Genomic DNA, 55,725 nt, shown 5'->3' with positions numbered 1-55,725 from the left:
AATTGTAAGGTCACAAACGATGTGTAATACATGTCCACCACCGATTGCATATCCTCTAACCATTGCTACTACTGGTTTAGGAATAACACGGATTAAACGTTGTAAATCTAATACGTTTAAACGAGGGATTTGGTCGTCTCCGACATATCCGCCGTGACCACGCACAGATTGGTCTCCACCTGAACAGAATGCTAAGTCACCTTCACCTGTTAAGATAATTGAACCTATTCTTTCATCATCTCTTGCTCTTGAGAATGCATCAATCATTTCGTTTACTGTTAATGGCGTAAAAGCGTTTCGAACTTCTGGACGGTTAATTGTAATTTTTGCAATACCTTCAAAATATTCGTACTTAATTTCTTTATATTCTTTTATCGTTTCCCATTGTCTTGACATAATGTGCCTCCTAAAATAAATTCTACTATTATTGTATCAAATTTTGTTGGTTGTTCCACATGAATTGTGTGCCCAGCTTCTTTTACTATGTGTAATTCACTATTTTTAAAGCAATTATTCATTTTCGAACCAATATTTATAAATTTTTCATCTTCTGAACCAACAATTATACATACAGGGGTTTGTAACTGATCTAACATTGCCCAATATGATGTTTGTGATCCAGTACCATAATCAATTAAAGATTTGCTAAGTCCTTTTGCATTTTGAGATAATCTCATCTTACGGATTCTTTTACGTTCCTTAGAAGTCAGATGATTTTGAGTATTGAAAAGTGGTAATTGCTCCCACTCATTTACAAATTCAGTCACGCCTATTTCACTAATTAATTGTGCTCTGTTTTTATCAACTTCAATACGTTTTTGTTTCTCGTCATTATCTTGTATACCAGGACTAGCACTTTCTAATATAAGTCCTTTTAATACTTGTGGATGTTGAATAGCAAAGCTAAGCGCTACACGCCCTCCCATAGAATAACCGTGTAAGAACACTTGATTTAAATTATAATATTCTATAACTTCCAACAATTGTTGAGCTATAAAATGCATACTCCACTCATCATCTATTCTAGATTTATCTTGTCCATGACCAGGTAATTCAATTTCAATAATATTGATATCATTATTTACGATTTTATCTTCTACTAAATGAAAAGTCGTATGGTCACTAATAAAACCATGTAACATAATAAGTGTTGGCTGATCTGTATTCAGTTCACCTTTAACGTAATGAGTTAACATATTGAATACCTTTCATTTTGCCAAATAATTCTCGATGTGTTTCCGTATTTTCTTGTCGATTTGTCATAATTTCATATAAATATGAACCGAATTGAGGTAATGTTTGTCGTTTGTAATCTGAAACATTTTCAAATTTTTCATAACCTAATTCAAATAAATGCGCAACATGCTGAAAATCAAGATTCAACGGTGTACCGAATAATTTTTCAAAATGTTCTGGTGCTTCTTCTTTTTGTGGCAAGTAATTAAATATCCCACCACCATTGTTATTGAGACAAATAATCGTAATATCTAAATCATAAGCTTTGCTCATAATTAATCCATTCATATCATGGAAAAATGAGATGTCTCCTATAATCAGTGTCACTTTTCTATAAACAGACATACCTAACGCTGTTGATACAACACCATCGATACCATTAGCGCCTCTATTTGCTGCAATTTCAGCTTTTGAATCAATATTGAATGTATCTACATCTCTAATTGGCATACTGTTGCCGACAAACACAGTATCTTTAGAAGTCATTTTTTTCAATAAGCTTCCTACTGCTGCACCTTCGTCAGCTTCTTCTTCAATATGCGTCTCAATTAACGCGCGTGCTTCTTTCTCCATAGCTTGCCACTTTTTCAACCAATTTTTATTTTGTGTTGGTGTCACATCTTGAGCTTGTCTAAAGAAATCGTTTGGGCTCAATTCAACTGAAATTGTTGGAACTTTTGGAAAAGCATCTGGTGTATCGTTATTTTGTACGAGTATCTGAGGGCATTTAACTTCTTTCAACCAATTATTAAGTTGTTTAGAAACTACTGGTTGCCCCACTCTAATAATAAATTGTGGTTCGATACTTAAACCACCTTTAAACAATGCATCGTATGTTGCGATAACGTTTGGATGATTCAAACCTCTTAAATTACTTAAAGGATCAGCCAAAACCGGGATGTTATGAATAGCAGAATAAGTCAATATTTGAGATAAATCTTGACCTTGAGTATCTCCTACTACAACTACACCTCTAGGTTTTTCGATATAATTTTGAACATTTGTAAAATCAATAGACTTCTGATACTTCGTTTCTATTTTTCTTTTTGAAGATAGATATCTTCTCAATTTAACATCCGGTAATAATGGTTCTCTAAACGGAAAATTAAAATGCACTGGCCCTCTTTGTGGACCTACAAAATGTTTTTCAGCTTTAATCATATTAATATTTATTGTATTAATAGTGCCTTCAGATTCATCTGCTAAAGGCATATCTATTTGAAATTTTGTGAAGTTTTGGAACATATTTACTTGATTAATAGCTTGTGGTGCACCAATGTTTCTTAGTTCATGCGGTCTATCACTTGTTACAACGATTAGCGGTAATTTACTTATATATGCTTCAGAAACTGCTGGTGTATAGTTCGAAGCCGCTGTTCCTGAAGTACAGATTATCGCAACAGGGTTCTGATTAGCTTTAATAATACCTAAAGCGAAAAATGCAGCACTTCTTTCATCAGGATGAATCCACGTTTTAATATGTGGATGTCTTTCACAAGCTATTGCTAAAGGTGTTGATCTAGATCCGGGACTGATTACAACATCATCAACCCCATGTTCATATAATTTCGAAACAAACGTAAATACTTGTTTAGTTAAGCTTTCAGTATGTGTACTCAAATCTACATCACTCCTAGTGCTTTTAACATCGGTTTAAATTTTAAATCTGTTTCTTCAAATTCTGATTCTGCATTTGAATCTTTAACAATTCCACAGCCAGAATACAATGTTGCTGAATTTTCATTTACTAACATTGATCGAATAGATACAATAAATTCACCATTATCTTCTAAATCAATATAGCCTAATGGTGCGCCATATAGACCTCGTGTTCCAAATTCTTCATTCTCAATAAATCTCATTGCTTCTGCTTTCGGGAAACCTCCTAAAGCTGGAGTTGGATGTAATTGATTAACGATTTCTAATACATTTTCTGATAACAAATCAGCTTGTATTTTCGTATATAAATGATATAAATGTTTATTAGTTAATATTGTAGGCTTTTTATCGTATTCTAAGTGCTTTGTAAATGATTGAATATCGTGAATAATACTATCTACGACATATCGATGTTCAAATTGGTTTTTAGAATCATTTAATAATTCGTCTTTCAAAAATTCGTTTATTGTTTCATCATCTGTTCTACTTATAGTACCCGCAATTGCGTTTGTATATAATATACCATTACTGATTTGGCATAATTGTTCTGGTGTTTGTGAAATAAATTGAGATTTACCAGACTCAAATAATAGTAAATAACTTGATTCATTTATATTCAATGAACGCTGTAAAGCATCTTCAATATTTACTTCATTTTCAAAAACAATTTGTCTTCTTCTAGATAATACTACTTTCTGTAATGCGACCGAATCTTTCATAAATTGAACTACTTTATCTACTAAAGCTTTCCACTCTTCACTTTGAATATCTTTATTAGAAATCATTGTTGGTATTTCAATAATATCTGTTCGCTTTGATTCATCTAATTTTGATAAAATATCGTTAATCTCTTCGATGTTAAACTTTTGGCTTTGTTCTGTATAAGTTAAATAACAACGTCCATCTTCAATTGTTATTAAATATTTTGGTAAGACAAAATGACTCATACCGTAGTCTTTCCATTCATTCGTCAAAGCATGTTCAGAAAATTGGAATCCTCCGAAAAATTTCAAATGATGCTTTTTATCATGATAAACTTTTGCTTCTAATTGTTCTTTAATACTTTGCCAATACTCATAAATTTTATCGTGTTCTAGGTGTGAATATCTAGCTTCTAATACATAGCCAATACCACACATCTCTAATCTATGATCTTTCGATTTATAATAAAATCTTTGTCCCAAATAATGATTTGCTTTCCTCAATAAATTAATTAAATCCGGTTGATATTGAAGCTCAATTTCAACTGAAATATAATTTTTATTCCCTTTGATTTCAGAAATCATATTTTGCTTCAAATCCGTCCTCAAGGCCATCACTCTTCCACTTCTTTCCGAAATATATCTATTTATTTATTTTATCATTTTTTCTATCAACATGCGTAATTATTGTACTTTTTAAAATGAATATATGTGAAAATATTACACAATTACAGTGATTGACCTATTGTTTGTGAAAGCATATACTAATAATGTCAAAAATATTAATATAAGAGGTAAATAAATGTCACAAAATTTATCACAGCATTCAGGTATTAAAAAATATTATCATTTGATGAGACCACATACTTTAACTGCTTCATTTGTGCCAGTGCTATTAGGTACAGCCGCTTCTAAAATATTCTTAACAGGCTCAGAATCTTCTATAAAAATTTCAGTTGTTCTAGCAATGTTATTAGCAAGCATATTAATACAAGCAGCTACAAATATGTTCAATGAATATTTTGATCACAAACGTGGTTTAGATGACCACACATCTGTTGGTATCGGTGGAGCTATTGTAAGAAATGGTATGTCGCCAAATTCAGTATACACTCTCGCAATTATATTTTATATAATCGCTTTATTACTAGGCGTGTATATTTGTATGCAAAGTACTTGGTTGTTAATCCCAATAGGACTTATTTGTATGGCGATTGGTTACTTCTACACTGGTGGACCATTCCCAATTTCTTGGACACCATTTGGAGAGATATTTGCAGGTTTCTTTATGGGATTTGTCATTATAATGATTTCATTTTATATTCAAACAGGAACAATAAATTACTATCCAGCGTTGTTAAGTATTCCAGTATCTATAACAATTGGACTTATCAACTTAGCTAATAATATTAGAGACCGTGAAAAAGATAAACAAAGCGGACGTAAAACATACGCAATTTTAGTAGGTAAAAAATTATCTATCCTAACAATGGCGATACTTTATATCTTTGCTTATGGCTTTGTTATATACTTAGCACTATTCAAACCTTATGGCTCTATCATTTGGTTAATCGCACTTATTTCAGCACCATTTCCTATAAAAGCAATTCGTCGTTTTAATAAAAATAATACACCACAATCCATGATGCCTGCTATGGCAGCTACAGGAAAAGCCAATACAATTTTCGGCTTGTTACTAGCACTTGGAGTTTATATCAGTGGTCTATTAGGTGGACTATGAAATAAAAAGACCGAGACATTTATATGTCTCGGTCTTTTTATTTCAAAAATGCTATAATATTTTCTTCTATTTCATCCTTATCCTCACTGCGCGTCATAAGATGAGATGAATTCGGATATGCTGTTAAAATTTTTTCATTGCTACTCACATGTTCATATATGTATTCTGCACTTTCTTTATAAGATTGTTGATCTCGCTCACCATACTTAATGCTAATTGGATTTTGTATTTTATTTAAATTAGTCATGATATCTTCTATATAATCACAAAATTTAGTTGCACCTTCATCGTAAGTATCTATCAAAGCTATTTGTCTTTTGCTTTCATTCTCGTCTAAATTTTGTATGTAATTCATCCGTTCACCATAGCTTTTTATTCTTCTCTTAATATTATTATTATCTTTTTTGTTAGGTGCTGACATAATAACACTTTTATTTATATCCTTTTCTTCTGAGAGTTTCAATGAAAATAAACCACCTAAGGATACGCCTAATACGTTAATTTCTTCATAACCTTCATCTATTAAGAACTGATAGCTTTTTAAGACTTGATTCCACCAATCATCAATTTGGTAATCTAAAAACGCTTCGATACTAAGCCCATGCCCTTTATAAGCCGGTACATAGCACGTAAATCCTTGTTTGTTTAGATTATAAGCCAAATCTTTAACGTCTCTTGTAGTGCCTGTAAATGAGTGTAGCAATAGCACTGCTCTTTCTTCACCTTTTAAATACATATGACGCGATTCTTTCAAATTCAACAAAAATTATCACTCCGTAACTATTATCTTTACAAAGTCCATTATATTACAATTTCTTTTCCATATAATAATTTGTTGTTTTGAAACCTACTTTTTCATACACTGATAAAGCTCTTTTATTATGTCCAAACACATGTAGGTTAATAGTATCCACACCCATTTCTTTACAATATTCATTAAGTGCTTCCATTGTTTGAGTACCTATACCTTGTCCTCTAAATTCTTCAAATAATTCAATATCATAAACAAATGCTCTTAATGCATGATTCTTTTCAAATACCCTAATCCATAACGTACCCACTTTGTATTCATCTTTATAAACAGTAAATATTTTATGTTCTTTCGTATTCAAGTCATCAGGCAACAATTCGTCAAAATACTTCCTTGATCTAGCGATAGCATTTTCTTTTTCATAAGCACCGCTTTTAACCTGTTCATTCGCAAAATTCATTAAAGAATGTTCTTTAAAGTCAGCAAAATCAGCTTGATTCATGAATACTAATTTAACAGTCATATATATATACCCCCCAATGTAAATTTATTATACATTATACACTTTTCTATTTTGGAAATATATTTCTTAATAAAAAAGAGGAAATCTTTAAAAGGTTTCCTCTACTTATGAATCAATATTCTTACTAACACTATTTTAATTGATTATTAGTTTTTTTATTGCTTTTTATAACTCTAACTATCAATGAAACAGTTGGGAATAACATTAATACTAGACAAATATAATATAAATTAACAAGTGCATTTTCCCAAGTTAATGGACCTAATAGCGCGAAAATAAATATAAAAGCTAATATTAAAATATTAATCCCTATACAAATAAATAAATCTGTTAATTGCGATTGACCTTTATAATCGAATGTTCTTCTCCAGTATTCAAAATACTTCATCTTGTTCTCCTTTTTCTTGTATATTATCTAAAATATATAACTTATAAAATTCATTAATTCCCAATTTCAATATATGATTATTCAAGATGAAAGTTAATGATTTTACATTTATTGTGAGGAACTTCTCACTTTTTATGTTATATTAATTTTACATTTTTTTTAATATTTATTTTTTGGGTTTTCATTCAGTATTCATACAAATTAATATAAAATTTAATGGATGGTTTAATTTAGATATTATTTATTTATTAAATATCTTAAAATCTTGATTTTAGTATTATCTATTACATTGAAACTTACAGAGGCTAAAATATCTATCTCAATAATAAAATCATTTACAAAATAGATATAAAACTTATTTTCACACAACAAAAAAGCCTGCAACCATAATGGTTACAGACTATATAACGGAGATGGAGGGATTTTTAAAATACTACAACCACGGTTTATAAAGCATTTATGTGACTACCTAGTGACCAAATTATTTAATTTATAATTTGGTACTCTAATTTTAAAAAAAGAGGAATTTAGTTATTCGAAAATTTACTATTCTATATTCATAATACATTTCTTAATATTTATAATTAGATATGAACAAACTATTAGTAGCCTGTTTTTCATTCATCAAATTTTACCTTAACTTCATATAGTAATAAATCTTCAGCGTTTGGAAATTCTGTAATCATTATTTCGAATGTCTCTTTTGTTTTTTTATCTTTAATCAAAGTATTATATTGAAAATTAACATTTAACCGTATATCTTTATTTTGAATTATACAAGCTTCAATAATTTTAACCATATTCTTATTTAAAGGTACAATATATTTACTGTTACCTGATAGTTTAGAAATATTTATTTTTTGTAAAGTATTTTCTTGGTTAGAAATTGTTAAGTGTATTTTTGAAGCGCCGCCACCGCCATCATTTGCTAAAATAATATATTTATCTAAAACTGGGTTATAATTATTACTATTATAAAATTTCAACTCTCCATTTTCTTTTAATTCTATTATCAATTGTTCAAAATATAATACAGGATATAATTCCACTCTCATTTGTCGTCTTTGATGTAAATATGAAAATAAATATATAAAAGCCATTGAAAATGTACCTATAGAACCTATCGCTGTAAGGATATTTGTCATATCGCTCCCCCTTTTTCGATTATTCTGATAATATTATTATAAGTTAAAAATATTATATCCGCTAATAATAAACTAAGTTAAGAGGTGTATAAATGAGTATTCTACCTATTATAGGTAAATTAATTTTAGGTTTTATTATTCTTTTATTAATAATGCGATTAATGGGGAAGCGTAACTTGGCTCAGTTAAATGCCGGAGATGTCATATATTTACTAGTTTTTGGAGGTATTTTAGAAGAAAGTCTTTATGATAATAAAGTGAAATACGGCCATGTAATCTTAACAATGATTGCTTGGGGGTTAATAATATTTTTATTTGAATATTTACTGTATAAATCTAAAATAGCTAGGTTTATTTTAAAAGGTAATACGGATGTTTTAATAAAAGAAGGAGATGTCTATACTAAAGTATTAAAATACAATCGTTTAGAATTAGATCAAATTCATTCAATAGCAAGAAATCATGGTATTTTTGATTTAAGTGAAATAAAAAATATGTATATCGAAAGTGATGGCGGTTTTACTATTGAAACTTATGATTATAAATACCCTCTTAAAGAATATGATTACAATAATTATGATTTAATCAAAAATAAAACTATCAATACAATAAACTTGCGAAAAATAAATCAAAATGAAGTTTGGCTATATCAACAGTTAAATAAGAGAGGAATTAAAAGTATAGAAGACGTGTTTTATGCAGATTGGTCTTTCGATAGAGGTATTCATATTATAAAATATAAGTAAAACCTAATATTCTGCCTTTTAGTTTATAAACACATTTAAAGATTAAAAAACATTTTTTATAGCTTGCAGCCTTGTCATGTTAACCTTTTACTTTTATTTGATAATAATTTTGTTTTTTAAATGTTTAAAAAGGTTTTAAAAAGGTACACAATAAGTAGGCTTAAACAATTGGTTTTTGTTTAGAGCTGCATTACCAAAAATCTATTCAAGGAGGAATGTAGTAATGTCAGAACGTAACAAAATGTCAAGAGAAGAAGCTGGTCAAAAAGGTGGAGAACAAACATCTAAGAATCACGACAAAGAATTCTATGAAGAAATTGGTCAAAAAGGCGGAGAACAAACATCTAAGAATCACGACAAAGAATTCTATGAAGATATTGGTGAAAAAGGCGGAGAAGCCAGATCCAATAAAAATAACAATAACAATAATAAATAATAATAAGATCTACTCCATTTAATTAACTCTCACAATCTACTCATAAGTTTAGGAGACATTACTATAATATTAGTAATGTCTCCTTTTTATATAAATAAGATATTATAATTAAATTTAAAATAACACCTCACTTTTATAGTGAGGTGCCAAAGGTATAGATATGAAAATTAAAATAGATTCATCGCTATTCCAAACTAATAGCTACTAATAATTTACCCATTACTTTAACTTATAAACAAAAATACTCCCATCCGAGGACGGGGGTATAAAGGAATACCGGTTATTTTATTTCTAATTATAGAACAAAATATTTTTAATATTTTGTTACTATTATAACGTTATTTTTATTTATCACCTTATAGCTTTTATCTATAGATTTAGAGTAATATTTATAAACACCATTTGAAAACTCTTCTTCTTTTTGAGCATCGTCTTGCATATATTTTTCGAGTGAACTATCATCACTACTCTTATCAATGATTTTTATAATATTTTTATTTTGATCTAAAATATATTTAGTTCTAGTATTTTTATCAAAGTATGCGCCTTCTACTTCATGACCAGCTAATGTTAATTGGCCATATACACTATTATCTTTATACTCACTACTAGCTTTTTCTTTTGTTTCCTTACTTGATGATACAGTGTCAGCTTTTTTGTCTTTTGTTTTTTCTTCATTTTCTGATTTGTTATCTTCTTTTTGAGCTTCAGTCGTATTTTTTTCTGGTTTTTCTTTTTCATCTTTAGTATCTCCTATAGAAATACTACATGCTGATAGCATGAAAACTAATACAAACAAACCTAAATAAATTTTCTTCATTATATTACTCCTTTAATTAAATATCGTTAAAATATTATCATATACAGCAATAGATTTCATTATCTATTTTAAAATAAGGTATAAAAAAGCCCTATCTAATTAGATAGGGCAAATAAAAATTGCTAGTTAAACGGGAAATGTGTGATTACTATGAGAATCTATTTTCAATTTAACACTTTAATTTCTTTTTTTCAATTAATACTTTGAAAATCCATTAATTTCATTTTAAAAAATACCCTTATCCAAATTGATAAGGGTAAAAGTTTAGTCCTACAAACGGGAAAAATAGGAGTCTAATAAATTCATGATACTTTATTAAGTATAACATTTAAACTACTAATTTCAAGATTAGAGCAGCCCCCATCAGTTGACGGAGGCTAAACATAGGAGATTTGGGTTTGGTGCCCACTTTCAAAGTAACATACATCAATTTTAAAATCACTTATTTACTAAGAATACTCTTCACTGAAGTATCATTCTTCTTCAGAGTTAGCGTATTCATATAATTTAAAAGCTGTTTTTAAAGTTAAATTTTTAACTTGTCTTTCCCCTCTCCTTAAGGCATCAATAGCACTGTAAGATATTCCTGTGTTTTTATTAATTTTATAACTGCTAATTTCTTTATCCATAATTAAATCGTTTATCGTGTCATATAACTCTTTATGAGCTTTCACTACTATTAGAATGAGATAAGCTATTTTCAATACTTTTAAATATAAAACTGCTCTTCCCTTTATATCTCATTCATATCCCCCCCTAAAATAATATTATATCCCATGTGAGATACAAAACAACTATACTTCATTCCTGATAAGTAGAGTTATTTTAAATGTTTGAATTAATTAGTTTTTGGTTATATATAAATAGTTCTTACTTAGGAGGTAATTATTATGGGCTTTATTTTAATGTTAATTGTCGGTGGTTTAATCGGCTGGCTAGCAGGCGTTATTTTAGGTAAAGATGTTCCAGGCGGTATTATTGGTAACATTATTGCTGGTATTATTGGTTCTGCTATTGGCGGCTCATTGTTAGGAGATATGGGGCCTGTAGTTGGAGGAATTGCAATTATTCCAGCTTTAATAGGTTCAATTATCTTAATTTTAATTCTATCATTTATATTAAAAGCTATCAGAAAGTAAGCTATTAAATTTTTAATTATTTATAATAAAACGCCTTCCTACTGATATTTAGGTTGGCGCTTTATTTATATCTTTATATTTACTGATCCTTAATAATTAATACTGGTAACTTTGATCTTTTACTTATTTTATGAGTAACACTGCCCAGGATATTTTTTAAATCATTATTTGCTTTTTTATTCCCCAACACAATCACTTCGTATACCCCGTCATTACTCTCATTTAATATTTCTTTATTAATATCACCACGGTTAATTTTCGCTGTACATTTGAAGCCTTTTTGCTCTAGAGGATAAATAAAAGAATCTAATTCTGCTTTTTTGATATCAACTATTTCTTCTAAATGAATACCTTTTTTTAATATAGTATGTTCCAAATTTTTTTGTGAAATTACATGCAATAACATAATCTCTGTTTTATCGGGTACGCCCAATTTTTCTATTTCTTGAATAAAAACATCTTTTGGAAAATTTGAATTATAAGCTAATAATATATTATTATACATTTAATAACCTCATTAAATTTTAATAGTAAATGTCTATCAATAATCTATCCCAGTTTAAAATAACTATCTGATGCATAACTTAGCTTCATTAAAATTACGCCCTAGCTTATTTCCGTAAGCTAGGGTAATAAATGAGTTTGTATTTATAAGTACGCTGTCTATAATTAAATATATCAACCATATGGTTTGTTGTAAATGAAAATGCCTTACGCTTTCCGGAACGCAAGGCACTGTATATCTTGAGCAATACACAAATGCTAAAGCATTTGTAAAATAAATTTACCATATAAATAATTACTTAGCAATCATAAATTACATAAAAAACAACCCTACCTAGTTTCCGCTAAGTAGAGTTTTGTGTAGTTGTTATAATACAAGACATATAGAATATAACACATTCCGTTAGTCTATTTCCATTTAATCTTGCCCCAATATTTCTCTTTCTTAATCTTTTCTTCTTTATCTGTAATCTTACAAACAGCACAATAGAAGTAACCAGCACTTGGATTAGTTGGATATTTAAAGCGAATCCACCAATATCCATCTTTCTTAGTTACAGAAATAAAATCTACCCAATCATCTTTTGTATATAACCATGACCCCTTATCTACCACTTTACCTTTTAATCCGGGATTTTTTCTAACTTTAATACCAGTTTTAGATGCGTTAGGATAGAATCGTCCAGGCCATTTCCAAGTAATTTTTTTCTTATTACCTGCTGCTGAACCTCCTATTGGTTTACCATGAATACCTTCTGCCAATCCCTTAGTGAAGACTTGAAGATTATTTTTAATATAATCCATGTCTTTTTCACTTGTAATGAAGCCCATTTCTATTAAGCGATAGTTGATATTTTCACTGTATGCTACGTTAGCATTGAGTAAATCATTTCTTGTTGTAATACCTCTAATTGTACCTACTGTTTCCTCTAACGCTTTCTGTAATCCTTTATCAATACTATCAGCTACATAAGCATTTTTAATAACATGGCCACCACTAGCACTAGGACTTGCACTATCTAAGTGAAACTCAATTACTGCGTCTGGTTTTAGTTTATTCTTAACCCAATATAGACCATATTTCTTTTTATCGCCTCTATTATAGCCGTAAGCCGTATCTTGATACATATCTTGTTTTTTATCATATAACGTTACTGTGTGTCCAGCTTGTCTTAGATACTTCGCTACATTATCAATGATATTTTTTCTGATAAAATCACGTTCATTCGTACCATTACCTGTAGCACCAGGGTCGTTATAACCATGACCTGCAACAAGTACAAATTTCTTCTTAGTCTTTGGTTTAGTGTTTGGTTTTACAACACTTGTCACTTTATCTTTAACTGTAGATTTAGCTTTGTAATGGGGCCTAATGAAATACATAGGGAAATCATACGTATGACTAATATATTGTGCCACTTCTGTTTTATTTCTTCCACCACCCCACCAGTTCTGATCTAGTGAAACAAAAGTATTAATATTTGCAGATTGAACAATAGCTACATGCCCTGCACCTTCTCCCCAGTTACCATTCCAAACAACAATATCACCTTTTTGTGGTAAAAATGAAGGTGTATTCTTATACACTGTTGCTAATTCATTAAAGTTATTTTTGAATGGTATATCTTTAGCATATAATCCGTATAACTGACCACCCGTTAAATAATTCCAATAAAAGTTAACCAAATCAAAACATTGCCAACCGAAAGCATTATCAAAGTCCCAACCTTTACCCACTAACTTATTCATATAAGCATGGGCTTGTGCTTTTGTTTTTGTAACTGCCATTTAATTCACCTCATTAAAAAAGACAACCTATAAAAGGTTGCCTAAATTTTTATTTATTTTTTAATCCGTCAACTGGTTCTTCTGTTACAGGCGCATATCCTGATGCTTTAGCCATTCTCTTTTCAGCTTTATATTTATCTTTCTTCTCTTCAGCCCATTTAGCCTCTTTGGTTACAGGGTTGTTTTTCCACCATGCCCAAATACTCGCTACACCCATAAACGCCATTGATATAAATTGGTAAAGTGCATCTTCGTCTACTGGTATAGGGTTAAAGCCACTTAAAGCTAACCCTTGGTTAATTAAAGCTAACATTAATACAATAATTCTTGTGAGTGTTCCTGCGTCTACATTCTTCATTTTATCTCTTCCTCTCCATTTATTTTTTCTTTAAGTTTTTCTGCCTTTATGTCTTCATACTTATTACTGTCTTTAAATATTTCATGAAAATTAGTTAAACTCACAGCTAAAAATATCCCTGCTCCTATGTTTGGATAGACCATTATATAAGTGAAACAAATCATCATGAAAAACAAACCATATATAAAGTTCATCAAAATTGCTGAATAATAATGTTTAAAGAACATGGATATAATATCTGCTACTATTATTAAACAACCAACTGTTACCCAAGCTTCTTGACTTGGAATTAACCTAAGTAGCGATTTATACAAATCTGATTTTTCATTATTAAATAAGTCTGGAGAAAGAAATAAAGTAACCGTGAAGTATACAAGATAAAAAAGAGAGATTCGACGTACACTGCTTATTTTTATATTCATTTTTATCACCTCACATTATGCCGAGCGCTTTTAACACAAAAGCAACTACAGCCCCAACTGATGTTGTTAACACACCACCAATTACTGTATTTTTTATAAACTTTCTAAAATCACTTTGTGCTTCTAACATTTTTTTGTCTTTTTCTTCTCTTTTTTCAACACGTTCTTTTAATCTATTATGATCGTTGGCCATCAATTTCACTGTTGCTTTAAGACCATTATTTTCATCATCCACACTTTTTTCTAAATCTTCTATTCTGTCATCTTGTTCAGATAAAACGAGCTTTAGTTTTGTAGTGTCTTTTAAATCGTCAGAACTCATTTTGTCTATCACTCTGGCACCTACTTTCTACCGAATACATTTAAATTTAAAAGACGCCTACTAAGTAAGCGCCTTGTGATTTATTCTGTTTGCTCCGTATTTTCAATTTCTTCTACATAATCTTGCCCATCTTCTTTCTTTTTATTGCGCGTAATATTTTCTTCTACATAATAGGTAAAAGTATTATTACCAAATAGAACTGCTAACGTATTTTGCACTGTACAAGCTGATTTAGCATCTGACTCTTTATTAAATTTATGTGCTGATTGTGGTGTACCACCTCTGTTAAATCCATTTCCATAATTCTTAGTTAAACAAGTTTCTCTTCCCGTTTCATCACGTTCTACTAAAAAATACTGTGTAATTGTCATTTCCATTTGAAACACTCCTTAATTTTTTATAAAAAAGAACCTTACTCACTTTGAGTAGGCTCTTGGTTACCTTGGCTATTTTGTTCTTGTATAATTGCTTTATAAACTGCGTTTTCATGAGACAACCTTGCAATTTCCTGTAATAAATTATTAACCACTAAGTCTTGATTCGCTTGTATGTTTTGTTCGTTCATAATTATACCTCCATTTTTTCTTCTAAAGTTTTAACTTTCTTGGCTAATTCTTGTATGGCTTTAATGGACCACGTTGTCATTTCATACGAATCTACACCATCACCATTCTTCCATTCCTCTGGTGTTTCTCTTTCTAAAATCACACCATGTCTTACACGTTCTATTTCATTATCTTGTTCAGCTTTTAATTTATAGCTGTACAGTTTAATACGATTAACTAAATGATCTAGTACATCAACGTTCCATTCTTCAATATCATATTTATATTGTTCTGATGAAGTCCAGGTAGCACTTGCTGCTCTAATAGGTATATAGCTATCTGTTGTATTCCGCTTTGTAATACGGACTTCGTTATTCGCTCTTAGATAAAGGTTTGAGGCATTAGTATTTGGGTTGATATCTAAGAAGTTTGCATATAGTCCATTGGCAGCTAGGTCGCGCCAAATAACATCACCACCATTATATAAAGAACGACCAGTGATTCTAACGCCATTATCGCTACCTATATAAAATCGTGCGTTTGCATCTCTATGTGAAACCGAAGAAAGCCAACCAGTAGCACCTCTTATATCAACATAGTTATCTGTTGTTTCTCTTACAGTAAAACGTACCTCTGAACCCCTTTCGGGTCTTATATAAATATGTTGACCTGACGTAACATAATTAGAGTCTAAATAGTTACCTTTAAAACCTGACGCTCTGACATCTCTATATATTGTGTCGTTTCCATTATACCCACCACGAGATGTCACTCGTACTTCGGCATCACTACCCAAGTAAAGATTAGTCCCACCATTAGTCATTACCTTATTACCAATAAAACTATCGGCTCTAAGTGGTACATATCTATAACTATCCCATGCTCCATCACTAGGTATTTGTGTAATGTCTACCGCTCTTACTTCAAAGCCCTGTTGAGCCGCTAAATATACATTGGAATTAGATGTACCTAATGCAGCGCTTGTTACCAATAATCTATCCATACTAAAACGTGTTGAGCCACTTGGATTAATCATTTCTATTCCGTTTATACCTATATTTAGTTTATGACCATCAGTTCTATCCATGGTAATTGTGCCATTTTCAATATTGACAGTTGCTTTATTATCAACTGCTTGGATACGTTTTGCAGTAATATCGACACTATTCAAATAATTGATTGTAGCTTGTTTTGAAAATAATTTATCAATATAAGCATCTTTAATCGTCGTGACACCATCTTTAACAATGACATCTCCGTCATTAATTTCAAATATGTTGGCATTGATTTTAACGCCACTTGGTCCAACATTTAAGTCATTTACATTACCATTATCGTCATAAGAAAGTGTGACGCCTGTTGTCGTGTTAATCAGAACTTCTGATAATGTCTTTGATAAGGTTTGTTTTGTTTTATTAAATTCTTCTTCACTGGCTTTTAATGAGATATCTTTACCATTTTGTTCAATACTAGTTTCCATTGTTTCAAGACGTTCTTCTTGTTCTTTTGGTGCTTGTGAATAATCCCCTGCTTTGTTACCTTCAACTAACATAGCATTTATTACTTTCACATTTGTTCTCGTTGTTGGAGAACCAGCTATATCTTTATATACAATCATTTCTGTACTTTCTACAGTTGCTACAAAAGATTTTGATATCTTACCTTGTATAATATCTACCCGTTGTTCTATACCATTCGGCGTGTAAGGTCTAATAGTTGTTTCTGCATCTTGCATCTCATCATTTATTGTAAACGTCGCCGTAAATGTATAAGTCTTACCAACTTCTAAAGGTTTTGTTAAAGAATAACGAACGTTAGAATAATTGAGTGAGTTGCTAAAATTAGTTTTTAGAGCACTTGCCATGAGTAAATTCTCAGTTCCAACTTTCATATTCTTATACTCAGTCAAAGTTACACGATCTTTAATTAAATTGTTTAACTGTTCTCTTGCACTATCAGCACCATTTAAGCGTTCAATAATGCCTTTCTTATCCGTTTCATAATCAACACTCTTAACAACTTGTTTAAATTGTTCTTCCGTGTCGTCTCGCAATGCTTGAATTGCACCACTGATTAGTGACCCTTCTCCAACAAGAAAACCATCTTCGGTATATTCAAAACCAAACTTATCAGCTACATTTTGCATTGCCTCATTAAATTTCTCTTCTGTATATTGAGATTGCAAATATTTCAAACGTTCTTGAATGGATTTCTCAGCGTCAATTAAAGTTACTAGCATGAAATAATATTCAGTTCTTAAATCTACTAAAGCGCTTTGCCAATCCATTAATCTCCCTATAGTTGCAGTTTCTTCTGTCATACTATCGCTATAGTCAATCACAATTTGTAATTGAGCTAACATATCATTTAACGCACTTTGTAATTTATTTTTCACATCTAGATCAACTAAATACTCCGAATTTAAAGCGACATTGCATCTTTCATACTGGTTAGCAATTTCAACACTTAAAACCTGTGATGCTTCTAAAACCTGTCGATAAATGATGACTTCTTTACTTAACCCACCAATTTGTTCCACATCATGCGCAGAAGCATGTTTCCATTCTCCATTTACAAATTCTCTTAATACAGCAACATTTGGATTCGATGTATCAAACCAAAAATCACCTTCTTCAGGATTATTGGGTGGCGTAGGACCTCGATGTAATTTTCTTTGAAGTCTTTCTATTTCATCATCTATACGATCAGTAATAATGGTTTCAACATTACTAATATCATTATTCATTTTCTTTTCTAATTCTTCTAAGCGACTTCTGAAATATTTAAGTAAATCATCCTCTTTATATTCAACAATATTGCCAAAGTTCCAAGTCAGTTCATCAGATATTAACTCATGTGTGAAACCAATAACTTCACTTTCAGCATATAAGCTTGGTGTATAGTCTGGATTTTTAATTCTGACAATATCCCCAAATCTAATGATTTCATGTGGATATTCTTTCTCTAAATCAAATGCTTCAATTTCATAACTTAACGCTGAAGCCTTCCGTTTATTCAATTCTGTTTTAGTTAAAGTTGTAAGGCGTTCAAGTGTCATATCTTGATCATCGGATTCAGGTTCATAAAAACCCCATAAATAACGTTCAGGTAGTCCAAATTGTTCTTGTGCTTCTTTATCGACTATAGCCACACTTATTCTTGAACCGTCTTCTTTTTCTGGTCCTTCTGCATATAAAGCAGTTTTTACTTCAGACATATCAACTGTTCTAGTCATAGAGATTAAATCTTTACCGTATACAATTTCTTTTCCTTCAAATAAAGGTTTCGGTTCTAACATGTTTACTTTTCTTCTTACTACTTCATTACCTTCAATTTCTATTTCATAGTCGGGTTCCAATTTATATGTGGTTGTTAATTGACTAATCATTTCATAGGGCATTCTAGCAGATGTCCATGACATGGACCTAACGCCACCATATTCGCATAACCCTTCTTCCCAGCCTGAATCTTTTAATGTTTCAGATAAAGCTTCATTAATTGTCATCTTAGTAAATTTGCCAGCAGGTATTGGCTTAGCTTTACCAATGTCTTCTACATAAGAAGCATCACACTCTACTTCTAAATAGTTACCTTCTTCTTCTATTCTAGTAATGATAAATTCACGGTAGGCGTTAGTTTTATCTTGAATAATAACTCTGTTTCGTTCTTTAAAGTGTTCTGCTCTTTCAGATAGTAAGGTGATGTTAAGCATTTCACTTTTACTTTCTTTACTTCTTGTGTATTCAGCACGTATCACTGCTAAATCATCTTTACTGATGAAATCAATAATTTCACTATTAAAGTTCAATACATGTATCACTGTTGCACCTCCTTTCTAATGGTATCTATCTCGCCAGATTACTTTTGTATCAAAAATGCCTGGAGGTTCTATTACTAATTCTGATAAGCCACTATCTACATTAAAATAATTAGAGCCAAAGTCTTTCATTTTGAGGACACTTTCATCATTGAGCGTAACTAGGTTTTGACCTGTATCAATTACAATCAAATCTCCTTTTCTTATCACAATTGGTGTTACATCTGATTGTTTAGGTAATAACTCTTGAATGGAATATCCTAGCGCATTAACATACATTCGTTTATCGTATTTCGCCGATTTACCAATATATATTTGACTAATACGAGCCTTTCGTTGATAAAAGTTCCCACTATCTTTATACGTTTTTGAATGTTTGTCTAGAGGTTTTTTCCTACCTCTATCTTTTGCGTAATCATATTTACAAGTTTCAATATAAATCTCTGAACCTTTACGTTCCAATGTCATAAACACATGTATATTATCTATTTTTAATAATTTAAATGGTGTTTCTCGTGTATATATCCGTTTTGCTTCTCCATGTTCGTTATAAGCATAAGCAATGATTTTACCAAAATTTCTACTTGTAGAAGTATTAACGTAACCTATACTAAATAAAGTTCTATTATTTTCATCTACTATATAAGTAAATCCTTTTCCTGGACCTGTTCCAGCATGATGCCTAACTAAAACCTTGAACTTTATTCTAAAATCTCCTAAACTTTTTCCTAGCGATTTATATATAGCAGCTCCATGCCAATTAGTCGCAACTGTTGTTCCGTAATCTGTAGGATAAATACTTTCTTTTAACTCTGAAACACCAAACCGACCACCATTGGCATCTCCACCATCTAACAGGTTGCCAAATGTCGTATTAGCAGCAACATAAGCCCAATTACCTATACCTGTATGAAATTCATCATTAAATAAAAAAGGCTCTTCATCTTTATTTATTTTATTAGCATCTTCTGATTTACCAATCATGAAATAATCTTCGGCAACACCGTCTTTGCCTTTAGCTACAAGGAAATTTGTACTATTCTTTAAAGCTCGGGCTTCAATAACCACGGGTGTATCTGCAGTGCCTTTATTCACAATAGCTACTTCATCAGATATAGCTGTGTTTGTATATTCATTCGTTGAATATTTAAAAGGATCAGTCAGTATAACGTTTATAGAAAATTTAATGAATTCCTTAGGTTTCTTTGGGATTTCTATTGGTCCGTCAAACGTTGCTTTCCAGTACCAAGATTGTGATTTAAATCTTAATTCAACTTCTTCTTCATAATTAAAAAACTTTACTAATTCGTTTAATATTTCATCATGCTTTTTCTTTCCACCAGGTGATAAATAGTCATTTCGGACTATTAAAGGTAATTCAAATTCTAATTCATCAATGTTTCTTGATTTCCTAACACTCCCTGGACGGCCATTTACTTTTTCTCTTTCGGTAGCAAAATTAAAAGAGGGTATATTAAACCCTCTTTCTACAACTAACCAATCAATCTTTTTCTTGTTAACTAAAATTGTATCAAGCATCTATGCACCTCCTATTAAGTTGCTGGATTATATCTGCCTTGTCTTTTTTTAGTTCTTTCATATTTATCAATCAACTTAAATACTTCATTTTCAAATGAATACTTATCGATAACTGGTTCATAATCTTTATTCGATATTTCTTTATTTGTTGATACTAGTTTAGAAACTAAACCAATTAGTACATCAAATTTTTGTTCAATAGTTGAACTTACGCCACCTGAACTGTTTGAAGGATTAGGTAGATTATTAGGCCTTTTATTTTTAGGAGAAGTTTTTTCAAGGTCATTTGCTGCTAAAGCTAAGAGCTTCCATGCATCATTACTTCTACTAGGGTCTGAAGGTATAATCCATTCAGGATAGCCTTCTTCTCCTAAATGATATAGCCCATTCCAGACTTTACCTCCAGTTGCAAATCTTCTTGAACCACTTGGCCCCCAACCAGATTTTCCATAAGGTAAATCTTTACGCCAATTACTATTATTGAAGAAAGCAAGTAGTTGATCATAACCAGATTTTATATTGCTATGTCCTTTGACTTTATAAGCTTTAAAAGTACTTGGTACGTATTGGAGTAGACCTTGCGCTGGTGTTCCTCTTAAGTTATTAATGTCTCCAATGTTCCCTTGAGTAACCCCTGCATTACCATTTGATTCACGTTGAATCTGCGCAATAATTCCTTTCAATTCAGAATTAGAAAGGTTGACTTTCATACGTTTAGCCGCTCTTTTAATATCTGGTGCCCATTTACTTGCTGCTTTGTTACTTCCACCCTTTAAATTCTTCAGCCATTTTTCAGGGTTAACAGCTGTATCATTTCCAGGATGACTACCTCTCATCAATTGGAAATGTAAATGACCTGAACCTTTAGTATACGCACCCGAATTTCCTGATAAAGCTATCTTTTGACCTGCACTTATCATTTGACCTGTTTTAGCAAGTTGCTTAGATAAATGCATATACCAGTTCCATTCGTTTGCACCAGTTTTTATTTGTACAGATTTACCACCACCGTAATCACTAAATACTTTAGCTTTACCACCTTTAACAGCATAAACCGGTGTACCTGGAGTCATTCCAAAGTCCATACCATAGTGTTTACCACCATTAAAAGATAATCCTCCAGTATAAGCTCCGAATTTCTGCCAAATATCATGTTTAAATAACCAAGATGCATCACCGTCTCCACCTTCAGCTTCTTCAAACCACGACTTAACTTTTCCTACTAAAGACTTTTTAAGCTTATTGAAAGCTCCGCCCGCCATGCGCATAGTAGCATTTGCTTTACTGCCTCCAAAATTAATGTTACCTAACATTTTATCTATTAGTTTTTTAGGATTTTTAACATAATCCCAAACGTCACCGATTTTGTCCCCTAGATAAGAGGCACCTTTTTTTGCAGCACTTACACCTGCTTTTACGGTTTTTTTACCTTTATCAACTGTTGAATGAGCTGTGTCCATTACATCTGCGCCAAACTTTCCTGCTTTATCTCCAGCCCAATCTTTAGCCTGACTTAGAATATTATCTTTCTCTTTTTCTGAATTCTTACCACCATGAAATTGTGGAATAACACCTGTTCTCACAAGTTGTTGAGTATGCCGGCCATTTATTACTGAGTCACCTTTATTTAAACCTACTAATACGTTTCGACCAATTGGAGCATGTATAGAACCATCACTTCTTGCAATTAATTCTTGATGTCCCTTTGGACCAGATCCATTTCCAGGACCTTTATCATTAACTATTGCAGCAGTTGGCGATTTAATAGCTCCACTTGTACCAGTAGATAACTTAGGTATTTTTTTGATTAAATTCTTATCAGTGATAGCTTTCGAAATCTTATTGATTCCACCTATCATTTTATTTAACCCTGATATAGCTCCATTTGCTGCAGCTTTACCAAGACTTGCTGCTTTTTTCTTAAATGCTTCTTTTGAATTTCCAATAAAGTTTTTCAATTTGTTCAACCAGGATTTACCTTTGTTATACATGGATTTAAAACCATTAACTACATTGTCTCTAGCTCCATTAGCTAAATTAGTTACACTATTTTTTAAACTCTTCCATTTGTTAGTGACCCAATTTTTCAAATTAGTAAATATAGTTCTGGTAGATTTAGCTAAACTAGTAAACTTTGATTTAACACCATTCCACATATCGAGCGCTTTTTTTACAATTGCATTTTTTAATTTATTCCAAGTATTAACAGTCCATTTTCTTAAATTGCTAAAAATTTGCTTAGTTGATTTCCATATATTATTGAATTTAGTTTTAACGTTTTTATATAAATTTTGAGCAGTATTAACTACTGATTTTTTCAAGTTTAACCAAGTTTTTTGTGTCCAATTTTTCAAAGTAGTAAATATAGATTTTGTTGATTTCCATAAACTACTAAACTTAGATTTAACTCCACTCCATAGACTTTGTGCTTGATTAACTACCGACTTCTTAATAGCTGCCCAAGTATTAAAAAGCCATTTCTTTATGAAAGTTACGATTGATTTTATAGATTTATTAAGACCTGAAAACTTTTGTTTAACTGAATTCCAAATAGATTGAGCAGTTTTTCCTATGAAGTTCTTTATAAAAGTCCAACCTTTTGTGAAAACACCTTTCAATAAGGTAATGCCCAGTTTGGCTACTTTAACAATTTTTCCAACAAACCAAAGTTGTACTAAATTCCAAATTAATTGAACTACACCTTTTAGAACTTGTACTAATCCATTCCAAGCACCTTTCCAATTTCCAGTTAAAAGACTACTAAATATCTTGATAGTTCCTAGAATAATGTTTAAAGCACCTTGTATCACGCCTTTAATATTATTCCAAACACTTACAATTAATGCTTTTATGGCTGGCCATAATAATTTCATCAAATTCCAAATGAGCGTCATAATTGGTTGGATTATATTACCCCATATAAATTTGAAAACTGTTGAAATTACATTTCCAATAGTTCTAACGGCTTGTGTAATTTCTGTACCATTCTTTTTCCAAAAAGCAGAAAGTTGTTGTCCGATTTGTAATCCAAATGCTTTAATAGCATTAATAACTTGGAAGAATACTCTCTTAACAGTAGTTGCAAAATTAGTTAGTCCTACAACAACGTTAGGTGGTAATATCTTTGATAGTGTTATAACACCATCTTGGCCATTTCCTTTAAATAATTGGAAAAATCCTTGAAGTGCAATCTTAGCTGCTTTAAAAGTATTCATTACACCTGAAACTGCTTTATTAACAATGTTTCTAAATGTTTCTGATTTTTTATATGCTACAGTAAATCCAATACCTAAAGCTGTTAAACCTCCAACAATCCATAATAAAGGACCACCTGCAAAGCTAATCGCTGTTCCTAATGTTGGAAACAGTCTAGCAGCTGTAGCTACTTTTCCGGATAAAAACGCCATTAATCCGCCTGCTTTTGAAATACCAATCAGTAGTGGTCCTAATGTGGTCATTGCACTTCCCACGACACTTATAAATGCACCAAAAATAAAAAGCACAGGTCCTATTGCTGCAACTAAAACTCCAAATGCTACTATTGTCCCTTGTACCCAACCATGCATATTAGTAAGTTTCGTCGCTAAGCTTGCAATACCATCAGCTACTTTTCTAATAAAAGGAGCTAAAACATCACCTATGCTAATAGCTAATGATTCAATTGCTGATTTCATTTTGCGAAGAGAACCACCAACTCCACCTTCCATTTCATTAGCCATTCTCTTAGAAGCACCTTTTGATCCATCTATTGACTTAGTAAGCTTTTTATAATCTTCATCTGAAGCATTAACAACAGCTAATGCACCACTCATTGATTCCTTACCAAATATAGTTGCTGCAGCAGCAGCTTGTTGATCTTTAGATAAACCACTCATTTTTCCTCTCAACTGATCAATTACATCTCGCATTGGTAACATTTCTCCATTGCTATCAGTAATTGATATGCCGAGTTCGTCCATTTTGTCTTTCATTGCTTTTGTCGGTTTTGATAGGTTAGTAAACATCGTACGTAATGCTGTCCCAGCTTTTTCACCTTTTATACCTGCGTTACTCATCAAACCTATTGCAATAGAAGTATCTTCTACGCTATAACCTAAAGCACCTGCAACGGGTGCTGCATATTTAAAGGCATCACCTAATCCTTTTACATCTGTATTAGCTTTAGAACTGGTTTGTGCTAGGACATCAGCGAATCTCCCACTATCTTTAGCTTCCATTCCAAAAGCTGTTAAAGAGTCTGTTACAATATCACTTACTTGACCTAAGTCTTCACCAGAAGCTGCTGCTAAATCCATAACACCACTTATACCTGACATCATCTGTTTTGAATCCCAACCAGCAAGTGCCATATAATTTAAAGCATCCGCACTTTCAGACGCACTAAATTTAGTTTTAGCACCCATTTCTAAGGCTTTTTTACGTAGTTGATTAAACTCATTACCAGTCGCTCCTGACGTTGCTTTAACCTTTCTCATAGAATCGTCGAAATCAATACTCGTTTTAGCTGCAGCACCAAAACCGGCTATAATAGGAGCTGTAACATACAATCCCATAGAGCGACCAATACTTTTCATTCCGTCCCCCATGGTTTTTAAATGGGGACCAAACTTAGAAAAATTATTACCTAATTTACCAAGAGTAGTATTTAGGGCTCTTTGATGGTCTTGTAAAGACTTCATATGTTTTGTAGCTTCTTCTAATTCACGATCATATAGATTTAATTTAGCTCTAGCTTCATTATATTTAGCAGCTGCAGCTTGAGTTTTAGCACTATTTTCTCCAGTTTCAGCACTTAATTTATCGTAATTTTGTCTTAGTTCTTTAACGACTTCTTTTTGAACTCTTTGCCTTTTGGATAGACCGTCAACTTTGGTTTTAGATTTTTCTAAACTATTATCATATCGGCCAAATTGTGACAAATTAGCTGACATTTCTTTATTAACCATTCTCATTTGTCTTTGAAGACCGGTTACTCCTTTATTAAAGCCTGAACCGTCTAAATCAACGCGTATGACCATATTACCTATAGGACTTGCCATGTAATTCCTCCTTTCTCTAAAAATTTATAAATAAAAAAGCCACTCAAAAATGAGTGACTATCAAAAAATATCTTTAAAACTTTTAGCTTTTTCTTTTGTTTCAACACGTGATTCAACAATTTCTAAAAAGAAATGAATGGGCATGTTTGCAACTTTATCAGGATCCATACCTTCATCAATTAACTTTTTAGCAATTTTCATGTAATTATTATATGCTCCTTCTTCCGTTAAATCTTCAGGAGTTATTTCTCCTTCTCTTCCACGAACTTTTTTGTATCACTTGGTTCTCCGCCACTTGTAATATTTCTAAGAACAGTACCTAAAGTTTCAAAACCTTTCTGTCCGCTTTCAAGTCCTTTTTGTAATTCTTCAGGAGTAAATTGATTATCAAATGCTTCTGAAATAAATTGGAAAACCTCATCTAACACTTCAAACTGTTCTTCTGCTTTCTCAGAAAATTCTTCAATCTTTTGATCATATTCTTTCTTCTCAGTTTCAGATAATTTTTCATACTCTTCTTCAGTTAATTCATCTATGTCAGTGTCGTTAAATACTTTTTTCATTTTCGCAGAAAGTTTTGAACCATAAATAGTTTCATATAAAGTAATAACTGGTTTAGCTAAATATTTTTTCGTCTGAATTTTCCCTGTCTTTGTAAATCCTGTAATTAATTCGATTGATGTACGTTTCATTTATATTCCTACTTTCTCAATTTTTCTTTTTAATTTGGCCAAAATAAAAATAAATAGAGGACATTTGTCCTCTATCTTTAAGCTTCAGGAATGTTATCTTCTCCTGTATTATCTGTATTACTACTGCCGTCTGTATTATTTTCACTTGGTTTAATAGCATTCTTTGCTTCTTCAACTACAGGAGAACCTACTGTTTGCATAAATTCCTCATAATTTTTACCAAATGTTTCCATAAATACATAGTCACGACCTTTTGTTTCACCTTTTGCATCATACCCCGTTACATGTGAAGCTTCGTCAAAAATACGATCAATGAAACTACCTTCTACTTCGTCATTTTGAAATTCAACTTTGTCTTGCTTTGATTGTCCTTTAATACCTGGTCGTGTGAATTTACCTTTAAATAACCCAACCCATTCACTAGAACCATCATGATTACGACGTTCGAATACTACACCTACGTCTGGGGGAATATCTGCTGCACTGTACTTATAACCACCAGAACCTTTTTTTGCCCCCGATAAGAATGCCTTTTGGTCAGAAGGTACTGTAACAAATGTAGTTTTAACTTCTAACTTACCATTTGATACTGCTGTAGCCGCAACAATGTCATCGCCATATGTGTCTTCAGACTCTTGAGGTCTATCAACTTCAATCTCTTGTAGGAATCGTGTACGCATCCCTTGCCCATATTTAATACCTTTTTCGTCATCTTGCTCAATAGGTGCTGAATAGAAGTTTGAGACCCCGATTGCTATGCCTGACACACCTGTACTTGCAAAATGCTGTAAATTTAATTTTAATAATCTTTTAGATTCTTTTAAGTTTTTTAACATATTTAATGCCTCCTAATTTTTAAATGTGAATATTGTGCCCTTAGCACGGATAATTTCTCTAAAACAAAATGTTTCTATTTCATAAAGTGGCTCACGATAGTAAGCTTGAAAATTCATTTTTTCTAATAAAAAAACAAGCTTTTCAGCTTGTTTATAGGGTTCATCATGTAACCACCAAATATCTATTTGATAATCATATTCTCTTGATAATTGCTGATCATCTGCATAATCTTCTGGTGTATATGGCAATGGTGTTATTCTAACAATAGGATGGTTTGTTGTTTCATGAAAGTTTTGAGGCACGATATATTTAAAAACGTTGTCTGGAATTGTTATTTCATCTTCATTTACCAATAATTTATATATTTCATCTGTAATGTTTTTCATTTTTTCATGCCTCTTCTCATAGTGTTTACCATCGTTTTATTAACTATGTTTCTACCTTCTTTTTCACTTTTAGTGACAAACAATTGTGGTCTTTGATACATGGTTCCAAATTCTATGACATGAATTCTGTGACTATATCCTTTTTCATATCCTACTGTTACATATTTCTCATAAGAATCTCTATCAGTTTTGACATTAGAAATCGCAACATGATCTTTTGCATGTTTGCTTCTCTCACTTTTAGGTGTATTTTTAACTAATAATGGGATTAAAGAAGAAGCACCTTCTCTTAACACTTTATTCTGTAATCTCGGAAAAGATTGTAATTCTCTTCTTAATCCAGATTCTATTGTGTTTTTTTCAATTTTAGCCCCCATTACAATATCACCTCGCAATATACTCTTAAATATGATTTATCGCGATAATCTGGCTTAAAATACTTAATGTCATATCTAACTTCATCATGTATGACATAATGCTTATTACTAGGTTTATAATCACCTCTAGGGTCTCTTATAATAAAAGTTTTTATAAACTTACTGCTTGTATTAATACTTGTTTGAGTATCAGACTCCTTAGAATCTTGAATACAAGCATAACAACTATACAATTCTTCAGTTTTCGGTGGTTGAGGTAATCCATTAATTGATTTGCTGACATCCTCGTTGAATGTAACTCTTTCGTTTAAATCTTTACTGTTAAATTTCATTCAACAATTGTCTCCATCTCTACTGCATATTCATAACGTAATTTATGAACAGTACTTAATACCATCTGAGGTGCATAACTTAAATCACGTTCTATATATGCAATTCTATTTTCAAAGTAATAAGCTGTTAACGGAAATACAGCTCTATGAAATAATGGATGTCCCTTAAACCACTCAATATGGCTTCTGTATTTGCTAGTAACTGCACTAGCTATATCAACAAAGGCCCAATTGTAATACTCTTTAATCAAATCATCTTCTGAATGATGATCAACTTTGCAATGTTTTCTTAATAAGTCAAAATCTTCTTCAGTAATTTTCATTTAAACCACCTCATTTTTTGACTTCGTCAATTCGCTCAAGTACTGTACCATGCTCTTTTAGTTTTTTGTTAATCTCATTTGCTCGTTTAACGGTCATTTCAAGCTCTTCTTGTGGTTCTACTACTTTACCTACCTCTAAGTCTTTATACTTCAATAATGCCTTGAATTTAGCCATATAAATCACTCCTTAAATTGATTAAAAAGAGGCTTTTAAATTAAGCCTCTGGTATACTTGGTGCTGTACTATCATTTTTACCATGCGGATAATCGCCATCTACTTGGAAATCCACTTTAACGACAGCTTGTTTATTTTTTAATCTAGCATCTAATCTTAAAATTGGAGAAAATACTTTTCCGTATTGGTTCCATACTTCGTAATTAACCAATAGTTGCTTTCTTAAGAATAAAACAACCGCATCTTTTAATGAGCCAACAAACATTGTGTTTTCTCCAATTACTTCTTTATCAATTACTCGCACATCTTTACCAAACATTCTATATCCTGTTGCTGACGTAATAGACTCTTGAAGTAAGTAACGACCATTTTTATCTTTCATTTGGTCTAATTTATCATATACATCTGTTGATACGACAAATTCTTTGGCATAACGCTTTTTCAATTCAACATTTAGAATCGTTTTAATTTCCCCAATAGTTGTAACTGTTTTTGGTGTTAAACCTTTTAAAGCATTAAGAATTTTTCCGTTTTTTGTAGCCGTTATTTCCTCAGCTAACTCTTCAACAATAATGTTTTCGACTTCTACACCATCATCTAATGCTTCCCAAGATACTTTTAACAGTCCACGATGAGTATTGATTTCATACTTTTGTTCTCCTAACTTTCTTAAGCCTAGTTCAGGAGATTCCTCAAGTTCTTGAACTGTTGGTAAACCAGCTTTCTTTGTTTCGTCAGTTCTTACTGGGAATTTACCAATAGGTGTCTTAACGTTTCTAACATCCACTAATTTATCCAATGCTTCTAGTTCATCTGTGAAGTCTTCAATTTTAGTAGAAATTTCTTCTGGCACTAATACACCTTCATCTGTAGTTTTAACAGATCGCGTATTTTGAGTAATAAGATATTTACGGAAGTTGGCTACTGCATCTGAAACGCTGCGTTGTATAACGCCATTATTCTTTGGTGATTTGGGATTATTACGTTTATGTGAACGTTTTTCGCTTTCATTACCTTCATCTTCAGAAGAATTATCGTCTTCGTCATCTTCAGATTGCTTATTGTTATTAGGATCATCTTTCGATTTCTCACCCTCTAAATCTTCTAACAGTTGTAAGTCTTCTTCTTTTTCAGCTATTTGTTCATCAAACGATTTAACTTCATCACGAAGCTCCTTAGCTTTTTTTAAATCAGATTCTACGTACTTTAATGCTTCTTTTCTCTTGGCATCACGTTGTGTTCTTAAATTCTTTAAAGCTTCAAGTAATTGTTTCTTGTTCATAATTGAACCTCCTATTATATTAAAATTGTATAAAAAATAAGCTTCACCATAATCGGTAAGCTTCTGGATTCATTTTTTAACGGTGTTAACCTTCACCGATTTATAACAACTCAAGTTCTAATTTAACCTTTTCATGTTCAAATTCATCATTCAATTCCTTAATACTTCTTAGAGCAGGTGCTACATCAGTATCTCTATATGCTGGATACGTAACAACTGAAACATCTGTTAATTCTTTAAAGTTTGTTAATGTTCTCATGTAAATATCATTCTCTACATCAAACATCCATTCATCACCATCTGAATTTAGTATAAAACCGAAAGAACATTGATTAACATTACCTAGTTTTATATTTTCATAAATATCTCTTGCTAATGTAGTATTAGGTAATGTACATTCAAACTTCAATCCTGTTTCATCAACTTCTAAATTTAAGGTTCCTGAAGTACTTCGACCAAGAATTTGACTAGGTTCATGATCAACTAAGCATCTTACATCATCTAAATTTGTATCTTTTAAAGATTCAGAAGATATTGTTTCTTTAAATCCTCCTAAATCTTCTGACCAAGTATTAAATTTAAGTGCATAACCACCGATAACCATTTTCTCTGTCTCTTGGTTTGCTCTAACTTCAATACTATTCATGATTCTTTTTTCTTCATTCTTCATCTTCCTCACCTCCTTTAAAACTAGATTTATGTTTATTATCAGTTGATTTGTTCATTTGATATTCGTCTACTTTTTCAATATTCACATGATTTAAATCAACTCTATGTTTGGAACCAAATCCACCTTCAATTGGAGGTAATCCTCTAGTTTTTCTTACCTCATCCAAATTTTTAACACCATCTTCAAGATCTATTTTATCTATCTTTGCTTGTGTTTCTGAGTCAACAACTCGTAAGTCAGAAGTATCAAATCTAAATCTTTTAACTAAGTCATCTAAATCAGAATTAAAATAGAATTCTAAAGCTGAACAGCTAGCTTTCATATAAGGTGCTAATGTTGATAAGTATTCTAAATTTGCATCTGTTATACTAATGTTTGTTGGTTCAATCCCAAATTTATGAAGTGGTATACCAAATACTCCTGCGATTTCTCTTGTTGACGATTTATTATCTCTAATCAACTTTAATATTTCTGTATCAACTTCTAATTGGTCAAAAGTCATAGATTCATCTAACACAACAACTTTTCCCGCTTCTTTAGTTCCACTATACTGTTCATGGAAAGATTTTCTCGCTTTATCTCTAGCTGCTTTATTATCAATAACACCTTTCATCTTTAAAATGCCACCTGCGTGTGTACCGTTTTTCAAGAAATTACCTAGAAATTGTTTACCATAATGATCAGTTTCTAAAGTCTTTAATAATGACTCTAAAAGTGAGATGCCTTTAAACCCATCTAATGAATGAAATTTAATATCAACCACATCATAGTAATCTAATTTTATAATTTCCTCATGATTTGGTTTGTATTCAAAGTAAAGCGTATCATTATCATCAGCTTTTAAATTTACTTTTGACGTTTTCATGAATATCAGTTTCTTAGGATTAAACTGTTTATCTCTAATAATCCTAAAATACCCGTGACCAGTTAACATGGCATTAGCAAAAACAATGAATTTAAAGAGATATCCATTATAATAATCATTGGGTCTTACATTAATTAGCTTTTCCAAATAATTATTTTCTTCATGAACACCTTGTTTCCAAATTTGAATATCCATTCTTGCTAAGTCACCAGCCAACATACTTACAGCAGTAAATATGTCAGTGTTTTTTATAGCATCTACTCCGTCATAGTCATTTAATACAGGTGCATCTTCAATTCCTGGAAACATTTTTGTAGCTTTTTCTAAATCTATTCGTTCCAACTCAATTGAACTACTTCTTTTACCGATAAAAATCCCCAATCATCCTACCTCCTTTCTGGTTTGGATTCATGGTCAATAATCAATGCAATTAATATTAAGGTAAAACCAGTTGTCACTAATCCTATTGTTTCACCAAACTTTATATACATAGCAATATTAACCATGGCTAAACCCAATAAAAAAAGGATGCCAGTTATATTAGCAACCATTAGTTTAAAAAAATCTACTATTTTTCCTATTTTCATTATTTCACCACCTAGAAACCAAATTCTTCACTTTCGTAAATTTCGTCCCAATTTTCTTGGAATTCATGCATCCTTGCTTCAGTCCATGCAATCAATATTGATACAATACTATCTATTTTTTCACGATACATTGATTTATCAACTTTACAATTCCCTTCTTTATCATATATAAGAACTGCATTATTCACACCAACATCTAGTGCAGGATTGTTAGAATGCATTATTTTCTCTTGTAATACATCAAGTTGAAAATCTTTTATAGGTTGTGACATCACTTTAAACGATTGGCCAACTTCGATAAGTGGCCAATTTATATCTTGCCGCTTCTCTAAAGAAGTTAAAAATGTTTCTGAATGCCATGGATCATAACAAAGACCTATGACATTTAAGTTATGTTCATCTACATAATTAGTTAAATACTCAATTACATGTTCAAAATCTATAACTCCATATTCAGACCGTGTTAATGTTGCATTACCACGATTGACCATTTCAAGATAATCTATCTTATCACGTTTGATTTTAGCCTCAATGCCTCCCCTGGTACCAACAAAAACATGTGAATCTATATAATATTTTTTATCAATGGGATATATAAAACCAATACCCGTTAAATCGTTAAGTCTAGATAAATCGACCCCAATATATACATCTCTGTTTCTAATATCAGGTGGTTTTTCAACACTGATATTTTCCCAATCTTTAATATTAACTAAAGATGAATCACTGTTTGACTGCCATATATTAAAGTTTTTTGTTTTAATTTTATGTGTTTCACCTTTGTCTATTTGTTCTTGCATATCATCTTTGATTGTTTGTAAAGCAACATCATAAAAAGACTCAACTTCAAGTAATGGATTAGCTTTAATCCAATTCTTCTCATCGTCTATTTCTTCATCATTATCCATTTCTGCACAGTAAACAAAGTAATTATCATTTTCAAACTTTCCATACATCAAACCTTTGCAATACACATATTCTTTATACATTGGTCCATTCAAATTGAATCCTGCTGTACTTATGATTGCTATTAATCTATTCACTTGTTGAATCATACCTGAACGCAGGACTTCAAACATTGAATCATCTTTTGCCTCATGATACTCATCTAAAATACCGATATATGGGTCAAATCCATCTAATTTCTTTGTATCTTTTGAAAGTGGCTTCAATATTGACCCATCACGCTTATTTGCAAGAAGGTTTTTTGATTCTGTTATTTTAGTTATGTTATATACTTTAGCCGATTTGTCTCTTAATGAATTCAACTGCTTCATACACATTTCCCAAACTACTTTAGCTTGGTCTTTTGCATTGGCTGTACAATATATTTGTCTACCTAATTTAGGGTTTTCACCAAAAAGCAATTCATAAAGATTAATCCCAGCAACTATGATAGACTTACCATTTTTTCTGGCCATACTAATATAAGCACGTTTAAATCTTCTATGACCTTTTTCGTTCTGCCAACCATAAATACTACCAACAATAAATTTTTGAAATAAGGCTAGTGGATGACATTCACCAGTTTTAATGTCTGGTAACTTCTCAATAAAGTTAATTACGTGTAGCGCCTTACTTGGTTGCCATTGATAGTCTAAATCTTCACGTTTTAAATCATTTATATGCCTTTTACATGCTCTTTTAACCATATTTGATGCTAAAATGTCGCCTTTTAGCACTTTTTTTGCATAAAAAGTAACTGGATCAATTAATTTATTATTAGTTGAAGAATTCATCCATTGGATCCTCTACAACTTCATTTTTCTTAGGTGCGACAATTTTTATACGACTATCTAAACTAATGCCTATCATGCTAGCTGCAGCTCTCATTTCTCTTGCTACTTCTAATCTTTTTGATACTGCTGGATTAATCTTAATATTCATTATTACACCATCGTCATTTCTAACTGGTATATTATGACCATTTTCTTGTATGTCTTTTGTAAGTTCCAAATAGCTCGAAACTTGTTCGCAGTAGTGACAAACAATCTGTAAATCTAGGTTTGCTATAGGCAATTCTTTCATTAAGGGAACAATACGCTTGTATTCTTTCTTTGCCAATTTACTTAACCAGGTAGGTGGCCGTTCGGGAATTCCTTCGAATACATTTAATAGTTCCTCTTCCTCTTTGCGTTGTCTGATTTCTTCTTTTGTTAAGTTTTTCTTAGTAACATCAGTCGCAACACGTTTTCTACCTGCCAAACAAACCACCTCCTTTATAAATTCAGCTTTAAAAAGGGAAAAATTCCGAAAGAAAGCCCCGCACCGTTCCGGTGAACTTTTATCAGTGGCCGGTCAATTTTGGTGGGGGACTTATTATTTTCATTTTTTGTTTTTTCATTTTTCCACTTTTTCGTTTTTTTCTTATTTTCACATTCCATACTTTTTTAAATCTTCTTTTGTTTTTTTGTTATGACATTTATTGCATAACGGTTGTAGATTATTTTCATCTAATCTTTTTGACCAATCTATTTTTGTTGGAATGATATGGTCAACAACTTCAGCTATCGCTCCACAAGAAGCACATATATAATCATTTTTTATTAACACAATCTCTCTTTTACTTAACCATTCTTTACGTTTATAGAAGTTTAAGTATTCAGGATTGTTTCTTTGTCTTGCATCATTATAAGCTTTGTTAGTGTATTTCTTATGATCATCACAATACGTTTCATTGTGTGAAATAAGTTTGTTACAAGTTGGATGATTACATCTTCGCATGATACCAATATCAATCACTCCTCCATCACATAGTAAAAGGACCAACACAATGTGTTCGTCCTTTATATATTTTTTCTATGTTATAACAATAACACGATTAATCAATAGGTAGTGTAGCATGATTGTTGACAACGTTGACTACTTAAGTATTAATGAAGTCAATTCTCTTTATACATTCAGCATGTTTCTTCCTAATATATTGTTCACTATAACCTAAGTCATAAGCAATCTGTTGCAATGTCATATCATCAATGTATTTCTTTCTTAGTATCTTCTGTTCAATACCATCGAAGCGGTTAATTAATTCTAATACTTTATTCTTTTGTCGTTCTATCCTTTCAATGCGTTCATTCAATTCATTTAGCTCCTCTCTAATTCTATCTACTTGTTGAACACGTGAGAGGAAGTCATGCTTCTTTCCTAAGTCTGCACGCGTATCATTAATTGAATGCCACCTATTAATCTCTTCAATACAGATATCTTTCTTTAATTCTAATGTTTTGTATTGCATATCTAAATCACGATATAACTTAAGCCATTCGAACAATACCTCTCACCACCTGCTATAACTGAGTATGAACTATCAAACCTTTTCAACATCAAATATATTAACCTGCTGATCATCTACATCATTGCTTATCAATAATGTGTTTCCTAAAACGCTGTTCACAATATATTCTTTACCACCATACTTTACTTTGTCTTCAGCTTTTATACTTTCAACTCTATTAATACTATTCAATGGATTAAACCCATTTGGATATCTATTTCCTAATTTGTTTAAGTTATGTCCTGCTACTTCGTCTAGCGTTACATTACACATACTCGCAAGTGATGATAAGTACCAAAGTACATCTCCTAACTCTTTTACTATTTCGTCTTTATTTAGCTCGTGGCCATGGAATATATGTTTTTTTATAATGTCTGCTACTTCTCCTGACTCCCCTGTTAAACCTAAAGCATAGTTAGTTAATGCTTCTGTTATATTTGAATCAGTATTATGTGTTCTTAACGCAACCTCTTGATATTTATTGAGTTCCATTATTATCTTCCTCCACCTTCACTACTACTTTTCTTACTGTAAAACCATGTTTTTCTGCTATTTTTTGAGCATCTTTTTTAATATAAAATCTTTTACATTCGAGTAATGATTTGTCTGTACATACGCTATGTTGAAATATTTCAGTATTCGAGTACAATACTGTTTCATTCAAATAATTTCATTGATCTTCCTCCCAATATTTAATAAGCATAATTGTATTAGGTATATATTCATCATTTTTAACAACTCTATATCCAACAACTTTAAATAGATTTATTTTATTTACCTTCATAAAATCATTAATAATTTCTCTATCTTTGCCCCATATTCTGAATTCTTTTAACTTCCACATTTTATTTCCCCCTCTGTAAAAACATCATTACAATGATTAATTAATTCACTATAATTATAGACATAATTTGTAAAATAATTAAATCCCTTTTCATCCCTTAATTTTACTTATATTTCCTATTATTCATCAACACTTATCGATTTAATTTTCTGAAATTATTTCGCATCTTTTTAATTAAAAATGTTTGTTTAGCTCTGATTCGACTCTTTCTTTAGTGCTATCAAACTTATCTCTTTCCGACTTCATATTCTCTAACTGACGTTTCTTACGTTCTTCAAATTCTTTTTGATTATTACGTGTTTGTTTGACTGCTTTTTTATATTTCTTTTTACGAGTCAAATGTTCTTTAGCAATCAAAAATAAGTTCGCTATACCAACTATGCCAAGAATTACAATTAGCAATAGATAACTTAAAAGCATAAGTACTACAAATATAGCCACGCCCCATAATATGATATTTAATGGTTCATTCATTACATTCACTCCCTATTCAAAATATCCCGTACTCTTTCTAAAATATCTGGGTGACTTTCGCCACTCTTTTGTTTATTTGATTTCTTCTTTTGATAATTCTTCAACTTTCTCTTCCCCGTCATCAAATAGTGTTTCATTTTCAAAATCCTTTTTTTCTTCATACTCAACATCTTCTATTATCAGTTGGTCGGGATTTTCTCCGACATCTTTAAACAATTCTTCTCTAACATAATTAACTCTTTCATACTGTAAATTCATAAACTCCGTTGGTACATTGTCTCCAGAAATTTTATATTTAGATCCAGCTTCACTTACTGTACAAGTAATTGTTGCATCGTAAGCATAAAACTCGATTGCCCATGTAACATGCTTATCAGTAGCATTGAATTGCTTTCTTACTACTCCATCTTCTTCACTTTCTCCAAAAGTTTTTTTAATTAACTCATCTGCAAATTGAATGTTTCTCATTATAATTCCTCCACTTTCACTTTGATTTTTGGTACTTCTGCATATCTTTTAGCACAATGTAATTCAACGACTAGTGCATCATCTGTCCATATCTTTTCATTTGCTGCATCCATAAATGTCTTAACAAGGTTATCTATATCTGGTTTATTCTTTTTAAATGCATGAATCATTCGTTTTATTAATGATTTAGACCACGACTTATTCATTGGAAATTCAAATAATAAAGTCAGCTTAATTGCATCATCAATTTGTAAGTCTGGCATTTGTTCTCTTATGAATTTTTTATGATTCATATAGGTTGTTGGCATATATGTTTGAACAAATTTACCTGCATTCCTAAATCGTGGTCTAGGTGATGCCATTGGTTTATCTAATGTCTTAACACCACTTTTGAAAAGTATAGTGAATGTATGACATGTCATGATACTTCGTTCGCTTTCTCGTAGTACATAAACGCATGTTCTTTATAAAATGCTAATTCTTTCTTAATCTTTAATAATTCATCTTCTCTTACATCTGTCGTACGTTCACTTAGCATAGCTAATTTATTTTGATATTCTTTGTTTATTTCACGGTATTTCTTAGCCTCTTCTAAAATTTTGTTAGATTCAGTTATTAATTCATTTAATTGTTTTTCATATGAATTTTTTTCTTCAATAATCTTTTGATAGTCTTCAGTTAATTTTTGATACTCTATATTTAATTCTCTTTTTTCTTCATTACTTGCATTTATTTCTTCAGTAAGTAATGTAATACGACCATGTAATTTATTCTTTTCAGAAGTTAATTTTTTTACTTTCTTTTCATACGACTTGTTATCATTTTCTAACACTCTAACTTTAGTAGTTATTTCTCCTATATTTATCGTTTCGATTTTTTGACCATTTTCTTTGATTAAATCACTAGATTTATTAATACCTTTTAAATAATCATTTGTTTTTTTATTACTCTGTACTTCTATTTGTTTTTCATCTTTTTCGTTGTTCTTTAACCTTTTAAAAGCTTTATTATGTTCAGATCTAAAAGCATAAACTGCGCCTGGTGTTACACCTATTTCTTCTGCTACTGCTTTGACTGATTTTAATTCTTGTAATAATTCAAATACTTCTACAATAGTTTTACCTTTAAGTAGTACGCCCAAATTCTTCACTCCATTCCCGCATTTCTGCTTCTAATTGTTTTTTCTTTTCTTCAAATTCTGGTGAGTTTATATTTACTTCATCTTGCTTGTTTTGTTTTTGCCTTAATAACCATTCAGGTGTTTTCTCTTTTGATTGGAGATTATTATGGCTACTTCTACTTTTGAAGTTGGCCAATTTTTGTTGTTCATATGCTCGTACTTCATTTATTGATTTAAGATTAGATTTTAACCAATCCTTTAAAATAGCTTTAGCATATCCCCAATTAACTTTATTTCGATCAAGTGCTAGCTTTAATGCTGCAGTTACTATTTCATCTGAATTATTCTCAAAGCTTTCTAGATAATAAGTAATATCTTGTGCAGTGTATTGATTAATAATTCCAAATCCCGATTCTTGATAAAAGTCGTAGACGTTCGACGTCTTCTTATTCTCCTTATTATCATTATTTTCATTATTCTCCTTATTATCATTATTGTTTGTGTGCGTTTGCGATGCATTCGCGTCGCTTTTGTGATGCACTTGCGATGCATTCGCGTCGCTTTTGCGTCGCTTTTCTAAATCTTCATGTTGGTAGATGTCATAATTGACAACGGTTAGGAGCGTCTTCTTTGCGTCGCTTTTTGCAATCAACATTCCGTCTTCTTCTAATAATTTTAAAAAATTTTTAACTTTATTATTTGACCAAGACCAACGCTCACAAAGTTTTCTAATGCTGGTTATTTTTTGACCTCGTTTAACAAAGACCAATTCATTACCTAACACAATTTTTTTATCTTTATGATTGACCATTAGCAAAATATCAATCCAAGCTTCAAATTTAGAAAACTTTCTATTTTCTTTAAAGGTCCAATGGTTTTCAATTGATCTATGCAAACTAATCCAACCAGCCATAACTCCACACCTCACTTCCAAAACTGGTTAAATTAGAATGGCAAATCATCGTCGTTAATATCAATTGGACCGTTAGCATTTGAAAATGGATTACTACCATTAGGTTGAGCATTACTTTGTCCTCTTTGAGTTTGAGGTGTGTCTTTCTCTTCATTAGTTCCTTTACCTTTGTTTAAAAATAGTATTGAAGTATCTATTCCTTTTACTATGAGTTGCATTCCGTAATTTGTACTTCCATCTTCACGTTCATAATTATTATTTTGCATACGTCCTTCAACACCAATCAAGTAACCTTTCTTGGCATAGTTAACTAAGAATTCAGCAGTTTTATTAAATGCTAGACAACTGATAAAGTCTGTATCATATTCTCCATTACCGTTCTTAAAATCACGTTGTACTGCAATATCGAATGGTAAAACCTTTGTCCCACTTTTAGTTTCTTTAATATCTAATTCTTTAGTAAGTCTTCCTACATAGGTACTATGGTTCATTTATAATCCTCCTATATATACAGGCACACCACTAACTTGTTGCACCTGCTCTTTTATATATCGTGCATCTGAATTTGTATTACTTAGGTGAATCAAATGTATTTGTTGTAATTGAGTTAAATCATTAGCTTTAAGTAGTTTTAATGCATATTCTAAGCTAAAATGTGAATCCATTACCCTATTTGCCAACCCTTGATGAACAAGTCCAAGTTGAACATTCTCTTGTATTTTTTCATAAATATAATTTACTTCTAACATCAAGTGCGTTAAACCTTTAAAACTATATTTGCAATATTTTGTATCAGTAAGATATAAAACTTTATATCCTTGAGTACTTTGCAATAAAAAGCCAATTGGCTCTGCTGCATCATGTTCTACTTCAAAAGGTAAAATAGACCATGAACCGATTCTTGTTTCCTGTTTAGCTTTTACTGTATACAATCTGTGACTTTCAATTTTCTTAGCCTTCTTTGTTCCTTTAGTCATATAACAATTTATACCGTTTTTTAAATACTGGTCTGTATATTTAGCATGATCACCATGTTCATGAGTGATGAGACAACCTGCAATGTCTCTTGTTCTGTATTGAAGGGCTTTTTGCACCTTTTCATATTTCACACCTGCTTCTAATAAAAGTGTGGTTCTGCCATCTGAAATACGATAGCAGTTACCACTTGAACCAGTTGCTATAACATCAATTAAAATGGTTCTTCATCCTCTATTGTTTGCTGTGCAGGTGCTTCTTTTATATCTTCAACTTCTTCAAAATTTGTAACATCTGTTGCCTCTATATGTGGTACTTCTTCGAATTCTAATAGTTCTTTATTCGCATTCGCTTCTTCTTCAGCATCTAAAATCTCTTTACGTTGTCTGTTGTCTCTATTTTTAATTTCGCTTGATAAAAGACTACTGTCATCAGAACTATTTAATAATTTCTTACATGCTCTATTAATCACAGTCTTTTTGGCCATTTCTTGAGGGAATCTTCTATGCGTTCCATCTTCCTTGAACTTGCCATCATATACCATTTGAGATTGTTTCCATGCTTCTTCAATTTCTTCGAAGCTCATAATCTCTGTATAGTTTTTACTTTCATCTTCAAATACTACAGTTGCATATGCACCAATGATTTTTTTACTATCTCTGTTTCCGAATGATTGAGAATGTTCTAAATCGACGATTTTACCGTTCTTTGTTTTATATTTAACTTCATCACCTTCAAAGATAACTTCAGCATTTATTTCTTTAGCACCAGTAACTCGTCTTGTAACTGCCATCGTACCTAAATATGAGCGTTGGAACTGAACCTTATCTCCGTACATAATGAAGTAACCTTGATTCTTAGCTGGATTTAGTCCTTGTACGACCATATCCATTAACGCGTTAGCAATACTGTTTGGATTAGCAAACTCTAGTGCTGGTTTGTATCCGTCTTTCTTTGAACCTTTTAAATCTTGTAATGTTAACATCGCTGATTTCATAGCATTTTCTGGTGAATAGTTTTCTGGGAACTTTAGATCACCCTGCGTTTCTAAGCTTTTAACTCTAGCTAGGACGTTATCTCCCATTTTTTGATTTTTTACTAATACTTCATTTTTATTTGTCATATATATAAACTCCTTTATTGTGTATAATTAAATTAATTTATTATGAAAGTGAGGTGTCACAATGGTTAATGTTCAAAAATTTCCATTTCAATATGTTATTAAAGCTCCTTCTAATGGTGGAACATCAGAATTTCGTATCGATACTCCTTGGCTTGATTTAGAAGGAGATAATTGGCAAAACCACATGGAACGAGATGTTATTCATCAAGAAGAAGATCTAAAAATTATTGAACAAAAATATGATAATAATTTCCATATAATGTTCATACAATCACCAGATAAAATAGTTATTAAAAGTAATTGGGAACTTGATTACTCAGAAAAAGAGGATATTTATTATCCTAGAATTCAATAAATCAATTAATAATTTTCAATTGAATTTCCTAATTGACTTAATGTTAATTTAATCCCATGATTAGATTTATTTTTAATAACATATTTTTTCTTTTTTCTAACACTTCTAATCTCCTCCACCAAGATGACGATTAGGAGTGTTATTTTTAATACTTTAAGTTTCATCTTAATTCCTCCACGTCTTTAATTAATTGCATATCTTCTTTGCTTACTTCATATAGGCAATTCATTCTTGTTGCTACTAGGTATACATCAATAGCTTGATGATTATATGCTTGAATAACCTCTGCTCCTTCATCCAGAATTTTCATTACTTCTTTTGATTGTGTATATCCATATCTAAAACCAGCAATAAAACCAGTTTCCTTACAATCTATTTTCTTTCTAATGACAACAGTCTCAGCATCTTCAATCTTTAAATTTTCCTCGTTCAAATATTCTTTTGTCTTCTTCCATCGTTTGTTAATTTGTACATAGTCACCTAATTCATATTTCATTCGCTTTTCTCCATTCTCAATGTGTTATCTTCTTTACTCACAACTAATCTAATTTGTTGTGATTTTGTTGGTAAGATATCAATTACAGATTCAGCATTATCAATAAAGATCGGTCCATTTATTTTGTAGTGATCACACAATGTATTAATGATGTCTAATCCTGCATTGAGTTTTTTAGCGCTATTCAACCCTCTGTGATATTCAATACCATTTACAGTTGTTTCACATGTTTCTTTAACTTCTCCGTCTACTTGGGTATAGAACAATTTGAAGGTCACGTATTTAAACTTCTGATTGATGTTATCTGTTAACTTATTGATTTTAGTAATAGTGAATTTGTTCAGTTTATAAAGTTGGCCAGAATAAATTTCTTTCTCGTCTAATAACTCCTCTTCCTTATTCCTTAATTCTTGAATACGCTTTTCGATATTTTCATTAGATGCAGCAATCGACTTTAATTTATCTAAATGTTCTTTTTCAGCTCTTAATTCATTTAGTTGTGAATCTAGTTCATCTATACGATCATCTACTTGTTCTTGAATGTTCATACGTTTTTTATTGAGTTCACCAATTTTGTTTTGAACTTCCTGATACTCTTTTGATTGTGTAACATCAGTAATTTGTAATTTTAGGCTATCAATTTTATTTTTAATTCTTTGAGACTTTTCTGTAGCTGCATCTATTAATTCTTGATATTTATTATTTTCTTCCATCAATGCATCAATTGTTGGTTTAATTTTTTTACCGTCAGCCAGTACTTTTTCAATAGATCCCGTAATAACTTCTAGTTCAAGAGACTTTTCTTTGTTGAATTTTTTGAAAGCATTTTCTCTTGCCTCTTCTACTTTTTCACTTGGCAAATCCTGGCCACAACATGAACAAATTTTATCTTCAACGTATTCAAACTCGTGATTTTTAGCCTTTTCTAAATCAGACTTTAATCTTTTATGTTCATCTAAAAGTGCATTTCTTCTATCTTCTTCATAACGAATCTGAGTTTGGTTATTCTTCATTTTTGATTTGTAATTCAAAATAGTACTTTCTTCTGCATTAAACTCATTCATAAGTGAATGAATTCTTGATTCAGTAGTAGATGAGTGGTCTCTTTTGATTCGCTCTAATTCTGATTGTTTATCTTTTACTTGATTACGTAACTCAATTTCTGCACTTCCGTTCTGCAACTCGTATCTCTTATTAACGAGTGCTTGAATGTTATCTTCTAGCTGCTTGTAATCAGATTCGTTCAATTCTTCTACTTCAACCAATGAATGTGATGCTTCATTGATACGTGTTGGTATATCTTTAATTTGTTGATTGATTTGTTTAATCTTATCTACAACTATCTTCTTCTTTGTTTCAATATCATGATCAGTAAGTAATTCTTTCAATCCCTCAAGTTCTGAATCGCTAGCAATGACATCTTCATCAGTGATGTTGTCAGCTATTTGAAATAATAGTTCTCTACGCTTTTTCCAATCTAAATTATTAAAGGCAGTAGGATTTGTTATAAGTTTAAAAACTTCTTCATCTACAATCTCAGCCACTCTATTTTTGTATTCAGTAACATTTAACTTTTCGTCATTCACATATTGGTACTTTGTTCTACTTCTGCTATATTCTTTACGATTTGTTTTTTGATTTGTAGAATATTTTGGGTGTGACTCTTTCTTAAGTGTGATTAATCTATCATCAATCTGAAATTTCGCTATAACTGTGGGTATTAACTCGTACTGTTCTTCGCCTTTTTCATTCTCTGGTACTGGGTTAAATGATTTTGTTGAACCATCTAATCCTTTATCAAATAGCAACCATTGTAATGCAGTAGCTGTTGTTGTTTTACCTGTACCGTTTTGTCCAAAAATATCCGCATCTTGGCCGTTAAATTCAAAAGTTTGATTTTTAAAGCCTGCAAAGTTCTCCATAACTAATTTATTTAATTTTAATTGCATTGCTAAATATCCTCCTTCGTGATATTCTGTACGTGTATTTTTAATTAACTTTGTGCCTATTCCAATTGCCGTTGGTTTAGGTTTTTTTAATATCTAGCTTTAATTTTGAAATCATAAAGTCTATTACTGCCTTGTAGTATTTCAACCATCAATGCATCAACTTCACTAGTATTATCATCAATCCAACTTAAGATTGTATTATTCATTTCTTCAAACAAACCTTCCACTGAATCTTCAACAAATAGTTCTGTTGAATAAACTAAATCATGATTTGTACTAAATACCCTCACTGAAATTAAACCTGGATTTAAAACTTCATATCTATGTTGAAACTTAAATCCGTAGTGGTATTCTGTCTTTGTTACTTGTGAACCTATTTTAAAATATGACATTTACATTTCCTCCTGTTCTAAAAATATTTGATCAGCCATTTCAAATCCTGCTACAGTGACCAACCAAAATAAAAACGAATGTTCAATTGGTGTAGTACTGAATGACGATATAATAAAAAACTCAACTACAATTGCTAGTGTTAATGCTGGATACTTTATAATGTTCCATGCTAGTGCCATCGTTTTCTACCTTCCTTTGCTCTCTCTTCAATCTCTTCATAATATTCATCAATAAAAGCCATCATTTTCTTTCTATGGAATCTGTACTCTCCTCTATCATTTTTAGGAAATTTGCTAAACGGCTCTATTTTCCCTCTAAAATAGTTTCTATTGATAATGTTCTTCACAATAAAATCTCTACTCCATCCAGTGATTTTTATAAGTTCTGGCATTTTAATATTCAATGGTTGTTCTTCTTGTTTTATTTCTTCAATACGTTGATTGACACGCTCGTCTATCAATTTGTTTAACATTTCAAGATTCAATAATGTTTCCATAAAATAAGCTCCTTTCATGTATAATTTAGTTATCAACCTAAGGTGGTGATAAATATGAAATCCAAAGATAAAATTTCTGCGTTCCGTAAATTTTCTATAAAAGCTTACGAGAACGATGACGATCTATTCTTAATCGTCAATGGTTCGATTATTACTGGCGAACCATACACAACAAACAAATCAAATAATTCAATTCAACGTAATTTGCACTCTTTAACAGATGATTTAGTTGATGATACAGAACCGTTTCAAGGTTTACATTTAAAAAATGTAACTGTAACTTCTGGTTCTACAACCTTCCCATTAGATCACTTGTTTGTTTATTTCGATTCCATTGATGCTTTTTCTTTAATGGATAAAGAAAATTAGAGTCATTTCGTTTGTTTAGCAATTGTTCTATTACTGTTACAGCAGCGTATAGAATGATTGCTTTTTTAATTACTTGTAAATCTTTCATTCGTTCTCCTCCTCACACTTCAATTTGTTTTTCAATTGTTGGTAAGATACCTTCATCTTTTAATAAGTCATAGATGAATAGTCGACCTTTTTGAGTCCATTTCGTATTCATTCTTACTGATGTGCTTCCATCTTTATGTTCAATTTCAGTAGTTGATGAATGTGTAAATCCTTTAGCATGATGATTTGAGTAAAGTAACCATTGACCAGATTGTTTATATTGGACTTTTAAATCATGTAACAATTTGTTTAACGCTTGTGTTGACATTCCATAATCTTTTGCAATTTGACCGATAGTTACTAAACTCTTATTTTGTAAAATAGAATCTAGGTACGAGGCTTTAGGTTCATACTCAGCAATTTTTTGTTTATGCATATTGTTCTCGAGTTCTAATTGCTGTTTTTCTTTTTGTTCAGCTATCCAAATTTCAGCTCGCTTTACTGGATCTTCAATCATGTAGCTTGCGATTGTTTGTTTTAGTTGCTCTTCCATTTCATTAAATTTATTTATATACGTCATTTTGAAATCGTTATGTCCTTGAATGTTGAACATGTATAAAGTGAATCCATCTTTTGTTAAGAGATATTCTCTGTTTCTTTTACCATTACTAGCCTTATATTGGTTTGGGATTATTAGAGCCGAAATGTCGGCTGTACTTCTTTTAATAATTTCGTCGATTCCTTCTAAAACATGTTTGTGTTGTCTGCCTATTTCTTCTGCTACTGTTCTACTTGAAATTACTGGTCCTAATTCTGAGTTATTTTCAATTTGAATTGTTAGTAAATTTCGCACTTGTTTTCCTCCTTTGGTTATTTTTTTCATATTCTTCACTAGAAAACAGATATTCTATTTCGTACTCTGGAAAAAAAGTATTTTTAATAATCAATGCTTCTCCAAATTTAAAATCTGAAATTCCATTAATTTTATCTGATACTGTTTGATATCTAACTTCTAGTAAGTCGGCGATATCTACTAGAGATACTTTTTTCTGTTTTCTAATCTTTTCTAAATTAGACAACATATTACCTCCTCCTAAATACGAAAATTCGTATTATAGAATTTAAAATTTAGCAATAAATACATTGCTTATAAATAATATATACGAAATTTCGTACTAGGTCAATACTAAAATTCGTATTAACCATTTTTACTTTTACTTGATATACGATTTTTCGAATGTTAATATATAGGTACAAATTAGAAATGAGGTAAACAAATATGACTAAAGAAAAAGATTTGAAACGTCTAATGGAAATAAAATCAGGTAGTGTAAAGGCTTTTTCAGAAGAAGTTGGTTTAGCTTATACAACAGTTAGATCTATTTTAGAGAGGGGTATTTTTAATGCTAAAGTAGAAAACGTCATCAAAATTTGTAAAGGCTTAAACATAAAACCAGAAGAAATCATGGAAATTGATAGACCTAAAGTTGATGAAACTCCTATTGAAACCATGCCAGTAAAAAAAATACCTGTTGTCTCTAAAATTTCTGCTGGATTACCTATATATTCTGAAGAGAATTTAATTGATCATATTTATTTTGCTACAGATAAGGTCTCGCCTAATAAAGAAGAATTTGCTTTAAAAGTAAAAGGTGATAGTATGGATAAAATTTTTCAAGAAGGTGATGTTGTAGTGGTTGAAAAAGATTCTATTATAGAAAACGGACAGCTTGGTGTAGTTATGGTTAATGGTTATAATGCTACAGTTAAAAGAGTTAGATACAACCGTGACCAAATTATCCTTATCCCTGAATCTAATAACCCTAACCACTATCCACAGGTTTACAACAAAAACGATGAAGTTACTATTGTTGGAAGAGTAGTAGCAAGTCAAAGATTATTTAAGTAATTTTTACCACTTCGTTGGTGCTTTTATATAAAAATAGTCCCGTTAAAAATAAGAATTAATAAGACAATTTAAAAAATTAACTTATATGGGCGTTTAACTAGGTCATATATATTTTTAAAGTTAATGAGGTGTTGAATTGGATAATAAGAACAAAGAAATATTTGTGATTAGTGCTATCGTCATATTAATTGCCATATTTATATAATAATCTTCAAAGGAGACTCAATTATGGACTATAAAAAAGAAATGAAAAAGATGGGTTGGAATGAAGAAGAAATAGCCAAAAGAATGAATAGTTTGGCTAAAGACAAATTAGGATTAGAAGAAGATGTAGATATAGACGCTGAATCTTTAAAACAAAGTAATAATGATTTTATTGAGACAGATGGTGAACAAGAAGTAGCAGATGCATTTTTTAATGATGAAGAGGAAGATTAATCTAAAGATTGAAATACTTCATTTAAGGGGGAGTTTCAATGAGACTTTTAAAACACACTGATACACATATTTATATATTTACTAATGACAAACATCAATTGAAGTTAGCTAATCCTGGTCACAAAAATAAAGATGAATTGTATAAATGGTTAAAAATTATCGCATATGACTATGACATTATGATGAAGGGAAGACAATGAAGCAAAATATTAAAAATAACTTAAGGAGAATGAACTTATGAAGGAAAAGACAAATATAAATGAAGAAATCATTTCATTTTTCAAGGAAAATGGATATGAAGTTCCAAATATACCTATAAATCGTAAATACTGGTTAGTTAGAACTGAGGGAGGAGATTGGTTTGAGCAATTCAGTAGTCAAAATTATATTGGTGTTGGTTGGAATGAAATATCCGATGAAAAATATTTAGAAAATGTAAACAAAAAACAAGCAATAAATATACTAAACAGTAATTATCCGGATAAATCACAACATTCTCATACTTTAAACATTATTAAAAAATTTTATAAAGAAATGTCTATAGGTGATATAGTGATGATTCCTTCGGTTAGTTCACAAACTATAAAATTTGGTGTAATTACAAGTGAAGTTAAAATTCTTAAGCCAACCGAAACTGAAATTGATGAAGGTAGTTGTCCATACTTTAAACGCCGAGATGTTAAATGGGTAAAAACTATAAATAAAAACAGTTTAGATTTAAAACTTTTTAAAATGTTGCAATCTAGACACACAATTTCAAATGCAAATGATTATGCTAATGAAATAGATTCCTCATTATACGATTTTTATGTTAAAGGTGAAACTGTTAATATGTCAATCTTAGTTAATAAAGAAAGAAATTTATCAGCTTACTCACTTAAAACACTAACTAATTTACCTTGGACTTTTGAGAAGTTTATGAAAGGTGTAGACTATGATTTAAAAGAATTAGAATCTAAAATTTATATTAGATCGCGTGGTAAACAAGAATTAATAGCTAAAGGTAAAAATGGAGTTAAATATACATTTTACTCCGCACTGATAATGATTGCATTAGTAGGAGGAAAATTAGAAGTACAAGGTTTAACTGTTGAAACCAAAGGCGCCTTACAACCTTTACTTGAGTCACTTTTAAACCATAACGTTGAACATAATAGACATGTAGAACAAACAAATGACCATAACCAAGAAGACCTTAAAAAATTACGTGATGAAGTTTGGGAATTAAAAAATCAAGCAGAAATAAAGGCTCCGGAATTACCTAAAACCAATAAAGCTAATGAAGAAGACGAGGAAATAGATGAAACGGATATATACTAATTAGTATATATCCGTGAAATTGAACATCTTTAAAATCACTATTAACGAAAAAACTAAAGATAAAAGATTAGATGTAATACTCTCATTTTTGTTTAAAATCAATAAAATCTTACCAAGAATAAAATTAACAATGAAGTAAAGAGGAATAATTAATATCAATGAACTCGATATTTTTACAAATACATTTAAAAAATAAATTATATCCATAAATGTCTCCCCCATCCTAACCTTTTTATTAATTATATATTTAGTATACCATCCAGTCAACAATCTATAAATTTTTTATAACACTTAATAATATTTACTTCATTCAAAATTAAATTTTCATACAAGGAGGATTTTTAATGAAAATTCTAGGAGAAACTGAATATGGGTTAAGAATTAAAACAAATGATGGGCATATTATTACCTATCCACAATATGATTCGTTACATACAGAAAACTTAATACCTAAACTCACTGAATTTGCAAAATCTCATGATGATTTAATGAAAAGAATTAAAGAAGCAGCGGATAACGACGAGGACTTTACTTAAAGGAGGAATAATATGAAGATATCTAAACGTGGAAACAAGTGGCAATATGATTTTAGATATGACGGAAACCGGTATCGTAAAAGTGGATTTCCAACTAAAAAGGAAGCAACAGAGAAAGGTAATGAAATATATAACCAATTAACTAAAGGTTTCAACTTAACAAACGATATTTCTTTTATTGATTATTATAAGAGTTGGTTACAAGTTAACAAGGAAGGACAACTATCAGATAAATCTATTCAGCGTTACAAGTCATCTATTGAGGTATTTGAAGAAAAATTTGGAGACTTACCTATTAATAAACTAACTCAATTAAAATATAGAGAATTATTAAAAGAATATGGTGAAGGATTATATTTAAAACCTAGAAAAGATGGACGTACTACAAATAGTGTACAGAAATTACATCTATGCTTAAGAGCAGCACTACAAGATGCTATGAATGAAGGAATAATAGTTAAAGACCCAACTTACAAAGCTAAGCCGTATGGTATCAAATCAGCGCAACATGAAAGTGCAAAGTTTATGACAATCGATAATTATATTAACTTGAAAAACTACGTAACTGATAGAAAAGAATTATCTTATTTGTTTATTTATATATTAATAATTACAGGAGCACGATTTGGAGAAGTTCAAAAATTAAAATACAGTGATTTAAAAAGAAAAGAAAATCTACTACATTTGCCAGGTACTAAAACAGAAACTTCAGATAGAACTATTCCAATCACAGAAAAAGAAATGAGCTACCTTATTAATAACTTAAAAGACAGACCTATACAAATGAATGGATATATTTTTAATACAGGTAAGAGTTTGATATCTAATAATGCTGTGACAAAAGTTTTAAATAAATTCTGTTTAGAAAATAAAATAGGATCATATACATTGCATAGTATTAGACACACACATTGCTCTTATTTATTGCATAAAGGTGTTTCGATACATTATATAAGCAAACGATTAGGACATGCTAACGTAACAACTACCCTCTCCATATATAGTCATTTGTTAGAAGAAATAGATAAAGAAGAAACAGTAAAACTCAGAAAAATCATGAACGATTTATGAGTGGTCACAATTTTGGTCACAAATATATATAATCGGCGCCAATGTGACCACGTTGTGACCAATATTTTTGAAATGTGCCTTAATATCCAAAAATGACAAAATAAAAAAACCTTGATTTAACAAGGTTTCTCGAATGTTACTTAATGTAACTTACTATTAAAAGCGGAGATGGAGGGATTCGAACCCTCGCGCCGCAGAACGACCTACACCCTTAGCAGGGGCGCCTCTTCAGCCAACTTGAGTACATCTCCATGGCTCCACAGGTAGGATTCGAACCTACGACCGATCGGTTAACAGCCGATAGCTCTACCACTGAGCTACTGTGGATTAATATGATTTTATCAAGCACAAATACTATTATATCAAGCATGGTCATAATTTCAAGAGTAAACTTAAAATAAATAACGGAATATTTACACTTCTAGTGTCACATATCCCATTATTTATTATTATCCATTTATTTTTCGTGATTATTTTTATTTAAATAAAAATCAATAACATCTAGCACATTATATCCCTCCTGATTTAACCCTAAATTCACAGAATTTAGTTCTCTAATGAATAAATTTTTACGATGATTTCTATAATGTAAACATGTGCAATTCAAATATTGATGATTTATAACATGTTTAGATATATTAAATATAATGGAAGGTGCTTTTTCTAATATAATTTTTGTTTTATTACCTTTTAATGGGATGAATTCTTTAACATAAAGAAGATTTAACCAAGTATTTTCTGGAGTTCTTTCGGAGTTCGTACAAAAGAAATAAGTAGAAATGATAGGTGAAACTAATATGGGAGGTTTGCTTGTGATATTCGTAAGTCTTTTTGTAAATTGCTTTCTTTCATTGAAATGTTCGCCATAAAAACGACATGACTGATTCATTATTTCTTGTGGCTTTGATTTTACCATAAACGGATCTTTTCCTGCTTCACATATTTCAGAATGAACAATATGATCATCTATTTTTATACCATGTATATAAACAGTATTTTGTTTAATAATATATTTTTCCATAGACGACCTCCTTTACAATTATTTGTATTACTATACTACTTTATTAAAAATTTTATACTATATTTAATTTCCCTCCTTCCCCTTGTAATTTTTCTTTTTATTTAATTTAAATATATACAAATATTAAATTATGGTCAATACTTTTTTATTAAAATTCTATATTTTTTCTATGAACTCTAATCTATTATTAAAGGGATCTCTAATAAAAATCCTTTTTGCGCCCGGAAATCTATCATCAGATTGATATTTAATACTCACTTCGTCACAATAAATTTTAAATGCTTCTAAATTCTCAATATTAATAGCTGGATGAGCTTTCTTTAAAGCATTAAATTCCTCTTCAATACCGATATGTAAATCTATATCATTAATATTAAACCAAACACCACCGTTACCTTGTAAAGATTTCGGTTTTTCTATTTCATTAAATCCTAATTTATTTGCATAAAATTCTCTTGCTGTATCTTCAGATCCTTTAGGTGCTGATAATTGTATATGATCCCACTTTTTAAATTTAAACATTTAAATTCTCTCCTTTAATAAAAAATTACATATCTTTACATTATTAATATTTTATTTTATTATTTTCACATGGTAAAATAAGGTTGAGCATAAAAGTTTGAATATTACAAACACTTAATTATAATATAAATATAGAGGTCTATAGTTAGCTTTTCAATCAAATAGCGAAAGTTTTTAAAATTTCTGAATATTCATTGCATTTAGAAAATAAATACGCTATAATTTTAACAAATAAAGTCAAGGGGTTGTTGAAAATGAAACAATATTCACAAGTTAAACACCAAAGTCTAGAAACGTTTGTTAATAACTTAAATGATTTATCAGTTGAACTTGTTATTGACTCTGCACTTCGTGAAAATCGAAAGCGTGAATTAGCTATTTTAATTGATGAAGCACTTGTAAATCGAAATAATGAATTGTTCGATCAATACAGTGAAGAATTAATTCAATTGGAGGATTTACAATCGTGAATTGTCATTTAAATACTAGAACATAAAAGGAGACTACTTTTGACCCAAATCAAAAATAGTCTCCTTTCTTTATAACATTAAATCAATAATATCTTCTTTTTTGATATCACCAAAATAATAAAATGCATCTACATCTTTTAAAGCTTCAGTAATAGAAGATTTTTGATGTTGTACTCCTATTAAAGCATCTTCAATATCTTTAACATCCCCTACACCAAAGAAATCACCGAAAATAGCTGCATGTTCAATATTACCTTTCTTAACATCCAATTTAATTTGAATAAGTCCTCTATCAAATTTGTGACTTCTTTCAAAATTATATTTAGGATTTTTACCGTAATTCCATTCCCACTTTTGGTATTTATTTTGACTAAGTTCGTTAATCTTATCCCAATCTTCTTGGGTTAAGTGATACTCCTCTACTTCTTCACTACCTTGTTGTTTAAATATTGAAGTTAGAATACGCTGTTTAAATGTTTCAATATCCATAGGCTCTTCAAGAAATTCTTGAATGTTTGCAACTCTTGATCGAATTGATTTAATACCTTTTGATTTAATTTTTGCTTCACTAACACGCAATGCATTTACAACTTCTTCTATTTCACTATCCAACATTAAAGTGCCGTGAGAGAACATTCTATCTCTTTGTTTAACCATTGCATTTCCTGAAATCTTTCTTTCTCCTACTTGGATATCATTTCGACCAGATAGTTCAGCTTTAACACCCATTTCATTTAAAGCATCTACTATTGGTTGAGTGAATTTAGCAAAATTGTGAAAGCTATCTTCATCGTCTTTCGTTACAAAACTGAAGTTTAGATTACCTAAATCATGATAGACTGCTCCCCCCCCAGAAATCCTTCTTACAACTTTGATATTATGTTCTTCAACGTAAGATTGATTAACTTCTTCAATTGTATTTTGATTTTTACCAACAATTATAGATGGTTGGTTAATATAGAATAAGAAATAACTATCGTCTTTAGGCAAAGAAGTGAGTACATATTCTTCCATAGCCAAGTTAATCATTGGATCGGTAATACCGTTGTTACTTATAAATTTCATTCATATTTCCTCCTTATTTTTCCCCAATCAGCCTCAATATTATATTACCATATGTTGAATTAATCATATGTATGAAATGTTTGTGATAATATAGAGGTATATTCACATTTTACTTTTATATGTATGGGTAATTTAGTATAATGTTTCTTAGTATTATTTAGGAGGATTAAAATGACAATTGCAGAAGTAGGAAATATCATAGAATTTCAAGATGGCTTAAAAGGACGCGTTGAAAAAATTAATGAAAACTCAGTTATCGTAGATTTAACAATTATGGATAACTTCGAAAGTTTGGAATTACCAGAAAAAACAGTAGTAAACCATAAGCGTTATACTATAATTTCTAATGAGGGATAATAGTGAAAAAACAAATTAATGCTCAATTAATATGGTTTATTTCAAGCTTCGTCCTCTTTCATATTTTATTATTTATTATGAAAGGTGAAAAAGAAGTGTTCTGGTATTTATATACTGGTATTATGCTAATTGCTGGAATAAGCTATATATTTTACCAAAGAGAAATTAAATCTAAACGATTATTACAATCTATTGGGTACGGTTTAATTGGCGCAATATTTTTAGTCTTATTGCAGCTTTTATTATCACTCATTTATAGTGGTCTGTCTTATGAAGCACTATTTAAAGAATTAATGCGCGCTGGTGTTTTCTATAAATGGCAAATGCTTGTAACTATTGTAATCGCAATTCCTTGTCACGAACTATATATTAGAACAATATTACAAAATCAATTGCAACAAAAACTATCTCAACCTATTATTGCAATTGTAATCGCTGCATTAGCTTCAAGCTCATTATTTTTATACTTAGGTAATATTCCTATCTTTGTATTTATTTTATTAGCTCAATTAATATTGTCTACTTTATATTTTTACACGAAACGAATTATTACATCATATATAGCTCAAGTAGCAGCTATTATCATACTCGTAATTATATTTAGTTAAAATATTTTGAAACATACAAGTTTAAGTCAAAATTTAAAACAACAATCCATTGCCAAATTAATCAATGGATTGTTGTTTTTATTTTATGATTTCAAAATGATGGTCTAGTTCTATTCTACCTTTAGTTTCTGATAATTCTTCTATTATATATTCAATGACTGTCTTTTTAGACATAACATAATCATTTCCTGAAATAATATTTTTTACATTTCTATATAAATAATCTGTCATGACAACTATATATTCACTTTCTAAATCAACATCTTCCATAACTATGCGGTGACCAATTGGTTTATTTATATTAACTGTATAGTTAAACCCTTTCCAAACGGTCATCAATGTAGGTTCAAGAATCTCCTCGTTATAATAAACTTCACCATTTTGATTACTTAATGCTGTAGCCGTTCTCTCAAGAATACGTTTTATTTCTTTGCCTGATAAAGTGATTTTGATTGGCTTATCCGTGTGAATATAAGAATGATAGACATCTTTATTTTGAATTTCACCCCTTAAACCTTTACCTTCAGGATTACCTATTTGTGCACAAACAAAATCCACATTGTTAAATGCTCTCTGCATACTATTTTGAATGCATTGAATAAATACATGTGGCTCTATAAACAAATCTTTTATATCTTTATAATCTAATATAACTGGCATGTCTACTACAGGTAGTTCTGCCCAGTGTTGTACAGCTTTTTGATCAAAATAAGTAAGTTCTAATAAGTCTCTATCTTCAGGATAACTTGAAATTTCAACATGCTTAATAGAAGAATCTATGATTTCTACAGAATTTGTTCTTTTCTTAAATTGTATAGACATATCAATGATATTAGTCGCATCTTTTCCTGGTTGGATAAAGTGAGTTTCAGCCACTTTCATATCAACTACATGCTCTTGATGCCCTGTTATAATAACGTTCACACCTTCAGTGCTTTTCATCATATTTTCAGCATTATGACTATAATAAGCTCTGTAATTACTTTT

General features: G+C 30.7%; 73 protein-coding genes, 2 tRNA genes and 1 pseudogene (2 of these 76 running past the window's edge). 15 read left to right on the top strand and 61 right to left on the bottom strand.

The window, feature by feature from the left end; translation table 11 throughout:
- The 4 genes in view from menB to ACO6VN_RS03825 are tightly spaced (at most 2 nt apart) and all read right to left on the bottom strand, a layout consistent with a single transcriptional unit that may run on beyond the window.
- Window positions 1-399: the start of a 1,4-dihydroxy-2-naphthoyl-CoA synthase gene (gene menB, locus ACO6VN_RS03840; protein WP_174700893.1), read on the bottom strand. 423 nt of this gene lie to the left of the window's left edge; the window shows 399 of its 822 coding nt (coding positions 1-399); it begins with the start codon at window positions 397-399; its stop codon lies off the left edge, out of view.
- Window positions 372-1,196 (bottom strand): 2-succinyl-6-hydroxy-2,4-cyclohexadiene-1-carboxylate synthase, encoded by an 825-nt coding sequence (gene menH, locus ACO6VN_RS03835; protein WP_194200918.1) that lies wholly within the window; start codon window positions 1,194-1,196, stop codon window positions 372-374. Before menH ends, menB begins: the two co-directional genes overlap by 28 nt.
- A complete protein-coding gene (menD, locus tag ACO6VN_RS03830; protein WP_017000696.1) occupies window positions 1,177-2,856 on the bottom strand; it encodes a 2-succinyl-5-enolpyruvyl-6-hydroxy-3-cyclohexene-1-carboxylic-acid synthase in 1,680 nt (559 codons plus the stop codon). The genes menH and menD overlap by 20 nt, the downstream gene beginning before the upstream one ends.
- A gap of 2 nt (window positions 2,857-2,858) precedes the next feature.
- The gene (locus ACO6VN_RS03825) at window positions 2,859-4,193 is read right to left on the bottom strand and encodes an isochorismate synthase (RefSeq protein WP_422404249.1); all 1,335 of its coding nucleotides are present in this window, start codon (window positions 4,191-4,193) and stop codon (window positions 2,859-2,861) included.
- A 205-nt stretch (window positions 4,194-4,398) separates the two neighbouring features.
- On the opposite strand from ACO6VN_RS03825, the gene ACO6VN_RS03820 reads away from it, so the two are divergent.
- The gene (locus ACO6VN_RS03820) at window positions 4,399-5,337 is read left to right on the top strand and encodes a 1,4-dihydroxy-2-naphthoate polyprenyltransferase (RefSeq protein WP_064204879.1); all 939 of its coding nucleotides are present in this window, start codon (window positions 4,399-4,401) and stop codon (window positions 5,335-5,337) included.
- A 37-nt stretch (window positions 5,338-5,374) separates the two neighbouring features.
- Here ACO6VN_RS03820 and ACO6VN_RS03815 read toward each other — a convergent pair whose 3' ends face one another.
- From ACO6VN_RS03815 to ACO6VN_RS03800, 4 genes are all read right to left on the bottom strand, one after another.
- Complete coding sequence (locus ACO6VN_RS03815; protein ID WP_194200921.1) at window positions 5,375-6,100, bottom strand: alpha/beta hydrolase; 726 nt, start codon at window positions 6,098-6,100, stop codon at window positions 5,375-5,377.
- A 43-nt stretch (window positions 6,101-6,143) separates the two neighbouring features.
- Window positions 6,144-6,611 (bottom strand): GNAT family N-acetyltransferase, encoded by a 468-nt coding sequence (locus tag ACO6VN_RS03810; RefSeq protein WP_422404248.1) that lies wholly within the window; start codon window positions 6,609-6,611, stop codon window positions 6,144-6,146.
- A 130-nt stretch (window positions 6,612-6,741) separates the two neighbouring features.
- On the bottom strand, window positions 6,742-6,999 hold the full coding sequence (locus ACO6VN_RS03805) for a hypothetical protein (RefSeq protein WP_194200922.1): 258 nt from the start codon (window positions 6,997-6,999) through the stop codon (window positions 6,742-6,744).
- 617 nt (window positions 7,000-7,616) lie between these two features.
- The gene (locus ACO6VN_RS03800; RefSeq protein WP_422404247.1) at window positions 7,617-8,144 is read right to left on the bottom strand and encodes a hypothetical protein; all 528 of its coding nucleotides are present in this window, start codon (window positions 8,142-8,144) and stop codon (window positions 7,617-7,619) included.
- A 92-nt stretch (window positions 8,145-8,236) separates the two neighbouring features.
- On the opposite strand from ACO6VN_RS03800, the gene ACO6VN_RS03795 reads away from it, so the two are divergent.
- Window positions 8,237-8,890, top strand: coding sequence for a DUF421 domain-containing protein (locus ACO6VN_RS03795; RefSeq protein WP_422404246.1), 654 nt, complete (start codon window positions 8,237-8,239; stop codon window positions 8,888-8,890).
- A 223-nt stretch (window positions 8,891-9,113) separates the two neighbouring features.
- Window positions 9,114-9,308: pseudogene (locus ACO6VN_RS03790) on the top strand (KGG domain-containing protein); the annotation flags it as partial.
- A gap of 331 nt (window positions 9,309-9,639) precedes the next feature.
- Here the strand turns inward: ACO6VN_RS03790 and ACO6VN_RS03785 are convergent.
- Entirely contained in the window at window positions 9,640-10,146 is a 507-nt protein-coding gene (locus tag ACO6VN_RS03785) for a hypothetical protein (protein ID WP_422404245.1), read from the bottom strand.
- A 473-nt stretch (window positions 10,147-10,619) separates the two neighbouring features.
- Complete coding sequence (locus ACO6VN_RS03780; RefSeq protein ID WP_422404244.1) at window positions 10,620-10,775, bottom strand: hypothetical protein; 156 nt, start codon at window positions 10,773-10,775, stop codon at window positions 10,620-10,622.
- Window positions 10,776-11,036: 261 nt separating this feature from the next.
- Between ACO6VN_RS03780 and ACO6VN_RS03775 the strand changes: the two genes are divergently transcribed.
- A complete protein-coding gene (locus ACO6VN_RS03775) occupies window positions 11,037-11,285 on the top strand; it encodes a GlsB/YeaQ/YmgE family stress response membrane protein (RefSeq protein WP_422404243.1) in 249 nt (82 codons plus the stop codon).
- 79 nt (window positions 11,286-11,364) lie between these two features.
- Here ACO6VN_RS03775 and ACO6VN_RS03770 read toward each other — a convergent pair whose 3' ends face one another.
- The 37 genes from ACO6VN_RS03770 to ACO6VN_RS03590 all read right to left on the bottom strand — a co-directional run bounded on the left by ACO6VN_RS03770 (window position 11,365) and on the right by ACO6VN_RS03590 (window position 41,336).
- The gene (locus ACO6VN_RS03770) at window positions 11,365-11,790 is read right to left on the bottom strand and encodes a universal stress protein (RefSeq protein ID WP_315293436.1); all 426 of its coding nucleotides are present in this window, start codon (window positions 11,788-11,790) and stop codon (window positions 11,365-11,367) included.
- Window positions 11,791-12,197: 407 nt separating this feature from the next.
- The gene (locus ACO6VN_RS03765; RefSeq protein WP_422404242.1) at window positions 12,198-13,577 is read right to left on the bottom strand and encodes an N-acetylmuramoyl-L-alanine amidase; all 1,380 of its coding nucleotides are present in this window, start codon (window positions 13,575-13,577) and stop codon (window positions 12,198-12,200) included.
- Between the two features lie 49 nt (window positions 13,578-13,626).
- Window positions 13,627-13,935, bottom strand: a complete 309-nt coding sequence (locus tag ACO6VN_RS03760) for a phage holin (RefSeq protein ID WP_315293438.1) — start codon at window positions 13,933-13,935, stop codon at window positions 13,627-13,629.
- Window positions 13,932-14,357: a hypothetical protein gene (locus tag ACO6VN_RS03755; RefSeq protein ID WP_422404241.1), complete on the bottom strand. Its 426-nt coding sequence runs from the start codon at window positions 14,355-14,357 to the stop codon at window positions 13,932-13,934. The genes ACO6VN_RS03760 and ACO6VN_RS03755 overlap by 4 nt, the downstream gene beginning before the upstream one ends.
- A gap of 10 nt (window positions 14,358-14,367) precedes the next feature.
- Window positions 14,368-14,691 (bottom strand): hypothetical protein, encoded by a 324-nt coding sequence (locus ACO6VN_RS03750; protein WP_218705526.1) that lies wholly within the window; start codon window positions 14,689-14,691, stop codon window positions 14,368-14,370.
- 68 nt (window positions 14,692-14,759) lie between these two features.
- Window positions 14,760-15,056 carry a hypothetical protein gene (locus ACO6VN_RS03745; RefSeq protein ID WP_315293441.1) on the bottom strand — a complete coding sequence of 99 codons (297 nt, stop codon included), beginning with the start codon at window positions 15,054-15,056 and terminating at the stop codon, window positions 14,760-14,762.
- Between the two features lie 35 nt (window positions 15,057-15,091).
- Entirely contained in the window at window positions 15,092-15,244 is a 153-nt protein-coding gene (locus ACO6VN_RS03740) for a hypothetical protein (protein ID WP_218705540.1), read from the bottom strand.
- Between the two features lie 2 nt (window positions 15,245-15,246).
- On the bottom strand, window positions 15,247-19,044 hold the full coding sequence (locus ACO6VN_RS03735; RefSeq protein WP_422404240.1) for a phage tail spike protein: 3,798 nt from the start codon (window positions 19,042-19,044) through the stop codon (window positions 15,247-15,249).
- Between the two features lie 15 nt (window positions 19,045-19,059).
- A complete protein-coding gene (locus tag ACO6VN_RS03730) occupies window positions 19,060-20,580 on the bottom strand; it encodes a phage tail domain-containing protein (RefSeq protein ID WP_422404239.1) in 1,521 nt (506 codons plus the stop codon).
- 14 nt (window positions 20,581-20,594) lie between these two features.
- The gene (locus ACO6VN_RS03725) at window positions 20,595-25,619 is read right to left on the bottom strand and encodes a phage tail tape measure protein (RefSeq protein WP_422404238.1); all 5,025 of its coding nucleotides are present in this window, start codon (window positions 25,617-25,619) and stop codon (window positions 20,595-20,597) included.
- Between the two features lie 60 nt (window positions 25,620-25,679).
- Window positions 25,680-25,820 (bottom strand): phage tail assembly chaperone GT, encoded by a 141-nt coding sequence (gene gpGT, locus ACO6VN_RS03720; protein ID WP_315293445.1) that lies wholly within the window; start codon window positions 25,818-25,820, stop codon window positions 25,680-25,682.
- A 41-nt stretch (window positions 25,821-25,861) separates the two neighbouring features.
- Entirely contained in the window at window positions 25,862-26,311 is a 450-nt protein-coding gene (locus ACO6VN_RS03715; protein ID WP_315293446.1) for a hypothetical protein, read from the bottom strand.
- Between the two features lie 77 nt (window positions 26,312-26,388).
- The gene (locus tag ACO6VN_RS03710; protein WP_390893949.1) at window positions 26,389-27,147 is read right to left on the bottom strand and encodes a major tail protein; all 759 of its coding nucleotides are present in this window, start codon (window positions 27,145-27,147) and stop codon (window positions 26,389-26,391) included.
- A 12-nt stretch (window positions 27,148-27,159) separates the two neighbouring features.
- On the bottom strand, window positions 27,160-27,534 hold the full coding sequence (locus tag ACO6VN_RS03705) for a hypothetical protein (RefSeq protein ID WP_422404237.1): 375 nt from the start codon (window positions 27,532-27,534) through the stop codon (window positions 27,160-27,162).
- The gene (locus ACO6VN_RS03700) at window positions 27,531-27,911 is read right to left on the bottom strand and encodes an HK97-gp10 family putative phage morphogenesis protein (RefSeq protein ID WP_315293448.1); all 381 of its coding nucleotides are present in this window, start codon (window positions 27,909-27,911) and stop codon (window positions 27,531-27,533) included. Before ACO6VN_RS03700 ends, ACO6VN_RS03705 begins: the two co-directional genes overlap by 4 nt.
- On the bottom strand, window positions 27,911-28,243 hold the full coding sequence (locus tag ACO6VN_RS03695) for a phage head completion protein (protein ID WP_315293449.1): 333 nt from the start codon (window positions 28,241-28,243) through the stop codon (window positions 27,911-27,913). Before ACO6VN_RS03695 ends, ACO6VN_RS03700 begins: the two co-directional genes overlap by 1 nt.
- Complete coding sequence (locus ACO6VN_RS03690) at window positions 28,240-28,566, bottom strand: head-tail connector protein (RefSeq protein WP_422404236.1); 327 nt, start codon at window positions 28,564-28,566, stop codon at window positions 28,240-28,242. Before ACO6VN_RS03690 ends, ACO6VN_RS03695 begins: the two co-directional genes overlap by 4 nt.
- Window positions 28,567-28,576: 10 nt before the next feature.
- Entirely contained in the window at window positions 28,577-28,741 is a 165-nt protein-coding gene (locus tag ACO6VN_RS03685; RefSeq protein WP_162841908.1) for a hypothetical protein, read from the bottom strand.
- A gap of 40 nt (window positions 28,742-28,781) precedes the next feature.
- Window positions 28,782-30,023, bottom strand: coding sequence for a phage major capsid protein (locus tag ACO6VN_RS03680; RefSeq protein WP_422404235.1), 1,242 nt, complete (start codon window positions 30,021-30,023; stop codon window positions 28,782-28,784).
- 100 nt (window positions 30,024-30,123) lie between these two features.
- Entirely contained in the window at window positions 30,124-30,693 is a 570-nt protein-coding gene (locus ACO6VN_RS03675) for an HK97 family phage prohead protease (RefSeq protein ID WP_315293452.1), read from the bottom strand.
- Entirely contained in the window at window positions 30,683-31,939 is a 1,257-nt protein-coding gene (locus tag ACO6VN_RS03670) for a phage portal protein (RefSeq protein ID WP_390893950.1), read from the bottom strand. The genes ACO6VN_RS03675 and ACO6VN_RS03670 overlap by 11 nt, the downstream gene beginning before the upstream one ends.
- 5 nt (window positions 31,940-31,944) lie before the next feature.
- Window positions 31,945-32,145, bottom strand: a complete 201-nt coding sequence (locus ACO6VN_RS03665) for a hypothetical protein (protein WP_315293453.1) — start codon at window positions 32,143-32,145, stop codon at window positions 31,945-31,947.
- Between the two features lie 11 nt (window positions 32,146-32,156).
- Entirely contained in the window at window positions 32,157-33,884 is a 1,728-nt protein-coding gene (locus tag ACO6VN_RS03660) for a terminase large subunit (RefSeq protein ID WP_315293454.1), read from the bottom strand.
- Entirely contained in the window at window positions 33,868-34,350 is a 483-nt protein-coding gene (locus ACO6VN_RS03655) for a phage terminase small subunit P27 family (RefSeq protein WP_158258851.1), read from the bottom strand. The genes ACO6VN_RS03660 and ACO6VN_RS03655 overlap by 17 nt, the downstream gene beginning before the upstream one ends.
- Window positions 34,351-34,518: 168 nt before the next feature.
- Entirely contained in the window at window positions 34,519-34,878 is a 360-nt protein-coding gene (locus ACO6VN_RS03650) for an HNH endonuclease (protein WP_315294067.1), read from the bottom strand.
- A gap of 133 nt (window positions 34,879-35,011) precedes the next feature.
- Window positions 35,012-35,416 carry a sigma factor-like helix-turn-helix DNA-binding protein gene (locus tag ACO6VN_RS03645; RefSeq protein WP_315293456.1) on the bottom strand — a complete coding sequence of 135 codons (405 nt, stop codon included), beginning with the start codon at window positions 35,414-35,416 and terminating at the stop codon, window positions 35,012-35,014.
- Between the two features lie 36 nt (window positions 35,417-35,452).
- Window positions 35,453-35,911 carry a nucleoside triphosphate pyrophosphohydrolase family protein gene (locus ACO6VN_RS03640; RefSeq protein WP_422404234.1) on the bottom strand — a complete coding sequence of 153 codons (459 nt, stop codon included), beginning with the start codon at window positions 35,909-35,911 and terminating at the stop codon, window positions 35,453-35,455.
- Window positions 35,898-36,083, bottom strand: a complete 186-nt coding sequence (locus ACO6VN_RS03635; RefSeq protein WP_422404233.1) for a hypothetical protein — start codon at window positions 36,081-36,083, stop codon at window positions 35,898-35,900. The genes ACO6VN_RS03640 and ACO6VN_RS03635 overlap by 14 nt, the downstream gene beginning before the upstream one ends.
- 6 nt (window positions 36,084-36,089) lie before the next feature.
- A complete protein-coding gene (locus ACO6VN_RS03630) occupies window positions 36,090-36,263 on the bottom strand; it encodes a hypothetical protein (protein WP_315293459.1) in 174 nt (57 codons plus the stop codon).
- Window positions 36,264-36,437: 174 nt separating this feature from the next.
- Window positions 36,438-36,737 carry a hypothetical protein gene (locus tag ACO6VN_RS03625; RefSeq protein ID WP_422404232.1) on the bottom strand — a complete coding sequence of 100 codons (300 nt, stop codon included), beginning with the start codon at window positions 36,735-36,737 and terminating at the stop codon, window positions 36,438-36,440.
- 72 nt (window positions 36,738-36,809) lie between these two features.
- A complete protein-coding gene (locus tag ACO6VN_RS03620; protein WP_422404231.1) occupies window positions 36,810-37,205 on the bottom strand; it encodes a hypothetical protein in 396 nt (131 codons plus the stop codon).
- Entirely contained in the window at window positions 37,205-37,627 is a 423-nt protein-coding gene (locus ACO6VN_RS03615) for a RusA family crossover junction endodeoxyribonuclease (protein ID WP_315293462.1), read from the bottom strand. Before ACO6VN_RS03615 ends, ACO6VN_RS03620 begins: the two co-directional genes overlap by 1 nt.
- Window positions 37,624-38,346, bottom strand: coding sequence for a hypothetical protein (locus ACO6VN_RS03610; RefSeq protein ID WP_422404230.1), 723 nt, complete (start codon window positions 38,344-38,346; stop codon window positions 37,624-37,626). Before ACO6VN_RS03610 ends, ACO6VN_RS03615 begins: the two co-directional genes overlap by 4 nt.
- Window positions 38,330-39,238: a DnaD domain protein gene (locus ACO6VN_RS03605; protein ID WP_315293464.1), complete on the bottom strand. Its 909-nt coding sequence runs from the start codon at window positions 39,236-39,238 to the stop codon at window positions 38,330-38,332. The genes ACO6VN_RS03610 and ACO6VN_RS03605 overlap by 17 nt, the downstream gene beginning before the upstream one ends.
- Window positions 39,239-39,270: 32 nt before the next feature.
- Complete coding sequence (locus ACO6VN_RS03600) at window positions 39,271-39,729, bottom strand: single-stranded DNA-binding protein (RefSeq protein WP_315293465.1); 459 nt, start codon at window positions 39,727-39,729, stop codon at window positions 39,271-39,273.
- Window positions 39,730-40,332: an MBL fold metallo-hydrolase gene (locus ACO6VN_RS03595; protein ID WP_315294069.1), complete on the bottom strand. Its 603-nt coding sequence runs from the start codon at window positions 40,330-40,332 to the stop codon at window positions 39,730-39,732. It abuts the gene before it with no gap.
- A gap of 95 nt (window positions 40,333-40,427) precedes the next feature.
- Entirely contained in the window at window positions 40,428-41,336 is a 909-nt protein-coding gene (locus ACO6VN_RS03590; RefSeq protein ID WP_422404229.1) for a recombinase RecT, read from the bottom strand.
- Between the two features lie 61 nt (window positions 41,337-41,397).
- On the opposite strand from ACO6VN_RS03590, the gene ACO6VN_RS03585 reads away from it, so the two are divergent.
- The gene (locus ACO6VN_RS03585) at window positions 41,398-41,691 is read left to right on the top strand and encodes a hypothetical protein (protein WP_422404228.1); all 294 of its coding nucleotides are present in this window, start codon (window positions 41,398-41,400) and stop codon (window positions 41,689-41,691) included.
- Between the two features lie 5 nt (window positions 41,692-41,696).
- On the opposite strand, the gene ACO6VN_RS03580 is transcribed toward ACO6VN_RS03585, so the two are convergent.
- From ACO6VN_RS03580 to ACO6VN_RS03555, 6 genes are all read right to left on the bottom strand, one after another.
- A complete protein-coding gene (locus ACO6VN_RS03580) occupies window positions 41,697-41,855 on the bottom strand; it encodes a hypothetical protein (protein ID WP_422404227.1) in 159 nt (52 codons plus the stop codon).
- A complete protein-coding gene (locus ACO6VN_RS03575) occupies window positions 41,852-42,187 on the bottom strand; it encodes a hypothetical protein (RefSeq protein ID WP_315293468.1) in 336 nt (111 codons plus the stop codon). Before ACO6VN_RS03575 ends, ACO6VN_RS03580 begins: the two co-directional genes overlap by 4 nt.
- Window positions 42,184-44,136 (bottom strand): AAA family ATPase, encoded by a 1,953-nt coding sequence (locus ACO6VN_RS03570; RefSeq protein WP_315293469.1) that lies wholly within the window; start codon window positions 44,134-44,136, stop codon window positions 42,184-42,186. Before ACO6VN_RS03570 ends, ACO6VN_RS03575 begins: the two co-directional genes overlap by 4 nt.
- An 86-nt stretch (window positions 44,137-44,222) precedes the next feature.
- The gene (locus ACO6VN_RS03565; RefSeq protein WP_315293470.1) at window positions 44,223-44,528 is read right to left on the bottom strand and encodes a hypothetical protein; all 306 of its coding nucleotides are present in this window, start codon (window positions 44,526-44,528) and stop codon (window positions 44,223-44,225) included.
- Complete coding sequence (locus ACO6VN_RS03560; protein WP_315293471.1) at window positions 44,529-44,708, bottom strand: hypothetical protein; 180 nt, start codon at window positions 44,706-44,708, stop codon at window positions 44,529-44,531.
- A complete protein-coding gene (locus tag ACO6VN_RS03555) occupies window positions 44,699-45,025 on the bottom strand; it encodes a DUF771 domain-containing protein (RefSeq protein ID WP_315293472.1) in 327 nt (108 codons plus the stop codon). Before ACO6VN_RS03555 ends, ACO6VN_RS03560 begins: the two co-directional genes overlap by 10 nt.
- 54 nt (window positions 45,026-45,079) lie before the next feature.
- Here ACO6VN_RS03555 and ACO6VN_RS03550 point away from each other — a divergent pair, with 54 nt between their 5' ends.
- Complete coding sequence (locus tag ACO6VN_RS03550; RefSeq protein WP_315293473.1) at window positions 45,080-45,394, top strand: hypothetical protein; 315 nt, start codon at window positions 45,080-45,082, stop codon at window positions 45,392-45,394.
- 100 nt (window positions 45,395-45,494) lie between these two features.
- Here ACO6VN_RS03550 and ACO6VN_RS03545 read toward each other — a convergent pair whose 3' ends face one another.
- On the bottom strand, window positions 45,495-46,274 hold the full coding sequence (locus ACO6VN_RS03545; RefSeq protein WP_422404226.1) for a phage antirepressor KilAC domain-containing protein: 780 nt from the start codon (window positions 46,272-46,274) through the stop codon (window positions 45,495-45,497).
- The gene (locus ACO6VN_RS03540; RefSeq protein ID WP_315293475.1) at window positions 46,246-46,503 is read right to left on the bottom strand and encodes an XRE family transcriptional regulator; all 258 of its coding nucleotides are present in this window, start codon (window positions 46,501-46,503) and stop codon (window positions 46,246-46,248) included. Before ACO6VN_RS03540 ends, ACO6VN_RS03545 begins: the two co-directional genes overlap by 29 nt.
- 197 nt (window positions 46,504-46,700) lie before the next feature.
- On the opposite strand from ACO6VN_RS03540, the gene ACO6VN_RS03535 reads away from it, so the two are divergent.
- From ACO6VN_RS03535 to ACO6VN_RS03510, 6 genes are all read left to right on the top strand, one after another.
- Window positions 46,701-47,330, top strand: a complete 630-nt coding sequence (locus ACO6VN_RS03535; RefSeq protein WP_315293476.1) for an XRE family transcriptional regulator — start codon at window positions 46,701-46,703, stop codon at window positions 47,328-47,330.
- A 228-nt stretch (window positions 47,331-47,558) separates the two neighbouring features.
- A complete protein-coding gene (locus ACO6VN_RS03530; protein WP_315293477.1) occupies window positions 47,559-47,768 on the top strand; it encodes a hypothetical protein in 210 nt (69 codons plus the stop codon).
- Window positions 47,769-47,806: 38 nt separating this feature from the next.
- Window positions 47,807-47,968, top strand: coding sequence for a hypothetical protein (locus ACO6VN_RS03525; RefSeq protein WP_315293478.1), 162 nt, complete (start codon window positions 47,807-47,809; stop codon window positions 47,966-47,968).
- 37 nt (window positions 47,969-48,005) lie between these two features.
- The gene (locus ACO6VN_RS03520; protein ID WP_315293479.1) at window positions 48,006-49,088 is read left to right on the top strand and encodes a hypothetical protein; all 1,083 of its coding nucleotides are present in this window, start codon (window positions 48,006-48,008) and stop codon (window positions 49,086-49,088) included.
- A gap of 344 nt (window positions 49,089-49,432) precedes the next feature.
- Complete coding sequence (locus ACO6VN_RS03515) at window positions 49,433-49,624, top strand: hypothetical protein (RefSeq protein ID WP_315293480.1); 192 nt, start codon at window positions 49,433-49,435, stop codon at window positions 49,622-49,624.
- Window positions 49,625-49,636: 12 nt separating this feature from the next.
- The gene (locus ACO6VN_RS03510) at window positions 49,637-50,695 is read left to right on the top strand and encodes a tyrosine-type recombinase/integrase (protein WP_315293481.1); all 1,059 of its coding nucleotides are present in this window, start codon (window positions 49,637-49,639) and stop codon (window positions 50,693-50,695) included.
- Window positions 50,696-50,858: 163 nt separating this feature from the next.
- On the opposite strand, the gene ACO6VN_RS03505 is transcribed toward ACO6VN_RS03510, so the two are convergent.
- From ACO6VN_RS03505 to ACO6VN_RS03490, 4 genes are all read right to left on the bottom strand, one after another.
- Window positions 50,859-50,946, bottom strand: a tRNA-Ser gene (locus ACO6VN_RS03505).
- 1 nt (window position 50,947) lies between these two features.
- Window positions 50,948-51,022 (bottom strand) — tRNA-Asn (locus ACO6VN_RS03500).
- Window positions 51,023-51,152: 130 nt separating this feature from the next.
- Window positions 51,153-51,716, bottom strand: a complete 564-nt coding sequence (locus ACO6VN_RS03495; protein WP_194200923.1) for a competence protein ComK — start codon at window positions 51,714-51,716, stop codon at window positions 51,153-51,155.
- Between the two features lie 156 nt (window positions 51,717-51,872).
- Window positions 51,873-52,238: a glyoxalase gene (locus ACO6VN_RS03490; RefSeq protein WP_194200924.1), complete on the bottom strand. Its 366-nt coding sequence runs from the start codon at window positions 52,236-52,238 to the stop codon at window positions 51,873-51,875.
- Window positions 52,239-52,492: 254 nt separating this feature from the next.
- Between ACO6VN_RS03490 and ACO6VN_RS03485 the strand changes: the two genes are divergently transcribed.
- Window positions 52,493-52,708, top strand: a complete 216-nt coding sequence (locus tag ACO6VN_RS03485) for an IDEAL domain-containing protein (RefSeq protein ID WP_017000704.1) — start codon at window positions 52,493-52,495, stop codon at window positions 52,706-52,708.
- A gap of 69 nt (window positions 52,709-52,777) precedes the next feature.
- Here the strand turns inward: ACO6VN_RS03485 and ACO6VN_RS03480 are convergent, their stop codons facing one another.
- Window positions 52,778-53,773, bottom strand: a complete 996-nt coding sequence (locus tag ACO6VN_RS03480; RefSeq protein ID WP_064211116.1) for a lipoate--protein ligase — start codon at window positions 53,771-53,773, stop codon at window positions 52,778-52,780.
- Window positions 53,774-53,944: 171 nt separating this feature from the next.
- Between ACO6VN_RS03480 and ACO6VN_RS03475 the strand changes: the two genes are divergently transcribed.
- Window positions 53,945-54,130 (top strand): YkvS family protein, encoded by a 186-nt coding sequence (locus tag ACO6VN_RS03475; protein WP_017000707.1) that lies wholly within the window; start codon window positions 53,945-53,947, stop codon window positions 54,128-54,130.
- 2 nt (window positions 54,131-54,132) lie between these two features.
- Window positions 54,133-54,738 (top strand): type II CAAX prenyl endopeptidase Rce1 family protein, encoded by a 606-nt coding sequence (locus tag ACO6VN_RS03470; RefSeq protein ID WP_064204873.1) that lies wholly within the window; start codon window positions 54,133-54,135, stop codon window positions 54,736-54,738.
- A 78-nt stretch (window positions 54,739-54,816) separates the two neighbouring features.
- Here ACO6VN_RS03470 and ACO6VN_RS03465 read toward each other — a convergent pair whose 3' ends face one another.
- Window positions 54,817-55,725 carry the 3' portion of a bifunctional metallophosphatase/5'-nucleotidase gene (locus tag ACO6VN_RS03465; protein WP_194200925.1) on the bottom strand. Its footprint extends 606 nt past the window's final position, so only the last 909 of its 1,515 coding nucleotides appear in the window; the start codon falls outside the window, past its right edge; the stop codon is at window positions 54,817-54,819.

It is taken from the genome of Mammaliicoccus sp. JADD-157 (genome assembly GCF_049310805.1).
Classification (GTDB): domain Bacteria; phylum Bacillota; class Bacilli; order Staphylococcales; family Staphylococcaceae; genus Mammaliicoccus; species Mammaliicoccus lentus.
The sequence above is the reverse complement of the archived record's forward strand: the minus strand, read 5'-3'. Positions and strand labels throughout refer to the sequence as shown.

What these genes read in the sequence shown, in the direction of transcription:
- ACO6VN_RS03600 (WP_315293465.1), bottom strand. Translation starts at nt 39,729, where the DNA reads ATGAACCATAGTACCTATGTAGGAAGACTTACTAAAGAATTAGATATT.
- ACO6VN_RS03695 (WP_315293449.1), bottom strand. Translation starts at nt 28,243, where the DNA reads ATGAAATTTAACAGTAAAGATTTAAACGAAAGAGTTACATTCAACGAG.
- ACO6VN_RS03675 (WP_315293452.1), bottom strand. Translation starts at nt 30,693, where the DNA reads ATGAAGAATGAAGAAAAAAGAATCATGAATAGTATTGAAGTTAGAGCA.
- ACO6VN_RS03765 (WP_422404242.1), bottom strand. Translation starts at nt 13,577, where the DNA reads ATGGCAGTTACAAAAACAAAAGCACAAGCCCATGCTTATATGAATAAG.
- ACO6VN_RS03805 (WP_194200922.1), bottom strand. Translation starts at nt 6,999, where the DNA reads ATGAAGTATTTTGAATACTGGAGAAGAACATTCGATTATAAAGGTCAA.
- ACO6VN_RS03775 (WP_422404243.1), top strand. Translation starts at nt 11,037, where the DNA reads ATGGGCTTTATTTTAATGTTAATTGTCGGTGGTTTAATCGGCTGGCTA.
- ACO6VN_RS03760 (WP_315293438.1), bottom strand. Translation starts at nt 13,935, where the DNA reads ATGAAGAATGTAGACGCAGGAACACTCACAAGAATTATTGTATTAATG.
- ACO6VN_RS03715 (WP_315293446.1), bottom strand. Translation starts at nt 26,311, where the DNA reads ATGAAACGTACATCAATCGAATTAATTACAGGATTTACAAAGACAGGG.
- menH (WP_194200918.1), bottom strand. Translation starts at nt 1,196, where the DNA reads ATGTTAACTCATTACGTTAAAGGTGAACTGAATACAGATCAGCCAACA.
- ACO6VN_RS03630 (WP_315293459.1), bottom strand. Translation starts at nt 36,263, where the DNA reads ATGTGGAAGTTAAAAGAATTCAGAATATGGGGCAAAGATAGAGAAATT.
- ACO6VN_RS03530 (WP_315293477.1), top strand. Translation starts at nt 47,559, where the DNA reads ATGGACTATAAAAAAGAAATGAAAAAGATGGGTTGGAATGAAGAAGAA.
- ACO6VN_RS03725 (WP_422404238.1), bottom strand. Translation starts at nt 25,619, where the DNA reads ATGGCAAGTCCTATAGGTAATATGGTCATACGCGTTGATTTAGACGGT.
- ACO6VN_RS03700 (WP_315293448.1), bottom strand. Translation starts at nt 27,911, where the DNA reads ATGGGGGCTAAAATTGAAAAAAACACAATAGAATCTGGATTAAGAAGA.
- ACO6VN_RS03475 (WP_017000707.1), top strand. Translation starts at nt 53,945, where the DNA reads ATGACAATTGCAGAAGTAGGAAATATCATAGAATTTCAAGATGGCTTA.
- ACO6VN_RS03490 (WP_194200924.1), bottom strand. Translation starts at nt 52,238, where the DNA reads ATGTTTAAATTTAAAAAGTGGGATCATATACAATTATCAGCACCTAAA.
- ACO6VN_RS03795 (WP_422404246.1), top strand. Translation starts at nt 8,237, where the DNA reads ATGAGTATTCTACCTATTATAGGTAAATTAATTTTAGGTTTTATTATT.
- ACO6VN_RS03800 (WP_422404247.1), bottom strand. Translation starts at nt 8,144, where the DNA reads ATGACAAATATCCTTACAGCGATAGGTTCTATAGGTACATTTTCAATG.
- ACO6VN_RS03680 (WP_422404235.1), bottom strand. Translation starts at nt 30,023, where the DNA reads ATGAACAAGAAACAATTACTTGAAGCTTTAAAGAATTTAAGAACACAA.
- ACO6VN_RS03525 (WP_315293478.1), top strand. Translation starts at nt 47,807, where the DNA reads ATGAGACTTTTAAAACACACTGATACACATATTTATATATTTACTAAT.
- ACO6VN_RS03615 (WP_315293462.1), bottom strand. Translation starts at nt 37,627, where the DNA reads ATGACATGTCATACATTCACTATACTTTTCAAAAGTGGTGTTAAGACA.
- ACO6VN_RS03685 (WP_162841908.1), bottom strand. Translation starts at nt 28,741, where the DNA reads ATGGCTAAATTCAAGGCATTATTGAAGTATAAAGACTTAGAGGTAGGT.
- ACO6VN_RS03565 (WP_315293470.1), bottom strand. Translation starts at nt 44,528, where the DNA reads ATGTCATATTTTAAAATAGGTTCACAAGTAACAAAGACAGAATACCAC.
- ACO6VN_RS03820 (WP_064204879.1), top strand. Translation starts at nt 4,399, where the DNA reads ATGTCACAAAATTTATCACAGCATTCAGGTATTAAAAAATATTATCAT.
- ACO6VN_RS03540 (WP_315293475.1), bottom strand. Translation starts at nt 46,503, where the DNA reads ATGTTGTCTAATTTAGAAAAGATTAGAAAACAGAAAAAAGTATCTCTA.
- ACO6VN_RS03495 (WP_194200923.1), bottom strand. Translation starts at nt 51,716, where the DNA reads ATGGAAAAATATATTATTAAACAAAATACTGTTTATATACATGGTATA.
- ACO6VN_RS03745 (WP_315293441.1), bottom strand. Translation starts at nt 15,056, where the DNA reads ATGGAAATGACAATTACACAGTATTTTTTAGTAGAACGTGATGAAACG.
- ACO6VN_RS03620 (WP_422404231.1), bottom strand. Translation starts at nt 37,205, where the DNA reads ATGAGAAACATTCAATTTGCAGATGAGTTAATTAAAAAAACTTTTGGA.
- ACO6VN_RS03705 (WP_422404237.1), bottom strand. Translation starts at nt 27,534, where the DNA reads ATGAAAAACATTACAGATGAAATATATAAATTATTGGTAAATGAAGAT.
- ACO6VN_RS03515 (WP_315293480.1), top strand. Translation starts at nt 49,433, where the DNA reads ATGAAAATTCTAGGAGAAACTGAATATGGGTTAAGAATTAAAACAAAT.
- ACO6VN_RS03770 (WP_315293436.1), bottom strand. Translation starts at nt 11,790, where the DNA reads ATGTATAATAATATATTATTAGCTTATAATTCAAATTTTCCAAAAGAT.
- ACO6VN_RS03580 (WP_422404227.1), bottom strand. Translation starts at nt 41,855, where the DNA reads ATGAAACTTAAAGTATTAAAAATAACACTCCTAATCGTCATCTTGGTG.
- ACO6VN_RS03640 (WP_422404234.1), bottom strand. Translation starts at nt 35,911, where the DNA reads ATGGAACTCAATAAATATCAAGAGGTTGCGTTAAGAACACATAATACT.
- gpGT (WP_315293445.1), bottom strand. Translation starts at nt 25,820, where the DNA reads ATGAAAATTGCTAAAAAGTTAATTGATGAAGGTATGGATCCTGATAAA.
- ACO6VN_RS03730 (WP_422404239.1), bottom strand. Translation starts at nt 20,580, where the DNA reads ATGCTTGATACAATTTTAGTTAACAAGAAAAAGATTGATTGGTTAGTT.
- ACO6VN_RS03755 (WP_422404241.1), bottom strand. Translation starts at nt 14,357, where the DNA reads ATGAATATAAAAATAAGCAGTGTACGTCGAATCTCTCTTTTTTATCTT.
- ACO6VN_RS03690 (WP_422404236.1), bottom strand. Translation starts at nt 28,566, where the DNA reads ATGAAAATTACTGAAGAAGATTTTGACTTATTAAGAAAACATTGCAAA.
- ACO6VN_RS03560 (WP_315293471.1), bottom strand. Translation starts at nt 44,708, where the DNA reads ATGGCACTAGCATGGAACATTATAAAGTATCCAGCATTAACACTAGCA.
- ACO6VN_RS03810 (WP_422404248.1), bottom strand. Translation starts at nt 6,611, where the DNA reads ATGACTGTTAAATTAGTATTCATGAATCAAGCTGATTTTGCTGACTTT.
- ACO6VN_RS03575 (WP_315293468.1), bottom strand. Translation starts at nt 42,187, where the DNA reads ATGAAATATGAATTAGGTGACTATGTACAAATTAACAAACGATGGAAG.
- ACO6VN_RS03780 (WP_422404244.1), bottom strand. Translation starts at nt 10,775, where the DNA reads ATGGATAAAGAAATTAGCAGTTATAAAATTAATAAAAACACAGGAATA.
- ACO6VN_RS03520 (WP_315293479.1), top strand. Translation starts at nt 48,006, where the DNA reads ATGAAGGAAAAGACAAATATAAATGAAGAAATCATTTCATTTTTCAAG.
- ACO6VN_RS03480 (WP_064211116.1), bottom strand. Translation starts at nt 53,773, where the DNA reads ATGAAATTTATAAGTAACAACGGTATTACCGATCCAATGATTAACTTG.
- ACO6VN_RS03555 (WP_315293472.1), bottom strand. Translation starts at nt 45,025, where the DNA reads ATGGAAACATTATTGAATCTTGAAATGTTAAACAAATTGATAGACGAG.
- ACO6VN_RS03570 (WP_315293469.1), bottom strand. Translation starts at nt 44,136, where the DNA reads ATGCAATTAAAATTAAATAAATTAGTTATGGAGAACTTTGCAGGCTTT.
- ACO6VN_RS03785 (WP_422404245.1), bottom strand. Translation starts at nt 10,146, where the DNA reads ATGAAGAAAATTTATTTAGGTTTGTTTGTATTAGTTTTCATGCTATCA.
- ACO6VN_RS03605 (WP_315293464.1), bottom strand. Translation starts at nt 39,238, where the DNA reads ATGGCTGGTTGGATTAGTTTGCATAGATCAATTGAAAACCATTGGACC.
- ACO6VN_RS03485 (WP_017000704.1), top strand. Translation starts at nt 52,493, where the DNA reads ATGAAACAATATTCACAAGTTAAACACCAAAGTCTAGAAACGTTTGTT.
- ACO6VN_RS03585 (WP_422404228.1), top strand. Translation starts at nt 41,398, where the DNA reads ATGGTTAATGTTCAAAAATTTCCATTTCAATATGTTATTAAAGCTCCT.
- ACO6VN_RS03665 (WP_315293453.1), bottom strand. Translation starts at nt 32,145, where the DNA reads ATGAAAATAGGAAAAATAGTAGATTTTTTTAAACTAATGGTTGCTAAT.
- ACO6VN_RS03625 (WP_422404232.1), bottom strand. Translation starts at nt 36,737, where the DNA reads ATGAATGAACCATTAAATATCATATTATGGGGCGTGGCTATATTTGTA.
- ACO6VN_RS03510 (WP_315293481.1), top strand. Translation starts at nt 49,637, where the DNA reads ATGAAGATATCTAAACGTGGAAACAAGTGGCAATATGATTTTAGATAT.
- ACO6VN_RS03710 (WP_390893949.1), bottom strand. Translation starts at nt 27,147, where the DNA reads ATGTTAAAAAACTTAAAAGAATCTAAAAGATTATTAAAATTAAATTTA.
- ACO6VN_RS03660 (WP_315293454.1), bottom strand. Translation starts at nt 33,884, where the DNA reads ATGAATTCTTCAACTAATAATAAATTAATTGATCCAGTTACTTTTTAT.
- ACO6VN_RS03550 (WP_315293473.1), top strand. Translation starts at nt 45,080, where the DNA reads ATGAAATCCAAAGATAAAATTTCTGCGTTCCGTAAATTTTCTATAAAA.
- ACO6VN_RS03740 (WP_218705540.1), bottom strand. Translation starts at nt 15,244, where the DNA reads ATGAACGAACAAAACATACAAGCGAATCAAGACTTAGTGGTTAATAAT.
- ACO6VN_RS03535 (WP_315293476.1), top strand. Translation starts at nt 46,701, where the DNA reads ATGACTAAAGAAAAAGATTTGAAACGTCTAATGGAAATAAAATCAGGT.
- ACO6VN_RS03590 (WP_422404229.1), bottom strand. Translation starts at nt 41,336, where the DNA reads ATGACAAATAAAAATGAAGTATTAGTAAAAAATCAAAAAATGGGAGAT.